Origin of the sequence: Ilyobacter polytropus DSM 2926, from assembly GCF_000165505.1 — a bacterium.
GTDB lineage: Bacteria > Fusobacteriota > Fusobacteriia > Fusobacteriales > Fusobacteriaceae > Ilyobacter > Ilyobacter polytropus.
On sequence record NC_014632.1, the window covers coordinates 1,497,594 to 1,555,264 of the forward strand.

62 protein-coding genes (2 of these 62 cut by a window edge) are annotated in these 57,671 nt (G+C 35.6%); 4 read left to right on the forward strand and 58 right to left on the reverse strand.

Going from position 1 to position 57,671, the window contains the following annotated elements:
- From ILYOP_RS16035 to rpmE, 42 genes are all read right to left on the reverse strand, one after another.
- Positions 1-183, reverse strand: partial view of a 3-deoxy-D-manno-octulosonic acid transferase gene (locus tag ILYOP_RS16035; protein ID WP_013387824.1) — the beginning only. 1,047 nt of this gene lie to the left of the window's left edge; only the first 183 of its 1,230 coding nucleotides appear in the window; its start codon is at positions 181-183; its stop codon lies off the left edge, out of view.
- A 74-nt stretch (positions 184-257) separates the two neighbouring features.
- Entirely contained in the window at positions 258-1,304 is a 1,047-nt protein-coding gene (locus ILYOP_RS06940) for a divergent polysaccharide deacetylase family protein (RefSeq protein ID WP_013387825.1), read from the reverse strand.
- Between the two features lie 11 nt (positions 1,305-1,315).
- Complete coding sequence (gene cmk, locus ILYOP_RS06945) at positions 1,316-1,972, reverse strand: (d)CMP kinase (protein ID WP_013387826.1); 657 nt, start codon at positions 1,970-1,972, stop codon at positions 1,316-1,318.
- Positions 1,973-2,001: 29 nt separating this feature from the next.
- A complete protein-coding gene (gene prmA / locus ILYOP_RS06950; RefSeq protein WP_013387827.1) occupies positions 2,002-2,931 on the reverse strand; it encodes a 50S ribosomal protein L11 methyltransferase in 930 nt (309 codons plus the stop codon).
- 9 nt (positions 2,932-2,940) lie between these two features.
- Positions 2,941-3,696: a 5'/3'-nucleotidase SurE gene (surE, locus tag ILYOP_RS06955; protein ID WP_013387828.1), complete on the reverse strand. Its 756-nt coding sequence runs from the start codon at positions 3,694-3,696 to the stop codon at positions 2,941-2,943.
- Positions 3,697-3,712: 16 nt separating this feature from the next.
- Positions 3,713-4,504: a TIGR00282 family metallophosphoesterase gene (locus ILYOP_RS06960; RefSeq protein ID WP_013387829.1), complete on the reverse strand. Its 792-nt coding sequence runs from the start codon at positions 4,502-4,504 to the stop codon at positions 3,713-3,715.
- Between the two features lie 595 nt (positions 4,505-5,099).
- Positions 5,100-6,665, reverse strand: coding sequence for a ribonuclease Y (rny, locus tag ILYOP_RS06965; protein WP_013387830.1), 1,566 nt, complete (start codon positions 6,663-6,665; stop codon positions 5,100-5,102).
- A 29-nt stretch (positions 6,666-6,694) separates the two neighbouring features.
- Positions 6,695-7,039 carry an STAS domain-containing protein gene (locus ILYOP_RS06970; RefSeq protein WP_013387831.1) on the reverse strand — a complete coding sequence of 115 codons (345 nt, stop codon included), beginning with the start codon at positions 7,037-7,039 and terminating at the stop codon, positions 6,695-6,697.
- On the reverse strand, positions 7,039-7,434 hold the full coding sequence (locus ILYOP_RS06975) for an ATP-binding protein (protein WP_013387832.1): 396 nt from the start codon (positions 7,432-7,434) through the stop codon (positions 7,039-7,041). The genes ILYOP_RS06970 and ILYOP_RS06975 overlap by 1 nt, the downstream gene beginning before the upstream one ends.
- Positions 7,435-7,439: 5 nt before the next feature.
- On the reverse strand, positions 7,440-7,961 hold the full coding sequence (locus tag ILYOP_RS06980) for a hypothetical protein (protein WP_013387833.1): 522 nt from the start codon (positions 7,959-7,961) through the stop codon (positions 7,440-7,442).
- Between the two features lie 76 nt (positions 7,962-8,037).
- Entirely contained in the window at positions 8,038-8,940 is a 903-nt protein-coding gene (gene miaA, locus ILYOP_RS06985) for a tRNA (adenosine(37)-N6)-dimethylallyltransferase MiaA (RefSeq protein WP_013387834.1), read from the reverse strand.
- A gap of 119 nt (positions 8,941-9,059) precedes the next feature.
- Complete coding sequence (gene obgE / locus ILYOP_RS06990) at positions 9,060-10,346, reverse strand: GTPase ObgE (RefSeq protein ID WP_013387835.1); 1,287 nt, start codon at positions 10,344-10,346, stop codon at positions 9,060-9,062.
- Positions 10,347-10,532: 186 nt separating this feature from the next.
- Positions 10,533-10,820 carry a 50S ribosomal protein L27 gene (gene rpmA, locus ILYOP_RS06995; protein WP_013387836.1) on the reverse strand — a complete coding sequence of 96 codons (288 nt, stop codon included), beginning with the start codon at positions 10,818-10,820 and terminating at the stop codon, positions 10,533-10,535.
- Entirely contained in the window at positions 10,821-11,156 is a 336-nt protein-coding gene (locus tag ILYOP_RS07000) for a ribosomal-processing cysteine protease Prp (protein WP_013387837.1), read from the reverse strand.
- Positions 11,157-11,163: 7 nt separating this feature from the next.
- Complete coding sequence (gene rplU / locus ILYOP_RS07005) at positions 11,164-11,475, reverse strand: 50S ribosomal protein L21 (protein WP_013387838.1); 312 nt, start codon at positions 11,473-11,475, stop codon at positions 11,164-11,166.
- A 234-nt stretch (positions 11,476-11,709) separates the two neighbouring features.
- Positions 11,710-13,098, reverse strand: coding sequence for an L-cystine transporter (locus ILYOP_RS07010; RefSeq protein ID WP_013387839.1), 1,389 nt, complete (start codon positions 13,096-13,098; stop codon positions 11,710-11,712).
- A 185-nt stretch (positions 13,099-13,283) separates the two neighbouring features.
- A complete protein-coding gene (locus tag ILYOP_RS07015) occupies positions 13,284-13,949 on the reverse strand; it encodes an ATP-binding cassette domain-containing protein (protein ID WP_222838848.1) in 666 nt (221 codons plus the stop codon).
- Positions 13,909-14,577 (reverse strand): molybdate ABC transporter permease subunit, encoded by a 669-nt coding sequence (gene modB, locus ILYOP_RS07020; protein WP_041921026.1) that lies wholly within the window; start codon positions 14,575-14,577, stop codon positions 13,909-13,911. Before modB ends, ILYOP_RS07015 begins: the two co-directional genes overlap by 41 nt.
- 11 nt (positions 14,578-14,588) lie before the next feature.
- Positions 14,589-15,359 (reverse strand): molybdate ABC transporter substrate-binding protein, encoded by a 771-nt coding sequence (gene modA / locus ILYOP_RS07025; protein WP_013387842.1) that lies wholly within the window; start codon positions 15,357-15,359, stop codon positions 14,589-14,591.
- Positions 15,360-15,472: 113 nt separating this feature from the next.
- Positions 15,473-15,847 (reverse strand): hypothetical protein, encoded by a 375-nt coding sequence (locus tag ILYOP_RS07030; RefSeq protein WP_013387843.1) that lies wholly within the window; start codon positions 15,845-15,847, stop codon positions 15,473-15,475.
- A 13-nt stretch (positions 15,848-15,860) separates the two neighbouring features.
- Complete coding sequence (locus tag ILYOP_RS07035; protein WP_013387844.1) at positions 15,861-16,448, reverse strand: hypothetical protein; 588 nt, start codon at positions 16,446-16,448, stop codon at positions 15,861-15,863.
- 46 nt (positions 16,449-16,494) lie between these two features.
- A complete protein-coding gene (locus tag ILYOP_RS07040) occupies positions 16,495-16,830 on the reverse strand; it encodes a hypothetical protein (RefSeq protein ID WP_013387845.1) in 336 nt (111 codons plus the stop codon).
- A gap of 154 nt (positions 16,831-16,984) precedes the next feature.
- A complete protein-coding gene (nifV, locus tag ILYOP_RS07045; RefSeq protein ID WP_013387846.1) occupies positions 16,985-18,133 on the reverse strand; it encodes a homocitrate synthase in 1,149 nt (382 codons plus the stop codon).
- 36 nt (positions 18,134-18,169) lie between these two features.
- Positions 18,170-19,087: a hypothetical protein gene (locus ILYOP_RS07050; protein ID WP_013387847.1), complete on the reverse strand. Its 918-nt coding sequence runs from the start codon at positions 19,085-19,087 to the stop codon at positions 18,170-18,172.
- Positions 19,088-19,112: 25 nt separating this feature from the next.
- A complete protein-coding gene (locus tag ILYOP_RS07055; protein ID WP_013387848.1) occupies positions 19,113-19,421 on the reverse strand; it encodes a 2Fe-2S ferredoxin in 309 nt (102 codons plus the stop codon).
- Between the two features lie 13 nt (positions 19,422-19,434).
- Positions 19,435-20,715: a nitrogenase cofactor biosynthesis protein NifB gene (gene nifB / locus ILYOP_RS07060; RefSeq protein ID WP_013387849.1), complete on the reverse strand. Its 1,281-nt coding sequence runs from the start codon at positions 20,713-20,715 to the stop codon at positions 19,435-19,437.
- A 25-nt stretch (positions 20,716-20,740) separates the two neighbouring features.
- The gene (locus tag ILYOP_RS07065; RefSeq protein WP_013387850.1) at positions 20,741-21,034 is read right to left on the reverse strand and encodes a NifB/NifX family molybdenum-iron cluster-binding protein; all 294 of its coding nucleotides are present in this window, start codon (positions 21,032-21,034) and stop codon (positions 20,741-20,743) included.
- Positions 21,031-22,428 (reverse strand): nitrogenase component 1, encoded by a 1,398-nt coding sequence (locus tag ILYOP_RS07070; protein WP_013387851.1) that lies wholly within the window; start codon positions 22,426-22,428, stop codon positions 21,031-21,033. The genes ILYOP_RS07065 and ILYOP_RS07070 overlap by 4 nt, the downstream gene beginning before the upstream one ends.
- Positions 22,429-22,446: 18 nt before the next feature.
- Entirely contained in the window at positions 22,447-23,823 is a 1,377-nt protein-coding gene (nifE, locus tag ILYOP_RS07075) for a nitrogenase iron-molybdenum cofactor biosynthesis protein NifE (protein WP_013387852.1), read from the reverse strand.
- Positions 23,824-23,957: 134 nt separating this feature from the next.
- Positions 23,958-25,337, reverse strand: coding sequence for a nitrogenase molybdenum-iron protein subunit beta (nifK, locus tag ILYOP_RS07080; RefSeq protein WP_013387853.1), 1,380 nt, complete (start codon positions 25,335-25,337; stop codon positions 23,958-23,960).
- A complete protein-coding gene (gene nifD / locus ILYOP_RS07085) occupies positions 25,331-26,938 on the reverse strand; it encodes a nitrogenase molybdenum-iron protein alpha chain (protein WP_013387854.1) in 1,608 nt (535 codons plus the stop codon). Before nifD ends, nifK begins: the two co-directional genes overlap by 7 nt.
- Before the next feature lie 16 nt (positions 26,939-26,954).
- Positions 26,955-27,335: a P-II family nitrogen regulator gene (locus ILYOP_RS07090; RefSeq protein ID WP_013387855.1), complete on the reverse strand. Its 381-nt coding sequence runs from the start codon at positions 27,333-27,335 to the stop codon at positions 26,955-26,957.
- Between the two features lie 55 nt (positions 27,336-27,390).
- Positions 27,391-27,720, reverse strand: a complete 330-nt coding sequence (locus ILYOP_RS07095; RefSeq protein ID WP_013387856.1) for a P-II family nitrogen regulator — start codon at positions 27,718-27,720, stop codon at positions 27,391-27,393.
- 53 nt (positions 27,721-27,773) lie between these two features.
- Positions 27,774-28,613, reverse strand: coding sequence for a nitrogenase iron protein (nifH, locus tag ILYOP_RS07100; RefSeq protein ID WP_013387857.1), 840 nt, complete (start codon positions 28,611-28,613; stop codon positions 27,774-27,776).
- A gap of 810 nt (positions 28,614-29,423) precedes the next feature.
- A complete protein-coding gene (gene tsaB, locus ILYOP_RS07105) occupies positions 29,424-30,113 on the reverse strand; it encodes a tRNA (adenosine(37)-N6)-threonylcarbamoyltransferase complex dimerization subunit type 1 TsaB (protein WP_013387858.1) in 690 nt (229 codons plus the stop codon).
- Positions 30,094-30,558 carry a tRNA (adenosine(37)-N6)-threonylcarbamoyltransferase complex ATPase subunit type 1 TsaE gene (tsaE, locus tag ILYOP_RS07110; protein ID WP_013387859.1) on the reverse strand — a complete coding sequence of 155 codons (465 nt, stop codon included), beginning with the start codon at positions 30,556-30,558 and terminating at the stop codon, positions 30,094-30,096. Before tsaE ends, tsaB begins: the two co-directional genes overlap by 20 nt.
- 11 nt (positions 30,559-30,569) lie before the next feature.
- Positions 30,570-31,046 (reverse strand): D-glycero-beta-D-manno-heptose 1-phosphate adenylyltransferase, encoded by a 477-nt coding sequence (gene rfaE2 / locus ILYOP_RS07115; protein ID WP_041921210.1) that lies wholly within the window; start codon positions 31,044-31,046, stop codon positions 30,570-30,572.
- Positions 31,047-31,080: 34 nt separating this feature from the next.
- The gene (locus tag ILYOP_RS07120) at positions 31,081-31,758 is read right to left on the reverse strand and encodes an NUDIX hydrolase (RefSeq protein ID WP_013387861.1); all 678 of its coding nucleotides are present in this window, start codon (positions 31,756-31,758) and stop codon (positions 31,081-31,083) included.
- Positions 31,759-32,006: 248 nt separating this feature from the next.
- Positions 32,007-34,388 (reverse strand): glycogen/starch/alpha-glucan phosphorylase, encoded by a 2,382-nt coding sequence (locus ILYOP_RS07125; protein WP_013387862.1) that lies wholly within the window; start codon positions 34,386-34,388, stop codon positions 32,007-32,009.
- Between the two features lie 25 nt (positions 34,389-34,413).
- Positions 34,414-35,907 (reverse strand): 4-alpha-glucanotransferase, encoded by a 1,494-nt coding sequence (malQ, locus tag ILYOP_RS07130; RefSeq protein ID WP_013387863.1) that lies wholly within the window; start codon positions 35,905-35,907, stop codon positions 34,414-34,416.
- Positions 35,908-36,592: 685 nt separating this feature from the next.
- The gene (upp, locus tag ILYOP_RS07135) at positions 36,593-37,219 is read right to left on the reverse strand and encodes a uracil phosphoribosyltransferase (RefSeq protein WP_013387864.1); all 627 of its coding nucleotides are present in this window, start codon (positions 37,217-37,219) and stop codon (positions 36,593-36,595) included.
- Positions 37,220-37,305: 86 nt separating this feature from the next.
- A complete protein-coding gene (rpmE, locus tag ILYOP_RS07140) occupies positions 37,306-37,518 on the reverse strand; it encodes a 50S ribosomal protein L31 (RefSeq protein WP_013387865.1) in 213 nt (70 codons plus the stop codon).
- A 362-nt stretch (positions 37,519-37,880) separates the two neighbouring features.
- On the opposite strand from rpmE, the gene ILYOP_RS07145 reads away from it, so the two are divergent.
- From ILYOP_RS07145 to ILYOP_RS07155, 3 genes are read left to right on the forward strand one after another with little or no spacing between them, the layout of a single operon-like run.
- Complete coding sequence (locus ILYOP_RS07145) at positions 37,881-38,666, forward strand: ribonuclease H1 domain-containing protein (RefSeq protein ID WP_013387866.1); 786 nt, start codon at positions 37,881-37,883, stop codon at positions 38,664-38,666.
- Between the two features lie 8 nt (positions 38,667-38,674).
- Positions 38,675-39,343: a YwaF family protein gene (locus tag ILYOP_RS07150; RefSeq protein ID WP_013387867.1), complete on the forward strand. Its 669-nt coding sequence runs from the start codon at positions 38,675-38,677 to the stop codon at positions 39,341-39,343.
- Positions 39,344-39,396: 53 nt separating this feature from the next.
- A complete protein-coding gene (locus ILYOP_RS07155) occupies positions 39,397-40,839 on the forward strand; it encodes a monomeric [FeFe] hydrogenase (protein ID WP_013387868.1) in 1,443 nt (480 codons plus the stop codon).
- A gap of 61 nt (positions 40,840-40,900) precedes the next feature.
- Here ILYOP_RS07155 and ILYOP_RS07160 read toward each other — a convergent pair whose 3' ends face one another.
- From ILYOP_RS07160 to ILYOP_RS07195, 8 genes are all read right to left on the reverse strand, one after another.
- Positions 40,901-41,479: an IMPACT family protein gene (locus ILYOP_RS07160; RefSeq protein WP_013387869.1), complete on the reverse strand. Its 579-nt coding sequence runs from the start codon at positions 41,477-41,479 to the stop codon at positions 40,901-40,903.
- Positions 41,466-42,089 carry a trimeric intracellular cation channel family protein gene (locus ILYOP_RS07165; protein ID WP_013387870.1) on the reverse strand — a complete coding sequence of 208 codons (624 nt, stop codon included), beginning with the start codon at positions 42,087-42,089 and terminating at the stop codon, positions 41,466-41,468. The genes ILYOP_RS07160 and ILYOP_RS07165 overlap by 14 nt, the downstream gene beginning before the upstream one ends.
- Positions 42,090-42,098: 9 nt before the next feature.
- Positions 42,099-42,836, reverse strand: coding sequence for a site-2 protease family protein (locus ILYOP_RS07170; protein WP_013387871.1), 738 nt, complete (start codon positions 42,834-42,836; stop codon positions 42,099-42,101).
- Positions 42,837-42,863: 27 nt separating this feature from the next.
- A complete protein-coding gene (locus tag ILYOP_RS15170) occupies positions 42,864-44,525 on the reverse strand; it encodes a ComEC/Rec2 family competence protein (RefSeq protein WP_013387872.1) in 1,662 nt (553 codons plus the stop codon).
- Between the two features lie 43 nt (positions 44,526-44,568).
- Entirely contained in the window at positions 44,569-45,954 is a 1,386-nt protein-coding gene (dgt, locus tag ILYOP_RS07180; RefSeq protein WP_013387873.1) for a dGTP triphosphohydrolase, read from the reverse strand.
- 101 nt (positions 45,955-46,055) lie between these two features.
- Positions 46,056-47,378 (reverse strand): MFS transporter, encoded by a 1,323-nt coding sequence (locus ILYOP_RS07185; RefSeq protein ID WP_013387874.1) that lies wholly within the window; start codon positions 47,376-47,378, stop codon positions 46,056-46,058.
- Between the two features lie 103 nt (positions 47,379-47,481).
- Positions 47,482-48,657 (reverse strand): nucleotidyltransferase, encoded by a 1,176-nt coding sequence (locus ILYOP_RS07190; protein ID WP_013387875.1) that lies wholly within the window; start codon positions 48,655-48,657, stop codon positions 47,482-47,484.
- A 101-nt stretch (positions 48,658-48,758) separates the two neighbouring features.
- Positions 48,759-49,451, reverse strand: a complete 693-nt coding sequence (locus ILYOP_RS07195; RefSeq protein WP_013387876.1) for a hypothetical protein — start codon at positions 49,449-49,451, stop codon at positions 48,759-48,761.
- A gap of 193 nt (positions 49,452-49,644) precedes the next feature.
- Between ILYOP_RS07195 and ILYOP_RS07200 the strand changes: the two genes are divergently transcribed.
- Positions 49,645-50,421 carry a type III pantothenate kinase gene (locus tag ILYOP_RS07200; RefSeq protein WP_013387877.1) on the forward strand — a complete coding sequence of 259 codons (777 nt, stop codon included), beginning with the start codon at positions 49,645-49,647 and terminating at the stop codon, positions 50,419-50,421.
- Between the two features lie 94 nt (positions 50,422-50,515).
- Here ILYOP_RS07200 and ILYOP_RS07205 read toward each other — a convergent pair whose 3' ends face one another.
- The 8 genes from ILYOP_RS07205 to ILYOP_RS07240 all read right to left on the reverse strand — a co-directional run.
- Complete coding sequence (locus ILYOP_RS07205) at positions 50,516-51,298, reverse strand: serine hydrolase (RefSeq protein WP_013387878.1); 783 nt, start codon at positions 51,296-51,298, stop codon at positions 50,516-50,518.
- Positions 51,299-51,314: 16 nt separating this feature from the next.
- A complete protein-coding gene (locus ILYOP_RS07210; protein ID WP_013387879.1) occupies positions 51,315-52,121 on the reverse strand; it encodes a hypothetical protein in 807 nt (268 codons plus the stop codon).
- A gap of 525 nt (positions 52,122-52,646) precedes the next feature.
- Complete coding sequence (locus tag ILYOP_RS07215) at positions 52,647-53,531, reverse strand: hypothetical protein (RefSeq protein ID WP_013387880.1); 885 nt, start codon at positions 53,529-53,531, stop codon at positions 52,647-52,649.
- A 487-nt stretch (positions 53,532-54,018) separates the two neighbouring features.
- Positions 54,019-54,408 carry a 30S ribosomal protein S9 gene (rpsI, locus tag ILYOP_RS07220; protein ID WP_187288117.1) on the reverse strand — a complete coding sequence of 130 codons (390 nt, stop codon included), beginning with the start codon at positions 54,406-54,408 and terminating at the stop codon, positions 54,019-54,021.
- A gap of 27 nt (positions 54,409-54,435) precedes the next feature.
- Positions 54,436-54,870: a 50S ribosomal protein L13 gene (gene rplM / locus ILYOP_RS07225; RefSeq protein ID WP_013387882.1), complete on the reverse strand. Its 435-nt coding sequence runs from the start codon at positions 54,868-54,870 to the stop codon at positions 54,436-54,438.
- Between the two features lie 241 nt (positions 54,871-55,111).
- Positions 55,112-55,789: a hypothetical protein gene (locus ILYOP_RS07230; RefSeq protein ID WP_013387883.1), complete on the reverse strand. Its 678-nt coding sequence runs from the start codon at positions 55,787-55,789 to the stop codon at positions 55,112-55,114.
- Positions 55,790-55,919: 130 nt separating this feature from the next.
- Entirely contained in the window at positions 55,920-57,203 is a 1,284-nt protein-coding gene (locus tag ILYOP_RS07235) for a tRNA nucleotidyltransferase/poly(A) polymerase-related protein (protein ID WP_013387884.1), read from the reverse strand.
- A 31-nt stretch (positions 57,204-57,234) separates the two neighbouring features.
- Positions 57,235-57,671, reverse strand: the end of a protein-coding gene (locus tag ILYOP_RS07240) for a polyprenyl synthetase family protein (protein WP_013387885.1). The gene runs 448 nt beyond the window's last position; the window shows 437 of its 885 coding nt (coding positions 449-885); its start codon lies beyond the right edge, outside the window; it ends in the stop codon at positions 57,235-57,237.

Below are 57,671 nucleotides of genomic sequence, written 5' to 3' on the forward strand. Positions count from 1 at the left end.
ACTCTCTGAAAGATTCACTTCTCCCACAGAAGCACAGTGAATCCACACATAATCTTTCCCCGGATTTTTAAGGTCGATCTTTTGAAAAAGTCTTTTTTTAAGGAAACCTCTTAGTTTCTTTTTAAAAAATGCCATAATAAAAATAGGTATATAAATAATTATCCTTGAAAGGTTATAAAACATCTGCCTCTCCTTTTTTCATTTTATTTTTATTTCTATCCAAAAAAATATACCCATATCAATGGGTATATAAAATTCTATTCTAAAACTTCTTTAATATATACAAGCTCGACATTTTCATTTTCTATATAATCTACCATAGATTTCAGTGCCACGGCCATATTTTTGTGATAATGACCTATTACCAGAATTTTCCCGTTATCTTTTGCCATTTTCACTGCGGCTTTTATCTCTTTTTTTATATCTTCTATCTTTTTGCTGTTGTCCAAAAATCTGGAACAGTAATATGTAGGAATCCCTAGTTCCTTGGCCGTTGAGTATCCTTTGGTTTTGGAAGTAGTTTTACTATCGATGTAAAACATTTCCTTATTTTTTGCATATCTAAGAAGGGTTTTCATCAGAAAAGCATTTTCTGTAAATCTAGACCCCATATGATTGTTAAAACCATTCATATCTCCTACATCACCGATGGCTTTATCAAACCTTTTATAGATCTCTTCTCTTGTCATATCCGGCATAAGTATACCTTCTGTCCTAGAGTTCAGAGAATCATTAGACCCCGCCATGGGCATATGAAGTATTACTTGGAAACCATATTCTTTAAGTTTTTCAGTAGCTTCAGAACTTCTAGGTAGAAAAGGTATCGTTGCAAAGGACACTGGCTTTTTTATTTTTCCAAAAATATCTGCAGTCTGAGTATTCATCCCCACATCATCTATCAATATCGAAAGTTTTCCACTATAAACTTTTTCAGGAGGAATTATGGGTATAGGGGCATGATAATAAAGCTCTATAACCAATTTTTTTTCACCATGAAAATCTCTGTACAGTATCTTTTCTTTGTTGCCTTCTATACTGCTTTCAGCTCTCAAGGCTTCTGTTTCTATTAATCCGACTTCTGTCCCTTTCTCTAAATCAACCTTATATACATCACCGGTTTTTACTATCTCAACTCCGGGTTTTGCACCAAGTATTTTCAGAGTATTTTCTAGATTTTTTAGTTCTTTTGCTGTATTTTTCTCCATAACTTTCGTATAGTTATTTTTTCTTACAGTTTTAAAAACAAGGCTTAAAATCAAAACCAATAATATTGCACCTATGAAAAAAAACTTTTTTCTGTACATTATTTTCTCCTTTAGATCCTTTCTCTTACAAGAGCCGATATTTTATCCGAAACCTCTTTTATGCTGAGGAAGCTTGTATCTACCTCAATGGCATCTTCTGCTTTTTTAAGGGGACTTTCTTTTCTGGTGGAATCGATGTGATCCCTTTCTTTTATAGATTCTAATACAGAATTATAATCTGATTTTATACCCTTTTCTTTATATTCTTTAAGCCTTCTTTTGGCTCTCTCTTCAGGACTAGCCACCAGAAACACCTTGAGATGGGCATTTGGGAAAACAACTGTTCCGATATCCCGTCCGTCAAGAATAACCCTTTTCCCACTGCCTATTTCTCTTTGCAATTCTACGAGTTTTTCTCTTATAGACCTTATAGAAGCTGTCTTCGATACTATGGAGGTTACCCTTGGAGTCCTTATTTCGTGAGAAACATCTACCCCATTTAGAATAAATTTATCTCCATCTATATCTATATTAATATTTTTTAGCATAAGCTCCACTTCTGCAGTATTATCAAGATCAACGCCTTTTTCTAAACTGTAAAAAGCTACCATTCTGTACATAGCTCCTGTATCTAGATAAGTCAGTTTATATTTTTCTGCTACCAGCTTTGAAATTGTACTTTTACCACTTCCTGCCGGTCCGTCTACTGCCACGATGAAATTACTCATTTTAAAAACACTCCTATTTTAGCTGTACTTTAGGCTCTAGCCGCTATAGCCCGCCATTCTTTATCTTTTTTTACTTCCAATATTTCAAAGCCTGCTGACTTTATCTTTTCTTCCACTTCAGTGACCTTGTCCTCTATTATTCCAGAAAGAATAATCAAACCGTCTTTTTTTATTACCCTTGCCATGTCATCAAGAAGCATCAATATTACATCTGCAAGTATATTAGCAACTACCACGTCGAATTTCTTTTCTTTTACTATCTCTAGAAGATTTCCCTTGAAAACTTTGCTTTTTTCAGTTGAAACTCTGTTTAATTCCAGGTTCTCTTTTGTTGATTCTACAGCCAGCTCATCTATGTCAACACCCCATATCTCATCTGCTTCAAGTCTGTCTGCAGCCACCATAAGTATCCCTGATCCTGTACCTACATCGATTACACTTTCTCCACCTTTTACATAGTCCTCCATTAGCTTAAGGCAAAGTGATGTAGTCGGATGGGATCCTGTACCAAAGGCTCTCCCAGGGTCTAGTTCTATTACAACCTCATCCTTTTCTGCTTCATATTCTCTCCAAGTGGGTTTAACCACAAATCTTCTGCTCACTTTTTCTGGATAAAGGTATTTCTTCCAAGCATTCTGATAATCTTCCTCTTCAAGCTCATAAAAATCAAGTGAATAGACCACATCATCCCTATCCTGAAATTTTTCTTCAAAGGCTTTTCTGTACATCTCTTTTTTTCTATCTGCATAAAAATTCATGGGAAAATATGAAGATATTGAATAATCCCTCATAAGAAACTGTCTTTCATCTCTATAGTAATCCAGAGGATTTTTATTCTCAAGTGGTTCTTCGATCTTAAGTCCTTGAGCACCGAATTCATAGAAAACACTCTCTATTTCTTCCTGGGTTTTTTTTATATCGTCGGCATCAAAAATAATTTTAGCCTCTATAAGTTTCATATTATCTCCTTAATAATTCTTTATTGTCTCGGAAAACTCCTTGAAGTAAAGATCCATTCTCGCAGGTGTTATGGATATATATCCATTTTTTACAACCACCGAGTCTGTATCCGGTTCATTGTTTCCTTCACCTGGTTTTCCTCCAAGCCAGTAATAATTCTTACCCTGGGTATCTATTCTTTCAACTAAGTTATCTTCAAATTTTCTGTTACTAAAAGAGGTATATTGATACCCTTTTATCTCTTCAATAGGAAGATTTGGAACGTTTATGTTTAGAAGTGTCCCTGCTGGAAATTCTACCTCTTGAATCTTATCAAGATATTCTGTCAGAAATTCTGCAGCACTTTCAAAATAAGGACTATTATCAGGATCACACAGAGATATCGCTATAGCTTTCCTATTATAAAAAACGCCCTCTGATGCTGCAGCAAAGGTTCCAGAATAAAATACATCTGTTCCTAGATTTGCACCTCTATTTATACCTGCAATCACATAATCAAATTCTATATCTTTATATAGATGGCCACATGCCACCTTTACACAGTCTGCAGGTTTCCCGCTGACCCAGTATCCAAAGAATTCCCCGTCTCTTTCTGCCTCTGAATATCTTAGGGGCATATGAAGAGTAACTCCGTGACCAGTTCCACTCTGCTCCTCTATAGGTGCCACCACATAAACTTCATGTCCCTCTTCCTTTAGAGCCTTTGTCAAAACCCTTATTCCTTCAGCATAAATTCCATCGTCATTTGAAATTAATATTTTCATATTATTTTACTCCTCTTTAAAAAGCTGCTATATCATCTTTTGACAAATCCAGCCTTTCTATTTTTTTACACACACCTGATTTTGAGTCGATTTCTATATCAAGTCCGTTTAATCTCTCGTTCCCCTCTGCCACCTCAAATTTTTGAGGTAAAGATGTGAGGAATTTAGGAATTATAGACTCCACTTTCATTCCTATTACTCCATTTTGCGATCCTGTCATTCCAACATCTGTTATATATCCAGTACCCTTAGGAAGTATCTTGCTGTCTGAGGTCTGGACATGGGTATGAGTCCCAAATACAAGAGATGCCCTCCCATCTAGAAACCATCCCATGGCAACTTTTTCAGAGGAGGCCTCAGCATGAAAATCTACGATAATGCATTTCACGTCTTCTCCAAATTCCCAGAAAAGTTCTTCCATCTTAGCAAATGGACAGTCTATAGGGGGCATAAATACTCTTCCCTGAAGAGACACAACTGCTATTTTATCGCCATTCTTGGTCTTCTTTATCACATAACCGCTTCCCGGCACCCCCATGGGATAATTTAGAGGTCTCAGTATATTATCGTTATTGGCCAGATATTCATACATCTCTCTTTTATCCCATATATGATTTCCACCTGTTATGACATCTATTCCCCAGTTAAAAAATTCATCTGCAAGTTTTCCAGTTATTCCAAATCCTCCAGCTGAATTTTCACCATTAATAATAATAAAATCATACTCATTTTTTTTCTTATCTAAATATTCTTTTAAAATACTTCTTCCAGGTTTACCTACAACGTCTCCAGCTATTAATATTCTCATCTTTTTCCTTCTTTCTATCCTTTGGTATCTAACCAAATTATTATATCATTTTCAATTAAATTTTCCAAGTTATTACAACTCTTGCAGGACTTGCCATAAGTTTATATATAATCAAATAGAATATAGCTGCATAAAAAAACTTTTAATCATCTATTAAATTATTGAATTTATCGGGATTTGTTACTTTTCTCTTGAAAGAAAAGTAACCAAAAGTTCAAGCCTGTGAAAAATCAGCTAAATAACCTTGAAAATCCAAGAAAAACTCGAAACTTGCTACGCTCAGACAGTCGATTTTTTCTAAGGATTTCACTGCGGTTATTCTTAACGCTGATTTTGTCAATGGCAAAAGAAAAAAGATCGAAAACCTCTCGCAAAAGAAATCGTATCTAGTTTTTCGTCTTAACTCTGTGAAACTCTCTCTTTTTCTCTGTGTTCTCTGTGGCCAAAAGGTTTTATCCTTATTCGTGTTAATTTTTTTGCCTTTTATCGGTTTTCATTCGTGACAAAATCCTTTGACTCTAATATTCTTGTAAATTCAGTAATTTACTCAGCTACATAATAAACTCTAAAAAAAAAGACGGCTTTTGCCGTCTGATTATTTTGCGTAGTCTACTGCTCTTGTTTCTCTTATTACAGTTACTTTTATCTGTCCTGGATACTGCATAGTTTCTTCAACTTTTTTAGCTACATCTCTCGACATTTTTATAGCCTGATCGTCCTTTATAGATTCAGGATTGATTATGATTCTGACCTCTCTACCTGCCTGTATCGCAAATGAAGATTCTACTCCGTCAAAAGAGTTTGCGATCTCTTCAAGACCTTCTAATCTTTTCAGATAAGTTGAAAGAGTTTCTCTTCTTGCTCCCGGTCTAGAAGCTGAGATAGCGTCAGCTGCCTGTATTAAGATAGCCTCTACACTCTCAAATTCAACTTCATTGTGGTGAGCCATTACCGCATTCAATACAAGTGGTTTTTCTCCAAACTTTTTCAGGAATTCTCCACCTATAAGGGCATGTGAAGCCTCTATATCATGTTCTAAAACTTTTCCTACATCATGAAGAAGTCCTGCTCTCTTGGCCAATTCGGTATTTGCACCGAGCTCAGCAGCCAAGTTCCCTGCAAGTCTTGCAACTTCTATAGAGTGAGTCAGAACGTTTTGTCCATAACTAGTTCTAAACTTTAATTTACCTAAAGTTTTTATTATTTCCTGATGCATTCCAGGTATTCCAAGCTCGAGTAAAGCATGCTCTCCCGCTTCAACTATCTCTTTATTTACTTCTTTTTTAGCTTTATTTACAGCTTCCTCAATTTTAGCAGGATGTATTCTTCCGTCTGTTACTAGTTTTTCTATAGTGTTTCTTGCGATTTCTCTTTTTACTCCGTCAAAACTAGAAAGTACAACTGCCTCTGGAGTATCATCGATTATTACATCTACACCAGTCAGAGCCTCTATAGCTCTTATATTTCTACCTTCTCTACCTATAATTCTTCCCTTCATTTCATCATTAGGAAGATTTACCACTGATACAGTAGCATCTACTACATAATCTGCAGAAGCCTTTCCTATTGCTGTGGATAGTATTCTTTTAGATACTCTTTCTTTTTCCTCAGAAAGTTTGTTTTCAAACTCTTTTATTTTCATAGCTGTCTCATGAGTCAGCTCATTTGTCAGTTTTGTTATAAGTAGATCCTTTGCTTCATCTTTAGAAAATCCTGATATTCTCTCTAATTCCATTTCCTGCTTAGATCTTAGTTCTTCAATCTCACTATTTTTATTTTGAATTTTTTGCTCGAATTCTGTAAGTTCCTGAGATTTCACTTCTAATCTATCTATTTTTCTATCTAGAGTCTCCTCTTTTTTGGCAAGTCTTGTTTCTTTCTGATATATGTCGGACTTGGCTGTTTTGATCTCTTTTTCAGCTTCTTCTTTTAGATGGTATACCTTTTCTTTGGCCTTAAGTTCAATCTCTTTAGATTTTGCCAAAGCTTCTTTTTCAGACCCTTCTACTATCTCTTTAGCCTTTAATTTAGCCTTTACTATCTCATCTTCTAAATTGTTCAACTCATCTATTTTTTTATCTATAACGGATTTTTTATAAGCCACTGTTAAAAGTATGCTCAGTCCGATTACTGCTGATGCTACAACGATTGACGTATTCATTATAATACTTCCTTTCTTCTTTTTTTTTGTTAAAAGTTGGCTAATGCCTCCTCTTCTGTTTCGTAAATTTCAAATACTTCATCTAATCCTACCATTTCAAAAATTGTCTTGATGTGATCATTTAATTTTATAAGTTTGATATCTCCACCTATTTCTTTTACTGTTCTTAATTTACCTCTTAAAATTCCCATGGCTAAACTGTTAATGTGAACAAGCTCTTCAAAATCAATGATAAAGTTTATAGCATCTGATTCTATTAATTTAGCTATTCTTTCTTTCAACTTAGGAGCTACAAGGGCGTCTAATTCTCCAACTACCTTTATTACCCTTACATCATTTAAATTCTTCTCTACTATTTCAAAATTCGTTACCATTACTTGGCCTCCTTAACTTCTTTTGATACATTAAATTTTGTTCCTGTTTCTTTTTTCTCTACATTAAACTCGTCAACCATTCCTTTGACGATAAATAAACCCATTCCACCTTCTTCTTTGCTGCTTTTTTTCTCATCATAACCATGACCGTTGTCTTCAATACTTAAATATACCGTATTACCTATTTTTTTTAAGAAAATTGTCATTTCACCAGTTTCATATCTATATCCATGTTCAACTACATTGGTTGCAAGTTCATCTATAACTGAAAGTAGTTTCATTACATCGCCTTTTTCTATATTTTGGCTTTCAAAATAGGTCTTTGCAAGGGCCCTGATCAGAGTCAGATTATGCAAGGAAGAAGGCAATACGAATTTTACATCATTTATCTCCAAAACCTTCACCTTCTTTCTTGAAATTCAACTACTTCCCACACATGATTTTCATATTTAAATTCCACATTAAAATAAAAAGTTTCTTCTCCTGTATTGAGGGCTACTATGTTTTTCGCTTCTCTATCTCCGAAACTTGTATTAGAGACAAACACCCTGTATTTTGTAAAATCTACATCTGCAAGTTTATCCAAAGTGGCTGTATTCCTCAAATTTTTACTCATGTGCTTTTTAAGGGTTGTAAGTTCGTTATCAACAAGTTCTCTTTTTACTTTTTTTATTAATTCTTCTAACTTTTCTTTTGCTTCTGTTCTCTCATTCAGCAAAAATCTAAATTTAATAACTTCAGGTGTGTATCCATATACCCTTTTGTGCTCTTCTAGCTCGTTAGCAAGGTCATCTAATTCCCATCTGTTGTAAGAATTGTAAAACTTTGATTTTTCAAGCTCTATTTCCTCTTTTTTTGATACTCTAGAGCAAGCCGTACCAAGATTTAACACAAATATAATTATTAAAATTCTTTTTAACATATCATTCTCCTATGAGATTAACATTATAATGATAGCATATGGGGATGAAATTATCAAGTTAATATTTCTAACATTTTCAAAGGTTTTTGAGCCTTTGAAGTACGTCTGCGGCTATTTCTTCCTCACTTATTTTGTCTAAATTATACCATATATAAGAGGTATCATTTTTAAACCAGGTGAATTGTCTCTTGGCATATCTTCTAGAATTTCTTTTTATAAGTTCAACAGCTTCTAACAGGGTACATTCACCCTTAAGATGTCGTATAATTTCTGAATAACCTATTATATTTATCTTTTCAAGATTTTCACCATACTTTTTATAAACTTTTTCAACTTCTTCATAAAGCCCTGCATCCATCATTATATCTACTCTCATATTGATTCTTTCATAAAGGTTTTCTCTATTTCTTTCAAGGGCAACTTTTAGAAATTTATAATTATTACCTTTTATATTCCTTTTAGAAACCACAGAAAATTTCTCTCCAGTAAGAAGACATACCTCTAGAGCTCTCTCTACTCTTCTTTTGTTATTTGGATGTATAGTTTCAGCTGCCTCAGGGTCTAGTTTCACCAGTTCATTGTAGAGTTCTTCACTTTCTTTCTTCATGAGTACATCTCTAAGCTCTGGATCAGAGGCAGGGAGTTCAGACAGTCCCTCTGTGACAGAACCAATATATAATCCTGTCCCACCTGTTATTATTACATCTTTTTTTTCTTTTTCCTTTTTTGACAAGATATTATTTACTTCTCTCTGGTACTCTCCTACACTATATTTTTTTATAGGAAGCTCATTGTCAATCATATAATGTTTTACACCCTGCATCTCTTCTTGAGTTACTTTTGCAGTTCCTATATCTAATTCTTTGTATATCTGCGCCGAATCGGCCGATATTATATCTGCTTTCATGGCCTTAGCCAATTTTATAGAAAGAGCCGTTTTACCTACTGCTGTAGGACCGGCTATAACAAGTCCCTTCACTTTCTCCTCCTTATGCTTTTTTTTAGTTTATCATATGAAAGTTTTTTTTCAAAATAACTTTCATGTTGTTTATGAGAGCAATTAAAAGAGGCAGCTTAAGCTGCCTCTTTTAATTGCTCTTAATCTACAAAGTCAAATTCTACATCTGCTATTCTAACTGTGTCTCCGTGCTCTACTCCTGCATCTCGGAGTGCTTCTTCCATTCCAAGGTTTTTCATCATGTGAAGGAAGTTAATTATAGAATCTTCTTCCATTGTTATTACATATTTATTCAGTACGTCTTCGACTATTCTTCCGTCTACTACGTATACTCCTTCTTCATCCTGAGTAATAACATAGTCTTCTTTATTTCCTCTTATTGCTTTCAATACCTCATCTATATCTATCTCATCTTCGAGAGGTTCCCTTTCTATTGACTGGAGAATTTCCCAAGTTCTGTATGTTACCTCTTTTAGACCATCATTCATTATAACTGATACAGGATAAAATTCTATCCCTTCATCTTCTATGAATTTTTTAAATTCTTCGTACTGTTCTGTATCCCAGAGAAGGTCCATCTTATTGGCAATAACTATTTGTTTTTTCGCCGCTAACTTGGGACTGAATTTCTGAAGTTCCTCATTTATTTTTTTAAAATCCTCTATAGGAGTTCTGCCCTCTAGTCCCGCAGCATCAACTATATGATATATCATCTTACATCTTTCAATATGTCTTAAGAATTTGTCTCCTAATCCAACTCCTTCATGAGCACCCTCTATAAGTCCCGGAATGTCCGCCATAAGGAATGATTTCCCTTCCTCTAGCCTTACCACTCCAAGCTTAGGAGAAAGTGTCGTAAAGTGATAACTAGCCACTTTTGATTTTGCAGACGATACTCTATTTATAAAGCTTGATTTTCCAACAGAAGGATAACCAACAAGGGCTACATCAGCAAGTAGCTTGAGCTCTAGCTTAACTTCTAGCTCTGCTCCCTCTCTACCTTTTCCCGCCATTGTCGGAGCTTTTCTTATGGCATTTTTAAAGTGTACATTTCCCTGTCCACCTTTTCCGCCCTTTATAAGAACTCTTTCTTCCCCGTTATTATTTAAGTCTAAAAGAAGCTTCCCAGTTTCCTGATCCCTCACCTGGGTTCCTATTGGAACTCTTATAAGTAAATCGGTACCTGTTTTACCATACATCCTTTTTTTGGCACCATTTTCTCCGTTTTCAGCCTTAAATATTCTCTTATATTTAAAATCAACCAGTGTATTTATGTTATTGTCTGCTACAAATACTATGTTTCCACCGTTTCCACCATCTCCGCCGTCTGGACCACCAAACTGCACAGATTTTTCTCTCCTGAAAGTAGCGGCTCCGTCTCCACCGTCTCCGGCTTTTATTGTGATTACAACTTCATCTATAAACAAATTAATTCCCTCCTTTAATGGGATTTTTTCCTAGGCAACCTAAATATTATACTATAATATCTATTTTTTTGCAATTTCAAACACTACTTTTCAAAGCATTCCAACAGGCTCGATTTACTCCCAAAAAACAGCAATTTATAAATATAAAAAATCCCGGCACCTGGCCGGGATTAAACATCCAATCGATTAAACTCTTTCAGGATAGATAGAAACTTTCTTCTTATCTTTTCCGTATCTTTCGAATTTAACATATCCGTCAGTAAGAGCGAATAAAGTATGATCTTTACCTTGCCCCATGTTAGTTCCAGCATGGAACTTGTTTCCTCTTTGTCTTACAACGATGTTTCCAGCCTTTACTACCTCACCGTCATATTTCTTTACTCCAAGGTAGTTAGGATTAGAATCTCTTCCGTTTTTAACAGAACCTTGACCTTTTTTCTTTGCAAATAATTGTATGTTCAATCTAAATAACATCTACTTTTCCTCCTTCTCTACAAGCTTTATAAATTCTGAATACTCCCTAGCTAATTGTTTAACTGTTAAATACATCATTTCCAACAATACATTCAGCTCTCTATCGTTGCCTTTGAGATCCACACCCCTAAAATCAACTTTTAGCAGTCCATCTTCAGAAATTTCATATCTAGGAACGATATCTAATACTTCATCCAAATGTGCTATAGGAAATTGTAAAGCAGTTGACAACGCCGCACAAACAATGTCTTCTCCGTGTTCTGCAAAACCTGCATGTCCTTCTGCTGAAAAAAAGACAATTCTGCCTTCTTTTCTAATTATAACTACTTCAGTCATAAGTTAATTAAGCTTCGATTGCTTTGATTTTGATTTCAGTAAGTAATTGTCTGTGACCTTTTTTTCTATGGTATCCAGTCTTTGGCTTATATTTGAAGTTAATAACTTTTTTCCCTTTTTCTTGGGAAAGTACTTCTACTAGAACTTTTGCACCTTCTACTACAGGAGCTCCTACTTTAACTTCTCCTTCTTTAGAAACAAGAAGAACATCAGTTAGTTCTACAGTTGTATTAACTTCAGCATTCAACTTCTCTACCTTTAATACGTCACCTTCTGCAACTTTGTACTGTTTACCACCAGTTTTGATTACTGCGTACATTTAAACACCTCCAAAAGATTAAAATCGCTGACTAAAGGTTGCTGACGACCTTTGCCATGCGTAACTCACGAAATGATATCACTTTTTATGCTTTTTGTCAATGATATCCTTGCTATTTTAAAAGCAATTTTATAAAAACTTTAAGAAACCCAAAAATTATTATGATCTTTTAACTATAAATTAAAAATATCAAATTTATACAAAAAAAAGGAGGCTTTCACCTCCTCAAAACAATTATATTTCTTTTATACTTTCCTCTAATTCTATCTCTGGGTTTTCGTATATCTCAGAATCAAAATCCCCTATAAACTTACTTGTAAGAGTTCCGGCTGTCATGGCACCACTGACATTTACAGCTGTTCTTCCCATGTCTATAAGCGGCTCTATAGATATAAGGAGTCCCACTAAGGCTACAGGTAAATTAAGAGCAGACAACACTATCAACGCCGCAAAGGTTGCTCCTCCTCCTACACCTGCAACTCCGAAGGAGCTTAGAGCTACTATTAATACCACTTTCAGTATAAACATAGGGTTAGTAGGATCGATTCCTACAGTTGGAGCTATCATTACTGCAAGCATAGCAGGGTATATACCGGCACAACCATTTTGACCTATGGAAGCACCAAAGGAAGCTGATATATTGGCCACACCTTCACTTATTCCCAGCTTTTTAACCTGTGTCTGAATATTCAAAGGTATGGTTCCTGCACTTGTTCTAGATGTAAATGCAAATGCTAGTACCGGGAAAATCTTTTTAAGATATATACCGGGGTTTAGTCCTGCAAAGGTTACAAGCATAAGGTGCATTAAAAGTACAGCTGCTAAAGCCACATAAGAAGCTAATACAAAGTTTATAAGATTTAAAATTTCTGCAGTATTACTTGTAGAAACTACTTTTACCATGAGGGCCATTATCCCATATGGAGTCAGTCTCAGTATCAGTGTCACCATTCTCATAACTATATCATGAGCTGAATTGACAAACTTTCTTGCAGTTTCAACAGATTCAGGATGTTTTTTAGCAATTCCTAAAACTGATATTCCTATAAAGGCTGAGAAAATAACCACTGAAATTGTTGCGTTGTCTCCAGAACCTGTCATTGCTGCAAAGGGATTGGTAGGTATTGTCTCCACCAGCTTTTGAGCCATAGAGGTGTCCAAGTTAGAAAGCTTGTTCACCATGATCTCTCCTCTTGAAGCCTCTCTTTCTCCTACACTCATCCCTACAGCACTGAGTTTAAACAATAGTGAAGATCCAACTCCTATCAGTGCTGATACGGCTGTAGTCCCGATCAAAAGACCAACTACACTTCCTCCGATCTTACCAAAAGTTTTACCATCTTTTATATTTATGATGGCAGATATGATAGAAACCATAACAAGTGGAGTGACTATCATTTTCAATAACCTTACATAACCTCCGGATATTATATAAAACCATGAATTTGAATCAGAGATAACCTGTGATCCTCTTCCATAAACTATCTGGAGAACTACCCCAAATAAAACACCGAGAGCTAAGGCTGTAAATACCCTTTTTGTAAAAGACACATATTTTTTCTGTAGACTGTATAAAAACCCTACCAATACAATCATAATAATTAAATTAATTATTACACCCATTATATTTTCCTCCTGAAATATTAAGTTTTTTAAAAATACACTTATAATCTGTATTTTGAGTATTTTTCTTCTTGAGTAAGAGAATATCATAATTTATCAACAAAGTCAACTTTTATCCTTAAATAATTATGAATAAAAAAAAAGACCCTTAAAGGTCTAATTTTAAAGGTTATTTTAATATAAACTTATATCTTCAATATTCTGTCCCCTAAAGCTTCAGCTTCATACTGATTGTGTGTCACAAGGATTATACTCATGTCAAAGGTATTTTTCAATTTTAAAAATTCCTCGTATACAATATTTTTTGTATCCTGATCAAGAGCTGAAAAAGGTTCATCCAAAAGAAGGACCTCTGGTTTAGTAGCAAGTGCTCTCACTAGCGCAACCCTTTGTTTTTCCCCTCCTGAAATCTGACCAGGGTATCTTTTTTCCAAATGGTTGATCTTTAGTGTTTTCATGAGGTAATCCACATATTCACTGTCTCCTATTCCCCTGCATTTCATACCAAAGCAAATATTTTCCTTTACACTCATATGAGGGAAAAGTGCATAATTCTGAAAAACATAGCCTATTTTTCTGTGCCTAGCTTTGGTATTTATAGCGGCATCACTAGAATAAACAATATCTCCCCTTATTGATATCTGTCCTCTGTCAGGAATTTGAAGCCCTGATATGCACTCTAACAAAGTACTCTTTCCTGCTCCAGAAGCTCCCTGTATAGCAAGGACCTCTTTATCTACAGCAAAGTCAATATCTAAATTTGAATTATACATCTCTTTAAATAATTTCACCCTAAGCATATCCATCACCTCAATATCTGTTTTTCTTTCTATTCCATATATTAAGCCCATAAATAACCAAAAAACTAAAAATAACTACTATGCCAACTAATATATTTGCAGTTCTTCTGTCTCCACTATCAACTGCAAAGTATATCGCAATAGGTATAGTCTGGGTTTTCCCAGGAATATTTCCCGCCACCATGAGGGTAGCTCCAAATTCCCCTAAGGCCCTTGTAAAAGAAAGTATTGTACCACTTATTATTCCCGGTGCTGCCATGGGGATACCTATCTTCCAAAAGATACGTTTCTCGTCTGCTCCTAGAGTCCTAGCGGCCTTTTCTAAACTAGAATCGATATTTATAAATGCCGCCTTGCAACTTTGGTACATGAGAGGAAGGGACACTACAAAAGACGCCACACAGGCTGCCTTCCAGGTAAAGATAAGACTAGTCCCAAACACCTTATAAATAAGCTCCCCCAATAAGCCATGTTTCCCAAATAACATGAGAAGAGCATATCCTGTTACCGAAGGAGGCAATACCATAGGAAGTATTATTAGTCCCTCGAAAAAATCCTTACCTTTAAAAGGATGTTTCGTAAAAATCCAGGCCAAAAGCACCCCTATACTCATAGTAAATAATGTAGAAACAAATGCAACTTTTAATGATATCAATATAGGGGTCACTATCATACTCATACACCACCTGACTAAATTTCAAAACCATATTTTTCTGCAAGTTCTTTAATTTCGCTAGTTTTAAAAAATTCTATAAATTCTTTTGCCGATTCCTTATTTTCACTATCCCTGATTACAGCCCCTGGATAAACAATAGGAGAATGAGATTCTGCCTCTATCTTTTGGATAATAACGCTGTTTTTTAAGTTAACGGCGTCTGAACCATACACCATCCCTGCATCCACTTCTCCAGATTCCACATAGGAAAGTACCTGTTTTACATTTTTGGCAAATATCAGCTTAGCCTCTATACTCTCATAGTCTCCGTAGTACTCAAGGCTCTCCTTGGCATATCTACCTGCAGGAACAGATCCCGGCTCCCCTATACTCACCTTGACATCACCCTTACTAAGATCCTTCAGTGACTTTACCTTATCACTGCTTTCCTTGTTAGCAATAAGAACTAAATTGTTCTTCAGCAGGTCTTCCCTTGTACCTTTTTCCAAGAGCTCTTTTTCCATCAGTATATCCATCTTTTTTCCACTGGCAGATATAAAAACATCCACAGGGGCTCCCTCTTCAATCTGTCTCTGAAGTGTCCCTGAAGAAGCTAGATTCACAGTTAATTCTGTATTATATTTTTCTTCATATATCGGCTTTAATTCATCCATAATCTCTGTCAGACTTGCTGCTGCAGAAATTGTGATCTCTTTTTTAGCCTCTGTTTTATCCCCATTAGTTCCACATGCATAAAATAATATCGAAAATAAAGCTATAATAGTAAATTTTAAAGTTTTTTTCATAAAAATGCATCTCCCTTTATTAAATAAAAAAAGATAAAATCAAATTATTGTATCATGTTGCCTGTTCCTTGTAAAATTAAGAACTGTTTTTTCTGAAACTTGTATTTTTAAAACTAATCATAAATTACCATACCAATCTCTTCTTCATTCATAACTATCTTATAAAGATCGGACTTCATTTTTTTACTTTTCTCAATAGTTGTTGTATCATCTAGATTCTTGAGAGAGATTGTTACCCTCTCCTTCTCTTTACCACTGCCATCTTTTTTACCCTTACCACATCCACCACACTTATATTCCTTTAGCATCTCTTCATCGCTTTTTATCTCCTTAATGGAAATATCTATAAATTTAGCTGCACCATCTTCCAAATTTCCCGTTATATTTTTTAACACTCCTTTTTTCTGAGTTCTAGAGCTTAAAAAATAAATGTTTATATACCTATTTTTATACGCTTTAATCTCTTCCATAAATTCCTTCAATTCCATTTAAGCTCCCCCTCTAATTAGATTTTATAATCTCTTTTTCAAATTCAACAAAGGCCTTTTCATACTCCACCGTAAATATATTCATAAGAAAATCATTCAAAGACTTTACCTCAATTTTACCAAGACTCCCCCCTTGAAATCTATCCTTAAATATTGAAAACAACTGTATCAAGTATTCGTTGAGATAACATAAGGTGAAAGAGTAGTAGTAAAATAAGTCTAGGTCATTTTCTGACTCTAATTTCTGAGCCACAACTTCGGGCTCATAGCAAACATTTACCTTGGTCTTATGTTTTCTGAGGGAACTTAAGCTCTCTTTATATTTTACCCTGGCTTTTTCATCAAAATATTTTTCAAAATCTCCCTCACCTGAAAAAAGATAATCAAAGCAGTCATTGATCAAAAGCTGTGTTTTGTAGATATCCTTCTCTAGATCCTCATCTCCCTTAGTTAGATAGGTATCTTCAAAAAACTCTTTTAGTTTATTTGAAAAATAAACTGGGAAACCGTCCCTGGGACCCTCAAATTTTTTTAATATTTTACTGACCTCATAAAAATCAGCCAGATCATAATTTTTTTCTGATATTTTAACATTATACATAATATAAACCTCCATATAAAAAATTTATCTGACTCTATTTTATGTTTTATCTGATTCTTAAAACAGGGCTTATTCCCAGTTCAGTTTCCACTACTTTATGAGTATTTTCAAAATAATTTGTTTTTTCCAAAAGATACCTTATAAGTTCATCATACATCTCCCAGTGGTAGAGTACAAACTCATCCTCTTCTAACTGTGTACCAGGTGCATATTGTGATATGGTGGCAAAAGGAAAACACCTGAGTTCATCTTTTCTCTTTTTTATAAGTATTTTTCTACTGCCGTCTTCATAGCATCCACTTATATCAATCTCTAGATTACACTCTAATCCCTGAAAATTAAATTCAAAAGGTTCCAAGCATTTATAAACTAATTTCCCCACAATATCTCCCCCTCTATTTAAAATAAAATATATTATATTTCAACATTTGTTCAAGATAAATTTTACAGATTTTACACCTTATATTATTCCGTAATTGAAAAAATCCGCATGACTCCCATCTTTAAAAATGAAAGTAATACGGATTTAAACCTTTTCAGGGAAAAATAAAGGGTAACTTTATTTCACCTGAAAAGATTCCAACTACTTTATACTTAAGTTTTTTTAGGGGCTCTTTTTTTTTCTCCAATGACTCTCCCTTTCTTACTTTTTCAAGCATTTTTGAGATTTTATCATCATCTAACTTCATCCCTAGTTTTTCCATGGCATTTTTCACAGAAGCTTTTCCAGAAGTTTTTCCTAGAACAAACTCTGATTCACGCCCTATCTCTGTTGGATCTATAAATTCATAAGTCCTCCTGTCTTTCAAAAGTCCGTCTACATGTATCCCGGACTCATGTGAAAATACAGCTTCTCCCACAAGTGGTTTATTTTTAGAAAGTTTTATTCCAGAAGCTTTTTCCACATATTTTGATAGAACAGGAATCTGCTTCATGTCAAAATTAGTTTTATATTTTCCTATATACTTAAGAGAGGCGACGATCTCTTCAAGAGAAGTGTTTCCTGCTCTCTCCCCTATACCGTTTACTGTGGCACTTATATATTTTGCTCCCGCCCTGCAGGCTGCCAGAGCATTGGCAGTGGCCATCCCAAAATCATTATGGCCGTGAAAATCTATATCTATATTTATTTCACTTCTTATTATCTTGATATTTTCATATACTGTAAAGGGATCTAAGGCCCCCACAGTGTCAGCGTACCTGACCCTGCACACTCCAAGTGATTCTGCTGTTTTGTAAAATTCAATAAGAAAATCCAAGTCCGCCCTAGAGGCATCTTCAGCTCCCACAGAAACCTTGCATCCCTTATCAAGGGCATAAGTCACAAGCTCTTTGAGAGTCTCGATAATCCACTCTCTGCTTTTTTTCAGTTTATTATATATATGTATATCAGATACAGGAACTCCTATATGAACATTTTTAATTCCTGTTTTTATAGAGCTGTCTATGTCAGACTTCGAAAGTCTGTTCCATGTAATTAGCTCGCACTTTAAACCCAAATCATTGATTTTTTTTATTATCTGGATCTCTTCTTGACCCATGGCAGGAGTTCCCACTTCTATAACACCTACTCCAGCTTTATCGAGCATAGTTGCTATCTCTAGCTTTTCCTCCATAGTAAAATCAACTCCTGGAGTCTGTTCACCGTCTCTTAAAGTTGTATCTAATATGTAAAAATCTTCCATAAAAAACACCTCACATTCCCAGGAATATAGATAATTTTAGCAGCAAGTACTGCACATCTTATCTTTATCCACCTTATAATCGTTGACCTTAAAGGCAAATTCTTCTATATTGAAGCTGACTTTTCTGTTTTCTAAAAAAACTTTTCCTTTTTTAAACTCAATTTTCATTGGAACAATATCCTTTTTTTCATCACTGCACATACTTATAGTCTCTGCAGGAGAACAAAGGTATTCCTCATCCTCACCTTTTATTAGAATCTCGTTTGTAGTTGTATAGAGTGACTTTATTTTACCGTCTTCATAAAAGGAAAGGGAATTGATGTCGCCGTGTATTCCAAGAGGTGCGATGTCGTATGCCTTGAGAGATCCTATAGGGGTCTCCACATCTACCATTTCAGCAGGTTCAAAGGACTTTATACCTCCAGTTTCATAAAAAGATATCCCGGTTCTGACAGTAGCCTCCCCTATAGGGGTTTTTACTAAAGGCCGTTCAACAGGCCATAGAGTCAGAGACTTTATTTTACCGCTTCTATAAAAGCTTATACTTATTATCTTATTTTCTATGATTCCAACAGGAGTTTTTATTTTTAATTTTTCAGCAAGTTTGAATTCATGCTGCTCAGTCCAAAATCCTGTTAATTTTCCATCTAAAGGAAATATCTTTTTTATGGAACCATCATCATAAAACATCACCGATTCTGCAGTAATAGTTCCCGCTTTTGTTTCCAAAAGAACCTTCTCCTGAAGATAAACTTTTTTCATGATTCCATTTTTATAAAACTCCAGCGAGAATTTCAGTTTTCTTCTTTCACTATCATCTTTATACTGGGGCGTGAGGAGTCCGTATTCCGTTTTCAACATGTTCTTTTTCTGAAGTATGCAGCTTTTTAATTCTCCAGTATTATAATTTTCAGAATAATAAACTCCCTCTAAGTCACCATATTTACACTTCATTCAAACTCCCCCTTCTACAACTACCTTACAGCATAAGTCTTTCTACAGGTTTCCCACCTTCAATATGTGAGTCCATTATCTCTTCTACATCGTCAGGAGTTACACTTCCATACCATACTCCTTCAGGATAAACTATAACTATAGGACCCTTATCGCATATTGCCAGACATCCTGTATTCGTCACCATTATTTCTCCAGACAAATCTCTGTCGTCTATCTCTTCCATAAAATTCTGTATTATTGTCACTGACTCTTTTTGCAGACAATAACCTTTCTGTTGACCGTTTATCCTAGAACTAGAACATACAAATATGTGATGCTTTGGTTTAATCATTTTCTTCCCCCCATTATCCGTTTATTTTTTTAAATGCAGTATTTATCCCATCTTCTATAGTGTCGTAAAGCTCATAAGTGTAGATGTTATTTGATCTGAGCATCTGCTTAGGTCCATAACCTATCCTCACGCTGAGTACCATTTTACAATCACCTAAAGTTTTTATAACTTTTTCTATCTTAGAATCTTTGTCGTCACAGCTTTCTATCCCTGTGCAATACTTTTCTATCTCTCTTTCCTCCATAAATTCAATTCCGTCTTTTGAATATTTATAGATATGAAATCGGTCTACCTGACCAAAATGCTGATCTATTAATTTCCTATCTTTAGATGCCACTGCCACAAGTAAGTCTCTCTCTTCTTTCTCTTCGAACTTTTCTTCACCAGTACCTCTGAATTCTAAAGACCTGTCCTGAGTCAGCTGACCTATTGCATCTGCCCTGCACTGCTGGCAGTGATACATTTGTTTCATTGTTATAGAGCATTTGTTCCTGAGTTCGTTTAGCTCCTTCTTACTTACAAGAGGCATATTCTCAAATACAGTCCCCGCTGCAGGTATTAAAGGCATTATGTTGGTCATAAAAGCACCCAGTTCTCTTACTTTTTTTACAACCTCAGGAATATGGTGATCGTTGACACCTTTTACCAGTACTATGTTTATTTTGCACAAAACACCATTTTTAGTTAGGTATTCGATTCCTTTTAGCTGATTTTCCTGAAGAACCCTGGCTCCCTCTTCTCCTCTTAATATTTTACCCTTATAATTAACAAACTCGTAAATTTTTGCCCCGATTTTTGGGTCGATACTGTTTAAAGTCACAGTTACATGATTTATTCCTAAAGCTATGATCTCCTCTGCATAATCAGGGAGCATAAGTCCGTTTGTAGAAAGGCAGATTATTACATCTGGGTCTTTCTCTTTGATAAGCTCAATGGATTTTTTTGTTTCCTCAAAATTCGCTAGAGCATCTCCTGGACCTGCTATTCCTACAACTTTTAGGTTTTCTATTTTTTCTTTCACTATAGAATATTTTTTTGCCGCAGCTTCTGGTGTAAGTATTCCACTTGTTACCCCAGGTCTGCTCTCATTTACACAATCATATAGTCTATTACAATAATTACACTGTATGTTACATTTAGGTGCCACTGGAATATGCATCCTTGCATTTTTATGTCCGTCTGCCGTATAGCAGGGATGCTCCTCTGTTTTCTTTTTTAATTCTTCTGATGCCCACTCTGGGTAATCTGTTTTCCCTGAACAGCCACCCGAACAACCTACATTCCCCATTGCCATATTAAGCCCCCCTATAATCTGAATTTTATACCTTCATGCTTTCAACCGCCTCAAAAGGATCTGCTATATCTTCCTGAATTACCGCCTCTATATTGATTTTCTTAAGGCTTTCTACCATCCCTGCCCCAATTTTCCCTGAGATTACCGCATCACAGTCATTTATATCATCTATTATATGATTTGTATGTTGCCCGTCTGTCACCCGTCTGTCAACAAAGGAAACCTCATCTCCAACTTTTGAAAAGATTAAAAATATTTTTGTTTTCCCGAGATGACTCGCTATCATTCCAGCATCATTTACACCAACTGCTACTTTCATGCAGTGACCTCCTTTACATCCTCATCTTCTTTATAATATTTTTTATACATTCTGTCTCTGTAACTTTGATATTTTTGTGCCATTAGGGTGTTTGTAAGGATATCCAGGAAATTCATACTTCCGTCATAGCCTATAGTCACCTGTCTCTGAGCTCCAATCCTGTCGTGTACTGGAAATCCTACTCTTATAAGAGGAATCCCCTCTTTTTCCTCTATATACTTTCCATCAGAGTGTCCTATGAGTATATTTACCTCTTTTTCCTTCACATAGGATCTGATTGTTTCAAAGTCTGTGTCTTCTAAAACTACAATTTCATCTCCATATTTATCCAGTCCTTCAGCAAGAAATGCTCTTATTTTCTTGATATTAGAACCTGTTGATATAACCCTTGGAGTTATTCCGTTTTCTAGACATAGAGAACTTATAGATGTCACTAGTTCAGGCTCCCCAAATACTGCCGCCACTCCCTCACCGTTATATTTATGTGAGTCGATCATAGCATCTAACATTCTTCCCCTCGCCTTTACATAATACTCTGGAATCTTTTTACCTGATATTTTAGACAAAAGTTTCATCAGAGTGTCGCTGTTTTCTAGGCCTATAGGAATAGGAATTCTGTATAGAGGTACCCCAAACTCTTTTTTTAGATATTCTCCAGGAGAATGATCCTCTCTTGAATGAACACCAAATTCAATTGTCGCCAAGCTTCCAGACATGGTTTTTATCTCACTGCAAGTTGTCCCTCCCTCAGGAAGCTTTTCAAATTCCAGTCCCCTGTAAGGTGAATCTAAAGTTTCAGAAACATCTGGAAGTATTACGGCTTCGATACCAAACCTCTCTAAAATCAATTTCAGCTCTCTTATATCTCCAGGGCTCATAAGCCCGCTTATTATATTTATCTTCTTGTTAGGTTCTGAAGGTTCTACTATCTTTTCCACCATTTTTCTCACAGCCAGATAATATCCTTCAAACTGAGTCCCACCGTATCCAGGAGTTGGTACTGAAACCAAAGTCAGATCTTCTGATGAAATTTTTTCCTCTACCATAAAGTCTTTTAATATACGATTTATATCTTCCCCTATAGTCTCTGCAAGACAAGTTGTGACAACTCCTATAGTCTTAGGATTATACATCTTCAGCACATTTTTGAGTCCCTTTTTAAGATTGGCCTCTCCTCCATATACAGTGGCCTTTTCATTGAGGGAAGAGGAAGCAATATCTATAGGTTCATTATAATGCTGTGCCATATGTCTTCTCACATAGGTGCTGCACCCCTGAGACCCATGCATTACAACTATGGATTTTTCCATACCCTTAAATGCCAGACACGCTCCCATAGGCATACACATCTTGCATGGATTTACATTTACGTCTACACAGTTTTTATCTTTCATATTATTCCACCTCCCTTTCTACTCTATTCCCATACCATTTTTTTTGATAATATCCCATACCGGACTGTTTACAGTCAGGTCTATCTCTTTTGCAAAATTAATAGCCCCCTCGTATCCGGCCAAAGGATGTTTTCTAGCATGGTTATGATCTATAAACCCGATCCCTAGCTTATATGCCAGTGGTCTTTCCTTTACTCCTCCTACAAGCATATCCGCTCCCTTTTCTCTCATGAATCTCTCTAATTCACTAGGGTTGGCATCATCTAAAACAACTGTATTTTCATCTGAAAGTTTTCTTATAATTTCATACTCTTCAGGTCTTCCTGTCTGAGATCCTACCATAACCGGTGTTATACCTAGATCCCTAAACTGCTTTATGAGAGATATTGCTTTGAAGCCTCCTCCTACATATATAGCTACTTTTTTCCCTGCAAGTTTTTTTCTGTATGGTTCTAGTCTTTCAGTGGTCTCTTTTTCCATTCTTTTTACAAATTCTTCAGTCTTTTTTATCACATTGAAGTCTCCTAAGGTATAAGCTAGAGACCTCAGAGAGATTCTTATATCTTCTAGTCCGAAAAAGCTGACCTTGGTATATGGAGTCCCATATTTATCCTCAAACTTTTTTGCCAGAGAAGTCATAGAACCTGCACACTGAACTACATTAAATAACGCAGTGGGAGCCTCTTTTATCTGTTCATAATTAGAGTCTCCTGAAAAGTGTGCCACTACATCTATCCCTATCTCTTTTAAATATCCCTTTATTATCCAAAGCTCTCCAGCCAGATTGAAATCCCCTAAAAAGTTGATACCTTTTTTCTCTCCTTCTGAATTCCCGTCTAACTCTAGTATCTTCAATATCGCATCTCCTGCAGCCTTATAACCTGCAGATTTACTTCCTACAAACCCAGAAGATTCCACCGGAATTACCCTTATTCCGTATTTCTTTTCAGCCGCCTTACATATAGCCTGCAAATCGTCTCCAATTACCCCTACAACACAAGTTGAATATACAAATATAAGTTTAGGGTTTTTAAGTTCCATTATTTCATCTATGGCAGCTGTAAGCTTCTTTTCACCGCCAAATATAATATCTTTCTCTCTAAGATCAGTAGAATAACTGTTTCTGTATTCTTCAGATCCGCTGCTTAGACTTCCTCTTATATCAAATGTATAAGCCGCACATCCGATGGGACCATGAACCAGATGCACCGCATCAGTTATTGGATTCAAGACTACTCTCGCCCCGCAGTATACACAGGCTCTCTGACTTACTGCTCCTGCCACACTTTGAGAATCACATTTTATCTTCTTGCCTTTTTCCTCTTTATTGCAGACAATAAAATCTTTTCTCTCTTCTATCAATGCCAGGTTTCCATCTATAATCTTTTTATCCATTTCTATCACCTCTTCAATAAAACAATCTGATTGATATAAAACATTGCCCCTTCTAATTTTCAATTAAATGATTTACATAAATCAAGTTATTTTATTGGGCCACGCTCTTTATAGAACGTGACCCTAAAATAATCTTACATTACTAGTTCTAAATCTTTATCTTCTGCATCTCTGTCTGCTCTTTCAAGTAGGGCATCACTTATTTTTTCAATAAGCCTCATTGCACCTTTATAACCAACAGTTGGAAGATAAGTATGTACCGATCTGTCAAGTACAGGGAATCCAAACCTTACTAAAGGAGTATCCTCCGCTCTTGCTATGTACTTACCGTATGTGTTACCAATAATAAGATCTACAGGCTCATTTTTTATCCATTGATGGAAAAGGAATAAGTCTCCTTTACTCATGTATTTAGAATCTTCTTTGTTCACACCTGCATCATCCAATACCTTTTCTATCTGCTTATCAAAAGCTTTTCCAGGTGTCCCAGTTAGCATAAATTTTGGAACCATTCCTAAACTAAGTACAAATTCAGTCATTGCGATTACCTGGTCAGGATCTCCAAAAATCCCTACTTTTTTACCGTGGAAGTGATGGTGTGTATCAACCATTATATCCACTACCTGACCTCTCACTTTCTCTATCTCCCAAGGAACAGGTTTCCCTGTAATTTTTGAAACTTCCATAAGAAATTCATCTGTTGCTTTTACTCCAACTGGCATTTTTATAGCAGTTGAAGGAACTCCGCATTTAGTTTCTAGTGCAATTGAACCAGCTTCTGATGCAAAAGTTCCAAGGGCAATAGTTGCCTTTGAATTTCCAGCGTCCTGTATATCTTCGATTTTTGTTCCACCCTCTGGATACATCTCATATTTTGATGTCATAGGAGAATCTACAACACCACTTGTATCAGGAAGCATTGTGAAAGGAACATCCATTTTTTCTAAGAGTTCTTTTATCTCTGTCATATCTCCAGGATTTACAAAACCAGGTATGATATTTATTTTCCCGTTAGCTCCCTTACCTTCACCTTCTGCCAAAAGTTGCAAAGTTGATTTGACCATATTGGAAAATCCAGTAATATGAGAACCTACATAACTTGGTGTACTCGTACTTATTACTAATTTGCCTTCAGGAATAATTGGCGCAGCCTCACTGATTATCGTTGTAAGGTCATCACCGATAGTCTCACTAAGACAAGTTGTGTGTACCGCTACGATCTTTGGATCATATATTGCAAATATATTTTTTAGTGATGTCTTTAAGTTTGATCCCCCTCCAAATACAGAAGCTCCTTCTGTAAATGAACTTGTTGTTGCTACGATAGGATCTCTAAAGTGTCTGGTAAGGTGCATTCTGTGAAATGAGCAGCAACCTTGTGAACCGTGACTGTGTGGCATACATCCGTTTATTCCTAAGGCGGCGTACATCGCTCCTATAGGTTGGCATGTTTTTGCAGGGTTTATAACCAGTGCTTTTCTTTCTTTTATCTCTTTAGGTGTAAAATCTAGCATGTACCTTCACCTCCTAGTTCTCCTTCTAATACTGGAGAAATTTTCCAAGGTGGAGTTATATAACCCCAAGTTGGTGTGTTTAATCCTGCTGAAACATCCTTTGCAAATATAACTGCGCCTTTAAATCCTGCATAAGGTCCGCTGTAGTCATAAGAGTGTAGCTGTTTTGCGAATATACCCATCTTATGAGCTATATATTTGTCCTTGATACCAGAACAGAATAAGTCTGGTTTAAGCATCTCTACAATAGCCTCTGTTTCATAGTGGTTCAGATCATCGATTACGATAGAACCATCTTTCATGTCGCTTATCATACCTTTGTATTCTCCTAGAGGTATCTCTTTTTTAAGTTCCTCATATTTCTCTGGAGAAAGATATACTTTATAGTTCTTCTCATCTTTTTCTACAGTTATACTCTCGATATTTTTATTATCAGCATTAGTCTTGATTGTTGGTATTACTTTTCTACCTTCATAGTCATCTCTGTGTCCAAATTCATATCCTGCTGCAACTGTCTCTATACCAATTTCAGCTAGTAAGTTTTGATAGTGATGTGCTCTAGAACCACCGACAAATAAGAATGCTGTTTTACCTTTACACTGCTCTCTGTATTCAGCTATAACATCTTTTATCTCTTTAAGTTCCTCTTTGATGACCTCTTCTGTTTTTTCAGCGAGTTCTTCATCTCCGAAGTATTTAGCCATATCTCTAAGGCTTTGAACTGTACTTTCTACTCCTATAAAGTTAACCTTCATCCAAGGTGCACCATATTTAGTTTCTATCATTTCAGCTATATAGTTTATTGATCTGTGACACTGGATAAGGTTTAAATCTGCCTGGTTGGCATTTTTTAGAGTCTCATAACTACCATCACCAGTCATAACACTGATAACTGTATATCCTATTTTGTCTAGGATTCTTCCGATTTCCCATCCGTCTCCACCTATGTTGTATTCCCCTAAAATATTAACTTTGAATTTACCTTCTACTTCTTTTTCACCTTTACCTATAACTTCCGTCATAAGTTTATTGTTGGCAATATGGTGACCTGCAGACTGACTTACACCCTTATATCCTTCACAACTTACTGCAAATGTAGTCATACCTGTTTTTTCCTGCACTCTTCTTGCTACTGCGTGAACGTCATCACCTATAAGTCCCACTGGACATGTGGACGATATTGTCATAGCGTTTGGCTTAAAGATCTCATAAGCTTCCATACAGGCTTTTTCAAGTTTTGGTTCTCCACCAAATACGATATCACTCTCTTGCATATCTGTTGAGAAAATATAGTTTATGAAGTTTTTACCATCATCATCAGCATCTGCCTTGTTTCTTCTTGTACCCCATGTATAGTAAGAACATCCTATAGGTCCGTGAACCACATGAACCATATCTTTTAGCGGCCCTAGAACAACCCCCTTACACCCTGCATAACAGCAACCTCTGTTTGTCATTGTACCTGGTACAGTTCTTGTATCAGCCTCTATATGCTGTTCTCCTTGCAGGGAGTCCTTTATAAATATATGTTTTCTTCTGTTTTTCATGGTTTTTGCCGGGTAAGCATCCAGCATCTGTTGAATCTTATCTTTCGTCTCCATTATTCCACCCCCTGTTTTAAAGTATTTCTTCCCCTGATTCTCCGGTTCTAACTTTGTAAGATTCTGCTACAGGTAATACAAATATTTTTCCGTCCCCTGGATTCCCTGTTTTATTTACAGTTATAATAGTATCCACAACTGTTTTCACTTTGTCTTCAGGTACTATAATAGTTAAAAGTCTTTTATTTATAAGTCTGTGAGATTCTGCCACTGCATCTGCTATTGCAGGTGTCACATCACCTTCTGTCTCGACATCTTTTAAAAGTTCAAAAGCTACCTTTTTTTTACCTCTTCCTTTTACTGTACGGGCTGTCATAGAATCAATCCCGGCTAGCAATAGGGCTTGCTTTGTTTGGTTGATCATGTTTCTTCTAATTACTGCCATAACCTCTTTCATTATTTTTGCCCTCCTCTTTTTCAGACTACCCAACGATTGAGCGCTAATTCTATTACTAAAGAGTGTTAGAAGCACTACTGATTGTATAAGCCTCTTCAACATCACTTACAAATATTTTACCGTCACCAAAGGCTCCTGAAGCTGATGTTTTTGCTGTCTTCATGATCACGCTGATAGCATCCGCTTTATCAATTTCATCTTTTACAACCATAATTATTAGCTCTTTTGGAAGCTGATCATAATGTACATCTCCGACTTTTACCCCTCTTTGTTTACCTCTACCAACTACTTCGATTTTTGTCACTGCCGGAAAACCTGCTTCATTTAATTCAGATAGTACTTCATTAACTTTTTCAGGTCTAACAATCGCTCTTATCATTTTCATATTATGTTCCCCCTCCTGTTTTTTTTAATTTTAATTTCTATAATAGTTGGTCCTTATACTTCCATGAATCCGTAATCCATCATTAGTGATTCCAATTCATCTGTAGTGAGAGGAGTAGGTATTACAAGCATTTCGTTCTCGTCAATGTTCTTTGCTAATTGTCTGTACTCATCAGCTTGCTGACATTCAGGCTCATAGTTTACAACTACATTTTTATGAATTTCTGCTCTCTGTACTACGTTGTCTCTTGGTACAAAGTGAATCATTTGGCTTCCTAATTTTCCTGCAAATTCAGTAAGAAGTTCTAACTCTTTATCAACTTTTCTTGAGTTACATATGATTCCACCAAGTCTTGTTTTACCCTGTTTACCATATTGTGCAATTGATTTTGCGATATTGTTTGCAGCATAAAGTGCCATGTATTCCCCTGATGCAACTATATAAACTTCTTCTGCTTTACCTTCTCTTATCGGCATCGCAAATCCTCCACACACAACGTCTCCAAGTACGTCATAGAAAACATAGTCAAGTTCTGGTGTATATGCTCCTAGTTGCTCAAGCATTGAGATCGAAGTGATGATTCCTCTTCCTGCACATCCTACACCTGGCTGTGGACCTCCTGACTCTACACATTTTACCCCTTTGAATCCATCTTTTAGGATGTCATCTAATTCGATATCTTCTCCCTCTTCTCTAAGAGTATCTAAAACTGTCTTTTGTGCAAGTCCTCCAAGAAGAAGTCTAGTAGAATCTGCCTTAGGGTCACATCCTACTACCATGATATGTTTACCCATTTCCATCAATGCCCCAACTGTGTTTTGAGTAGTAGTAGATTTACCAATTCCACCCTTACCATAGATAGCCAACTGTCTTAATTTTTTTTCTTCTGCCATTTTAATTACCCCCTTAGATTAAATTAGCGATAGCTTTTACCCGTTTACTGCCTCAAATAAATATTATTTAGATTATCTAAAGTAATATTTATTTGAAATAATAAAATTATATAAAATTAACTTATAATTTGGTTTTAATTTTTTTTTAATTTAGATTTTACATCTCTTTTCTGCATATAATGATGTTTAGTTTTGAATTAAAATAAGCCCTTGATATAAACTTTAAAGGTTATTTGGAATAGAATTATTTTTGAATAGGTTAATTTGAATAGACTGAAATGTTTTGAATAGGATTTAGAAAGTTTTACCTTTAATTTAGATAATTTTTGAATTGTTTTTATTTGGATACGATTAGCTTCAGTATTTTTTAGAGTTCTTAAAGGTTAATTTTTTGGTAGGTTTTTAATAAGTTTAGAAGTTCTTTGATTAGTGTTAGAAGAATTAGCCTTTAATTTAATAGAATTTTTATACAAAAAAAGTCGTACTACTTTCATCTGATTTTCAGAGAAAGTAAAACGACTTTATATCTTTTCAGGGTATTAAAGAGAAATCTCTTTTTTTTCTGCCAAGATGCCATTCACTTCTTGTATTTATTTTGTTTATTGATGTCCTGTTTTATATTCATAGTATATATCTGATTTTTGTTTTTGTCAAACTTTTTTTATTTTTCATTTATCATATTTAGAGCAATCCCTTATTTTATCTGGGTTTAATAAATAAGTTTTTTTCTTCTCTTAAGATATCATTTTGTGAAACAAGAGTGTATTTAGTCTGATTCAGTTTAACACCTTGAAGATATCTTTAGGTTTTTCAATTTTTATTTTTCTCTCTGTTTCGTTCGGCCTGGGTTTTGCTCAGGTAAAATGGCTCTAGCCGAAAAACATTGTCCTCAGGCATGTCAAAGCAGATTTCAGCCATAACAGAAGCTCTAGGAAGAGATAGTGAATTACTTGTAAAAAAACATTTATCACCCATAATATCTTTTATCAGTTCTCTATAATGAATGCTCCCATCACCTAAGAACAGTACCTCTTCACCTCTATACTCGTCTAAGATGCCCCTGAGTTCCCCGTCTTTATAGTCGGTTTTTCTCTCTAGCCTGTCCTTAGAGTTATAGGCATATTCTGCATAATAGACCCTTTCTTTCCTGGCATCTATCAAAGATATTATCTTTTTATATGTACGTGGCGCCAGATTTGCTATTGCATCTAGTTCATTTATTCCCACTAAAGGAACTTTTAGTGAATAAGCTAGGCCCTTTGCAGTCCCTACTCCCACTCTTATCCCGGTAAAAGATCCTGGACCTATACTCACTGCTATTCTTTCTATGTCTTTTATACTGTTTCCCGAAAGCTCAAAAAGTGCGTCTATGGCACTCATCACTGTATCAGAGTGATTCAGATTTACATTTAGGTTCAGTTCAGCTACAAGGCCCTTTTCCTTATGGTATAAAGCCACTGTTCCAGACTTTGTAGATGTATCAATTGCTAAAGCCAACATATTCAAACAACTCTCTTTCTCTTTCTGAGTTCCCTATAAATTCAACAGAGATTTTTCTGCTATCATCATCGTGATAGTAGAGTTTTATCTCAATGTATTCTTTCGGTAGTTCACTCTCTATAATATCCGCCCACTCTATAACAACTAGTCCGCCGTTATTGAGGTAATCCTCATAACCCACCTCATATACCTCTTCAGGGTCGGTGAGTCTGTACACATCAAAATGGTATAAAGGAAGTCTCCCCCCATGATGCTCTAGTACATAGTTAAAAGTGGGGCTTTTTATATTTTCTTCTATACCCAGCTCTTTTGCGAGGGTCTTGATAAAGGTAGTTTTTCCTGTCCCTAAGTCCCCTATAAGAGCTATCACATCATTTTCCTTTGAAAAATCTGCCAGATCAACTGCCAGTTTATCCAGTTCTTCAAATGAAACTGTTTTTTCCATTTTTCTCTCCTCTACTGCTTTTTATCCATGATCTTATTTACCACATTGCTGGTAGATTTACCATCTACAAGAGTAAGTATTCTTACCTCTCCTCCGTTTCTTTCCACTACCACTGTCTCAGGAAGTTCTTCTTTTTTATAATCTCCTCCCTTTACATGGATAGATGGTTTTAGCTCATCTATTATCTCTACAGGGGTATCCTCAGTAAAAATAACTGCATAGTCCACAGCCTTTAGTCCGGTAAGCATCTCTGCCCTGTCTTCCTGTGAGTTTATAGGTCTTGTAGGTCCCTTTAGTCTTCTTACTGATTCATCTGAGTTTACTCCTACTATTAAAATATCCCCCTGATCCTTCGCCTCATTTAAATATCTAAGGTGTCCCACATGAAGTATATCAAAACAACCATTTGTAAATACGGCTTTCTTTCCTTCTTTTTTTATTTTACATACCAATTCTGCTGCTTCTTTTCTCTCTAATACTCTCTTCAACGATAGTTCACACCCTTTATATCTTTTAATTATTTTACAATATACCCATAGATTTCTCAACTTCAATTTCTCTTAGCATATTTGTTACTTCTATTATTATTTCAGCTGTGATTCCCCAGATAGCTTCTCCGTCATAGCTGTAAAAATATACCTGTCTAGGTTTCCCTTCCCAGGGCTTAAAATATCTCTCTGGAAGTCCTAGCTCCTTTGCAGGAAACTCTTTCACCACACCGTTTTCTTCATAATAAGGATGAAATTTTATTGTTATTCTCTCTATTCTAGGCTTATTTTCCATAAAGAATTTCAGTGGGACAAAGAGAAGCCTTTCCACCTCATCTTTGTTTATTTTAAACTCCTCTATACTGTCAATTTCTATTATTCCGGCATATGATTCTACTATCACACCTGTGGCAATAATCAAGGTTCCGATCTTGCCCAATACTTTTATTTTTTCCCTTGAAATCCCGAGTTCCTCTTCAGTTTCCCTTATTGCAGTCTCTAAAAAACTGATGTCACTCTCTTCATATTGTCCCCCGGGAAAACTTATCTCTCCTCCCTGCCTTATATTCTTGGCCCTTTTTTGAAGGACAAAATATTCCTCTCCGTCTATCTTACAGATAACCGCCATAACTGCAGAATTAAAATACTTGTCCCGGGATATGATTGTACTGTCTTTATATTCAAGTTTTTTCAATATCTCACTGTAATTCATAGTAAATCCTCCTGAAGTTTATTATAACATTAATTTATTTTAAAAACTATTTCACTTTTATTTTTTATTTCAGCTATAATATTTAATTGATCTGTTGGTATCTCAATTTATATCTCTTTTTTATAAATTTACCTTGAAAAATTATTATCTTATCTTTTATTCATATAAATTAGTAATAAACTCTTTTTATTTCCCATCTGTTAAATTAAACAGGCAGGGATATTTCCCCTGCCCCTTTAATCAAATTTTTATATTTCTTTGGCTTTTATACCCCATATCTCACTAGCATATTGAGCTATAGTCCTATCAGAAGAAAATTTTCCTCCGTTGGCTATATTTATCCAGGCTTTTTTAGCCCATTCGCTTTGGTTCCTATACTCTATGTTGACTTTTCTCTGTGTCTCTCGGTACTCTGCAAAATCTTTAAAAATAAAATATTGATCTGGTTTATGCCAGCTAGCTCCTTTTAACAGGGAATCATAAAGTTCCTGAAACATTCCTGTTCCACCGTCATCATAAGTTCCGTCTATGAGACTGTCCACTACTTTTTTAAGGCCCTCTACAGATTCATACTCTTTTGACGGATTATATCCCTTTTCCTTTAGTTTATTTATATCCTCTACTTTTAGTCCGAAGATATAGTTATTTTCAAGACCTGCCTCTTGGGCTATCTCTACATTGGCACCATCTAAGGTTCCCAGAGTCAAAGCACCATTTATCATAAATTTCATATTTCCAGTTCCTGATGCCTCTTTTCCTGCAGTAGATATCTGTTCTGAAATGTCTGCCGCAGGGAATATTTTTTCTGCTAAAGAAACCCTGTAGTTTTCCACGAAAACAATTTTTATTCTTCCTTTTACCCTAGGGTCATTATTTACAGCTTTTGCAACCTCATTTATCAGTTTTATTATCCCCTTTGCCCTAAAATATCCCGGAGCCGCCTTGGCACCGAAAATATAAGTCACAGGATAAATATCCATCTCAGGATTTTCTTTTATCTTGTTATAGAGGTCCATTATGTGAAATATATTAAGGAGTTGTCTCTTATACTCGTGAAGCCTCTTTACCTGTACATCAAAAATAGAGTCTGTGTCTATCTCTATCCCCTGAACTTTTTTCAGATGATTGGAAAGCTGTGTTTTTTTCAGATTTTTTATCTCAAGAAATTTATCTAGTATTTTTTTATTATCTTTATATTTCTCCAGTTTTTTAAGCTGTGATAAATCAGTTATCCATTCATCTCCTATAAGCTTGGTGATAAAGTTCGAAAGCTCCTCATTTGAAAAAAGAAGCCACCTCCTCTGGGTTATTCCGTTGGTTTTATTCTGAAACTTTTTAGGATAAAGTTTGTACCACTCTTTCAGCTCCTGATTTTTTAATAATTCTGTGTGAAGTTCTGCCACTCCGTTTATAGTTTTTGACCCATATATAGCCATCCAAGCCATATGTATAAGATCTCCTTGAATAACAGACATTTTTTCATGCTTTTTTCTGTCCTCAGGATATTGTTTTTCCAGGGACTGAAGAAGTTCGATATGGATTCTGTAAGTTATATCATAAATTCTAGGAAGTACCTCTCTGTAAAGCTCTATCCACCATTTTTCAAGAGCCTCTTTTAAAATAGTATGATTGGTATAGGAAAATATATTTTCCACTATATTCCACGCCCTTGTCCAGCTTATACCCTCTACATCATAAAGTAGCCTCATCATCTCAGGTATGGCAATCACAGGATGGGTGTCATTTAACTGTATAGCCACATAATCTACAAGTTTTTCATAATCTTTACCGTGTATTCTTTTGAAACTCTTAAGTATATCCTGCAGTGAAGCCGATGCAAAAAAATACTGCTGTTTCAGCCTAAGTTTTTTCCCCTCGTTGGTAGAATCATTTGGATAAAGTATCCTCGATATATTTTCAGCCTTGTTTTTTTCCTGTACAGCCTCTTCATATTCCTGTGAATTAAAGGCATCTAAGTCCAAGTCATTGATAGGTGCAGCTTCCCATAGTCTAAGGGTGTTTACATTATCTGTACCATATCCCAGTATAGGGGTGTCGTATGGAACAGCCCTGACTTTTTGATCTCCAAATTCTACAATGACCTCATCACTAGATTTCCTAACAGACCATGGGTCTCCGTATTTCAGCCAGGTTTCAGGATATTCTTTTTGAAATCCATCTTCAAACTTCTGTGTAAAAATTCCGTTTTTATATCTTATACCATAACCTTGTCCAGGCAGATTAAGGGTCGCCAAGGAATCCATAAAGCAGGCTGCCAGTCTTCCAAGTCCGCCGTTTCCTAGACCTGCATCATCTTCTGCCTCTTCTATCTGGTTATATTTTATCCCCAACTCTTTTAAAACTTCTTTTACCTCACGAAGCACCCCCATATTCATAAGATTATTTCCAAGTGCCCTTCCCATGAGAAATTCAGCAGATAAATAAAAGGCCTGTTTACCTTTTTTGTATTCTTCTGATGTTTTTTCCCAGTTTTCAGATATACCCTCCATTATTGTTTTGGCGAGAGCCTGATAAATCTCAAAATCTTCTGCTTCTTTTAAAGATTTTCCCCAGTCAACCTTTAGATATCTTTTTATTCCATCTATTATTTTTTCTTTATCTAAATACATTTTTTACCCCCTATACCCAAAGAATTTATCGATTGTATTTCTCAGTTATTCTTTTCAATCTTAGAGCTTTCTCTTTTTTCAAGTCCTCTTTTTTCATCCTCCACTTCCAGTTTCCCCAGGATGTTGCAGGAAAATTCATTCTTGCTTCACTTCCCAATCCTATTACATCCTGCATCTGAGTTATGGTCATAATCGCCCTAGAGCTCCATATAGCCTCTATACATCTCCAGTTTATCTCCTCTGATTCCACTTCAGGCATATTTCCCAGATACCTTTCACATATTCCCCTGTGAAAATTATCGAGTCCCCTATACCAGCCTATAACTGTATCATTGTCATGAGTTCCAGTATAAGCCACACAATTTTCCGGATATCTGTGAGGAAGATATTCATTTTCACTGTTTGTATCAAAGGCAAATTCCAGTATTTTCATCCCAGGATATCCACTGTCCTTTAGAAGTTTTCTCACCTTAGGAGTTAAAAACCCCAGATCTTCTGCTATTATAGGAAGTTCTCCTAAGGTTCTGTTTATCTTTCCAAATAACTTCATGCCAGGCCCTTTTTCCCACCGGCCTTTTCTTGCGGTTTTTCTTCCGTATCTCACCGTCCAGAAAGACTCAAAACCCCTGAAGTGATCTATTCTTATTGTATCGTATAGATTAAAGGAGTTTTTTACCCTTTCTAGCCACCATCTGTAACCTCTTTTTTCCATATAATCCCAGTCGTACAGAGGATTTCCCCAGAACTGTCCGTCTTTGCTAAACATATCAGGGGGAGCTCCAGATAATTTTTTTGGTCTTTTGTATTTATCAAACAAAAACATCTTGCTCTTGGACCACGCATCAACGCTGTCTGGAGCCACAAAGATAGGAATATCCCCTATAATCTTTATATCTTTAGAATTGGCGTAATTTTTGAGTTTCTGCCATTGTTCATAGAAAACATACTGAAGAAAAAGGTGAAATTCCATCTCATAGCAAAGATCCATCTCTGTCTCTTTTATAACAGATTTTTTCTTATATCTATAGTCTTTAGGCCATTTTTGCCACTGCTTATAGCCAAAATTTTTCTTTAAAGCCATAAAAAGACAGTAGTCCTCTATCCAGTATTCAGATTTTTTCTTAAATACTTCCATATCTTCCCACTGTTCAGCCTGAAGATAGCCGTTGTATGCCTTTCTCAATAGTTTCATTTTTTCGCGATGTACCAGTCCAAAATCCACACTTCCCTCTATATTCCCATTCACTAAGTTAGCCAAATCATCTTGTTCGATAAACCCTTTTTCCACAAGAGCTTCCATATCTATAAAATAATGATTCCCTGCAAAGGCCGAAAAAGACTGGTATGGAGAGTCACCGTATCCAGTTGGTCCCATTGGTAAAATCTGCCACAACTTCTGCCCTGCATCTGCCATAAAATCCACAAACTCATAGGCTGGTCTTCCCAGATCCCCTATACCATATTTTCCGTGAAGAGAGCTTATATGCATTATTATCCCGCTGCTTCTCTGAAATTCCATAGACCCTCCTGTTTTTACTGTAAAAATAAATTGCTGTTTTTCATTAGCTTTTTCATACTAATTATCTACGGAGTATAGTGGCTTCCTCCTACTTTTTCCATACAATAAAATTAATTGATCTAGGTTGTCGCCCCTATCCAAATTAAAGTATCGAATTTATAGGGATTCATTACTTTTCTCTTGAAAGAAAAGCACCCCAAGAGTATTTCCTCCCTTCGGTCAGGGCATAACCAAAAGTTCAAGCCTGTGAAAAATCAGCTAAATAACCTTGAAAATCCAAGAAAAACTCGAAACTCGCTACGCTCAGACAGTCGATTTTTTCTAAGGATTTTACTGCAGTTATTCTTAACGCTGATTTTGTCAATGGCAAAAGAAAAGAGATAAAAAAACTTTCGCAAAAGAGAGTGTTTATAGTTTTGGTTTAACTCTGTGAAACTCTCTCTTTTTCTCTGCGTACTCTGTGGCCAAAAGGTTTTATCCTTATTCGTGTTAATTTTTCTGCCTTTTATCGGTTTTCATTCGTGACAAAATCCTTTGACTCTAATATTCTTCTAAATTCAGTAATTTATAAGAATTTATTTCAAGTAGCAACTTGAGTTAATTATATTTCTCAGAAAAAATAAAAATACCCATCAAAATACCAGCATAAACCTGCTTTATATTTTGATGGGTATAAATATTTTTTTTATTTAGTTCCGAATATTCTGTCTCCGCAGTCTCCGAGACCTGGATATATATATCCATTTTCATCTAGTCCCTGATCGATCTTTGCAGCGTAGATATCCACATCTGGATGTTTTTTTATAACCTTTGCAAGTCCTTCTGGTGCAGCTACAAGACACATGAAAGTTATGTCTGTTACTCCGTTTTCCTTAAGGTAATCTATTGCATAAATTGCAGATCCACCTGTTGCAAGCATAGGGTCTACAAGAATTACCTTTCTCTCGGCTATATCTGTAGGAAGCTTGCAATAGTAGTATACAGGCTCTAGTGTTTCTTCATTTCTATACACACCTATATGCCCTACTTTTGCAGTAGGAACAAGAGCTAATATTCCGTCTACCATTCCTAGACCTGCTCTAAGAATAGGTACAACTGCAACTGCCTTGTCTGGAAGGATATAAGACTTTGTCTTCATCAAAGGAGTTTCCACCTCTGTTTCTTCCAACTTTAGTTCTTTTGTAGCCTCATAAGTCATAAGACCTGCTATTTCATTCAGAGTTTCTCTAAAAGTTTTTGTGTCAGTATCTTTGTTTCTCAAAAAAGTTAGCTTGTGCTGAATCAGCGGATGATTTACTTCTACTATCGCCATTAGTTTAACCTCCTAAAACCTTATATTTTCATATTTTATTTTTTGGGTGCTCCACACAAAAAAACAGGACCATAGTCCTGTTTTTTTTATTTTTTCATTCCGTACTTTTTGTTGAACTTGTCTACTCTACCAGCAGCGTCGATAAACTTCGCTTTACCAGTGTAGAATGGATGACACTTTGAACATACAGCTACTTTGATTTCATCACCTTTTGAATAAGTTGATCTAGTTTCAAATCTTTCCCCACATGTGCAATCAACAGTAACTACATGATAATTAGGATGAATTCCTTTTCTCATCGTCCTCTCACCTTCCTTAAAAAACTTCTTAATTTCGAAATAAATTCTATCATAAATATCAAACTTTTGCAATATTTTTTTGTAAGCCGAAATTACTTGACACTTCCTTATCTTTATATTTCCTGAGAATTCTCCTCTATTAGAAGATCTACTTTATTATATAATTCTTTCAAGGCAGTTTATAAAATAACTAGAACCTCATCTGAAAGATACACATTATCAGTTAAAATAAGATTAAATCATACCAAATATTATTTTAAGGAACAAAATTAAACTATTTCAAAAAAAAATTTAAAATCTTTTAAATTTACTTTTATCTCTTATTGTTTTATAATTGTTTACATAATGATTGGGAGGTAAATATGGGGAAAAAAGTTTATGCATATCTCTTGGAGTCTAATAACAAAAAAGGGATTTGTGATACCTGGGACCAGTGTAAAAAAATAGTCTTAGGAAAAAAGGCCTTATATAGATCCTTTGAAGATATAAACCAAGCAAAAAAATGGCTGGAAAATCCGCAAAGCAAACCAAAAACAAAAAAAAGCAAGAAATTTTATGCCTATTATATGGTAGATACTCAGGAAAGTGGAATCACTCACTCCTGGGAGGATTGTAAAAGCTATATACAGGCTGGAAAATCCCGTTACAAATCCTTTAAGACCTTGGAAGAAGCTGAAAAATGGCTGGAAAAAGGTGGGGTTTACCAATCAAAAGAAGAGATCAGAAGAGCACTTCCTCATGGAATATATTTTGATGCTGGTACAGGAAGAGGTATAGGGGTCGAGGTAAGGGTTACAGACAAGATGGGTAATAGTATCCTAGACAGATGTATCTCGTCAGACAAGATCAACCCTCACGGAAACTATCTTACAGAAGATGGTATGACAAATAACTTCGGAGAACTTCTAGGTCTTTACTGTGCTATGAAAATAGCCCTAAAAGAAAATATAAGAAATATTTACGGAGACAGCAATCTCGTAATTTATTTTTGGTCAAAGGGAATAATAAAACGTCAAGATCAGAAAGAAGAAACATTAAAACTGGCCGATCTTGTGATAGAACTGAGAAAAAAATATGAATCCTTAGGCGGTAAAATAGAATATATTTCCGGAGACATCAACCCGGCAGACCTTGGATTCCACAGGTAGGTGGTCTTTTGAACAGGTTCGAACTTTTCAGCAAAGAACATTTTTTTTACCTGGCAGCCTACTCTCTTATTACTCTTATTTTTATCATCATCTCTTTGAAGGTCAGGGATAAAAAGAGCTTTGCTAGAAATTCTGCCACGATTATAGGGATTTTAAAACTCTCAGAGTTGGCTTACAGATTCGTAATTTTAGGGGATCCTATCAGGTTCTTACTTCCACTGCATCTTTGCAATCTGACTCTTATAATGGCAATAATTGCAATGATTACTAAAAACAAGTTTTTTTTAAACCTTACATATTTCTGGAGTGCCGGAACGATATTTGCCCTCCTTACACCAGAAGTGAAGATCAACTTTCCCCATCTTCTAAATATTAGTTTTTTTTCCACACATTTTTATCTTATTTTTTCTGCTGTGTACTGTGTGAAAGTTTTTAATTTTAAGCCAGACTTTAAAAATCTTTTAAAGGCCTTTAAGTATGTAAATTTAGCCTTTATAATAATTTTCTTTATAAATTTAGCCTTAAAAACAAATTATATGTTTGTAAACTATAAACCGACCTTTAAAAGTCCCCTAGACTATATGGGACCTTGGCCATATTATATTATAGTCCTAGAGATTATAACCTTTGTCTGTTTTCTCGTAATGTACCTGCCTTTTTATACTAAAAAAAGGTAGGTTTATTTCCTACATAGTTAGTTATTTTTTTAACATAAAGGAGTGATTTAGTAATGCGTAACTTTGTATTCAACAAAGCAATGGAACTTCGAAGAGACACTTTAAAAACCATTGTATCTCTCTACGAAAAGGACCAACTTAGAGAAAAGTTTCCTAAAATCGTAAGAGAGATTCTCCCAGGAGACAACCCTGTTTACAGAAACAACATCTACAGAGAGAGAGAGATTCTTAAACAGAGAATCAAAATTTATCTTGATTTTGATTATGAAAAGACTAGAGATCTTGAGCTTTTTGAACTTGTAAACCACTTAGATTCAAAATTTTTCTATAAAAAAGATGAACTAAGGGGAAAACATAAGTATGTTAGAGTGATTAAAGAAGCCTGTGATGTCTGTCCATCTGGAAAATATTATGCCACAGATCTTTGCAGAAACTGTATTGCCCATAACTGTACCAATGTATGCCCAAGGGATGCTATAGTCTTTGATGATGGAAGAGCAAAAATAATCCCTGAAAAATGTATTGGTTGTGGTCTTTGTGCAAAATCATGTGACTACTATGCAATTGTAAAACTAGAAAGACCTTGTGAAAGAGCCTGTACACTTAACGCCATCACAAAAGATGAAAACGGTGCGGCAGATATCAACAAGGATAAATGTGTGGCCTGCGGTGCCTGTCATGTGGCCTGTCCATTCGGAGCCATAGAATCACCTACCCAGATTTTAGACGTAGTGCATACCATAAAAAACCAGGATGAGGTTATCGCAATATACGCCCCGGCAATAGTATCTCAGTTCGGACATACTGTTTCTCCAGGAAAAATAAAGTCCTTATTCAAGAAACTTGGTTTCTCAGATGCAATGGAAGTAGCTGTCGGAGCAGATATGGTTGCAGAGGAAGAGGTAGAGATTCTAAGAGAGAATCCTGGAAAAATGACAACATCATGCTGCCCTTCTTTTTATAGCTATATAAAGAAACATCAGCCTGAAATGGAAAAATATATCTCCCATGCACCATCTCCTATGGCAAAACTGGCAGAGCATCTAAAAGAAAAATACCCAAATAAAAAAATCGCATTTATCGGACCATGCATTGCAAAAAAAATGGAAGCCGACAAATATAATGTTTTAAAAGAGAAAAAAGTTGTGGATTACGTACTAACTTTTACCGATGTAGCCGCATGGATAGAGGCTAGAGAACTTGATGTAGCAACACTCCCTGAAGATGATATCCTAGGGACTTCCTTTGGATGGGGATTTGCCCATACTGGAGGAGTTGCAAATGCAGTTGCAGAAAAGTTGGATCAAGACGTAAAGGTAATCCATATGAACGGACTAGCAGAAGGAAAAGAAAGCTTCGTAGCCTTTGAAAAATCTGGAGACTATACTCTTCTTGAGGGAATGGGATGTCGTGGTGGATGTATTGCCGGACCTTCTATTTTACAGAACCCTAAAGTTGCAAGGGTTATGCTCATGAAGGTTGGATCTAAAAAATAATATTTTTTCTGAAAAATAAGTAATTATTAAAGAAAATCCCGCTTTTAAAAGCGGGATTTTCTTATATTTCAAATATCACAAGTCCCCTTACCTCTTTTAAAAGAGACTCTGTTTCATCTTTTATCATAATTCTGAATGTTACCTTGTCCATAAACTCTTTTTCTAGAATCTTGCCCCCTGAAGAATTTATGATTCCCTCTACTTCATTTACCTTGTCATAAGAAAAATCAGCTACATATTTTTTTAAATGCACATACTCTATTACCCCTGATTCCTGGACTGCTAGCTTAGCCGCTTTGGCATAATTTCTCACAAGTCCCCCTGCACCGAGTTTTATCCCTCCGAAATACCTAGTTACAACTACCACCAGATTATCCACATCCAAAAGATTCATAATCTCCCCTATAGGCTTCCCTGCAGTCCCTCCCGGTTCACCGTCATCATCTACCTTATAGTATTCCTGACCATTTTCTGTAACCTTGTAGGCACTACAGTTATGAGTGGCATCAGGATGTTTTCCTTTTATGTTATCTATAAAATTTTCCGCCTCTTCTTTTGAAGAAACAGGCTTTATATATCCTATAAACTTGGATCTTTTTTCCTCAAACTCTATATAACACTCTTTTTCAACTGTCTGCATGTTTCAACCTCCCCTTTGACGGAAGTTGAAGATTAAACATTATGGCCATAATTCTTATTATAAAAATTGAGATCATCACTGTATTCATCATAAGAGCCTCTGAAAACCCTAGCTTTATTCCGCCCCAGTAAACTCCCCCTCCTATAAGACATAAAAATGCATATACATCTTCTTTTAGTATAAATGGGATCTCATTTACAAGCATATCCCTTAAAACCCCTCCACCAACACCAGTGAGAGTGGCCATTATAGAAACTCCCAAAAGTCCTAGGTCATTCCCTAAGCCCTTTTGGGCTCCTATTACAGTAAAGGCTGCAAGTCCTGCAGCATCTGAAACTTTAATTATATTAGAAAGTTTACCCTCTAATTTGTCATGGTAGACTATATAAGAAACTATCGCAATAAAAACTGCCAGATACGCATCTCTTTCTTGGATTATGGAATCAGGAACCTGATTAAGTACAACATCTCTTATTATCCCGCCACCAACTGCCGTTATCACTCCTAGCACTACTATACCAAATATGTCCAGTTTATGTTTTTCACCCTTTAAAGCTCCCGAGACAGAAAATGCAACTATCCCTAGGGTGTTCAATACTTCTATAATCATGACCTCTCCTTAGTTAATATAAGCATTTAATAATTTTACAGCAAGCTGGTAAAAAGGATTTATTATATCCCACAACAATCCAAACCATGCCAGAGCTATTATTATATAAAATCCATAGGACTCCATACTGTAAAAAATCTCCTTGACCCTGTAGCTCCCGAGACTAGAAAACACTTTAGATCCGTCTAAAGGCGGTATGGGAATCAGATTAAATATACCCAAGACCAAGTTTATTCTTATGAGGTAACTTACAGCAGCTATTAGATTCATCTCATAAAGGAAAGGCCCCATGAATTTGAACATAGTGGCCCCTATAAAAGCCAGGATAAAATTAGTGAGAACTCCTGCTACAGATACCTGAAACACTCCCCATTTTTTATCTCTGAGGTTTCTGTAATTTACAGGTACAGGTTTTGCCCATCCGATTACAAAGGTTGCCCCTGTAGCAATTAGAAATATAGGAAGCAAAGTCCCTAGTGGATCTAAATGTTTTATGGGATTTAGAGTAAGCCGACCTGCATTTTTTGCAGTTGGATCACCATTTTTATATGCTGCCAGTCCATGGGCTATCTCATGAAGCATAACAGAAAAAATAAGTATACCTATCATAACCCCGGTAAAGGGCTGGACGACTAATTTTTTGACCATGGTTAAAAGCAAAAGACCGGCTATAATACCGTATATCACCTTTGTGGAAGTCGGAGCATTGGAATTTAGATATTTAAACTCTTTTATAAAATTCTTCATTGTATCACCTCTATTATGTATAAATTATCATATCTGAATAGTTTTTTCAATTCTTTCTAGTTCAACTATCTTGCCTTTGATGTTTATGAATGTTCTGGTTTTAAGTTTTACCTCATCCCCTTCAAAGAGTATTAACTCTTCAGATACCTTTAATATTTTTTTCAATTTTTCATCTGTCTTTTCTGTTGATATAAGAACCTCTATAGCTTTTACTCCGTTATCCCTTAGAAATATAATATCTCTGTCACTTATCCTTTTCCCAGAAACCAAAATTCCCGGTTTTTCCCTGTAATATACTATCCCTTTATAATCCAGAATTTCAGGAGGATCCGGTCCATCAATAAACAGTAGTATAAATAAAGGAATCACAGACAATCCCTTCCATCTACCTCTTAAAAAAGCCATTCCAAAAATAACTGAATAAAGTAAAATTATCATTCCACTTTTCTTTATCCCGTAATAATTCACTGAAAGAGCAGGTATATTTGACGTTATTTCTATGAATTTTAACAAAATATGATAGCTCAGATTGACAGTGGGCATGAGAATCCCGCCTAGTCCTACAACAGAAAGTACAAGTGCTCCAAAGGCATTCTGGACAAATAAAACGCCTAGGGGAATGGCAACCAAATTCACAAGAAATGACAAAATTGGAATAGTTCTGAAATACACCAAAAATATAGGCGTCAGAAAAATCTGTATTGTGAGACTCATGGCGGCAAATAATAAAACTTTTTTTATAAATCCGCCTCTGACAGATGAATTTAATTTTTTCTCTACCTTGGGATAGATGAAAATAATCGCAACTACAGCCATAAATGACATCTGAAAAGATAATTCCATAACTGATACTGGATTTATCATCAGAGATATTACAAAGGCAGCTGAAAGAGATTTTTTCGGATCTGGTTTTTCATAAAAAAGTTCCCCACCGATATAACACATTCCCATTATATATGCACGAAGGACAGAAGGAGCCAAACCTACACCTACAGTATAGAGGGTCAGTATCACTGCAGAAATAAAATACCTCAGTTCTCTCTGTAAAGGAAGTTTTCCAGTCAAAAATAATATTATTGCTATTATAACCCCTATATGCAGACCAGATATAACTATAAGGTGTGAAGTTCCTGTATAAGAAAACATATTTTTCACCTTATCTGAAAGGTTCCCTTTTTCTCCCAAAATTACAGCCCTGTAAAATTTTGCCATATCTCCTGAATACTCTCTGGTTAAAGTACTTATTTTTTCATCTAGATATCTGTTAACAAAACCTTTGGGTATAGGTGTCGTGTAAACTTCTTCGAGTTGATAATACTCTCGGTTGTTTTTTTCAATTTTATTTTGCAGTATCCCTTTTATCTCTGATTTCCCGTCCTCGAGGTTATTTCCGTAAATATATAAAGCTTTTCTCGGAATCTTCCTGTTTATTCTTTCAATTTTGTTATTTCCGCCGTTAACTTTTAAGACAATATTTTCACCTTTATTATAACTCCCAAGATCTACTCCCGTAAAAATTCTTACCACGAATAACAAGGCAATAACCAATAATAATTTTGACCTGTTTTTCATAAAAAAAGTTGATACAACCAAAAAAACGGTTACAGCAGTTGCTATCCATAGGGAAAAAAAGCAAAAAGCCAGACTCATTATCAATAATTCTAAAGCTGCAAGATAGGTCGTCTCCATAGATCAACTCCAGGTATAAAATCAACAAAAGCCCCTATAGGGGCTAAAATTTTATGGCCATTATGGACTGATAAAGTTCTAAAGCATAAGAATCTGTCATCCCGCAGATAAAATCTGTAACCAGCTTCAGCTCATTATAAAGTTTATTTTTATAGGGATATCTGTCCTTCAAAAATCTGTAATTGCTTGATATAAGCCTGTAGAGCTTCTCTTCCTTACTTCCTATCCGGTCTTTTTTCGGAGACACCACAGCATCTGTAAACTCCCTCAAAAGAACTCTCAGTATTCTGTCTCCACTTATCTCAAGCTTAATAACATCTTTATCACTTATTATAATAGATAGAATCTCCCTAAAGGCTTTTTTCAGATGAACTGCATCAGAAGAATCCAAAAGTTCTTCTTCATAAGTTCCTCTCATAATATTTTCATAGTTGTTAAAAAAAGATTTTGCCGTTTCATTTATCATAAACTTTTGTATCTTCACACGGAATATCTGCATCTTTATCTCCCTAGGGTCAGGATAAAGACAGTCTACCTCTGCTTCCCCCAGACTTTCCAATATCTCTCTTTCCTTATCGTTTTCTGAGTCTAAGTATTTTTCAATTACTTCCCTTACCTTTTCTGTAGTTAGTATACCTTTTTTCACTGCATCTTCTATATCTGCCACCAGATAAGCTATATCGTCAGATGCTTCCAATAAAAATACAAGGGGATGCCTTCTTGCCTTTCCATCAATTTTTATGCCTAGTTCCGATACTATTTTTTCAAAGGGTTCTTTTTCACTCTGAAAATATCCAAATTTTTTATAGCTGATTCCCATATTCGGGTTGTTTCCCTCAAAGGAGGACCTAGGATATTTTATTATAGATGCCATAGTTGGGAATGTAAGGTTTAAACCGTACTCATCTCTTATATACTGCAGTCGGCTTATAACTCTCAAAGTTTGAGCATTCCCTTCAAATTTCTTAAAGTCATTTAATTCTGCTTTACTCCATTTTTCTCCGTAAAAATCTATATTCTCGTTAAATTTTTTTTCAAAAAACTCTGTAAAAAAATCCTGTATTATAACTTCACCATAATGCCCAAAGGGGGGATTTCCCACATCATGAAGCAGTGAGGCCGCCTCTAAAACACTTCCCATGCATTCTTTCATCTCAGATGGAAACTTACCTCTTTTGATAAGTCCTGATTCCACCAATCCACCGACTTCACTTGCTATTGTTGAAACTTCAAGGGAGTGTATCAGCCTGGTTCTTATGAAATCATTGCTGTCTAAAGGGTGAATCTGAGTTTTATTTTTGAGTCTTCTAAAAGATGAGCTAAAAATAATCTTCGAATAGTCCTCTTTAAACTCACTGAGAGCAGTTTTTTTCTCACCTTTTCCAGGTCGGAATTTAGTTGGTTTCATAAGATCTTCCCAGTTCATCATAATCTCTTCCTCCCTAAAGTCACTAAATAAAAATTAATTTCCTTATAAATTCTTCAGTCAAATCATTGATTATCTTCTAAAAAAATCATTTTCTTCCTTTTTTACTCTTTATAAAGAAAATAAAATATAAAGGAAATCACAAAGGAACCTGCAGAAAAAAGTGCGGTAGTGTAGACTCCTGATCTTGAGACGCCCTCAGGACTTGTAACTATAGCCTGTATTATATCTCCCCCTCCTGCTACAAGGATTATAGGGAGTAAAGCTATAGATATAAGAAAAGCCATCTTCAGAAAAAATCCCTGTATTCCAAAACACATCCCCTCTATTTTATGACCACTCTTTTCACTTATATTAGTACTTATCTCACTTAGCATAGCCGGCGGGAATATAAAAGCTGCACCTGAAACTGGTATTCCCATAAGTGCAAATATATAAAAACCTGCACTCACCGGTATGGCCTTACCTAAATTATAAAGCACAAGAGAGAGTATCGTCAAAGCAGCAAGAGCTAAGAGCATAAGTATTCTGTACCCAACTTTTTTGGCCATTCTGTTGGTGGGATAAAAGAAAAGTGCAGAAGTACCAAAAAGTATAGCCGCTGCCCCAGTTATGGCTCCCTTCCCCATTCCCATAACGTCTTCCACATAATAATTCATAGATGCCCTTAGGATATTAAACCCGACAAAAAAGAATAACAAACCTAAAAGATAGTATATAAAGGACTTATCGTGAAAAAGTATCTTAAAGGATTCCCCTAAAGTTGTTTTGGACACTTTTCCATGAGAATATTTTTTCTCAGGGACCAGGAAAACTGTCACATAGGCACCCAATGCCGAAACTGTACTTAGAAGTATAACCATCATTCTTATTCCTGTCTCTGTGTCTCCTTTACCCAAAGTCTTTATAAGTATTCCAGGAAGTATCATGGCAATGGCCGTATAAACCAGTCTAAAAACTGACTGCCAGGTGGAAAGATTGAGCCTTTCTTCGGGAGTATTACCTATTTCTGGAATAAGGGCGTTATAAGGAGCTCCTACTATTGTATAAAAAATAAAAAATACAGAACCTACCAGTGATAGATAGAGAAAAGTATCCATTCCCCCTCCCTTTACAGGGTAAAAAAACGCCACTGTGGAGATCCCCAAGGGGATGCTTCCCACAGCTATAAAAGGAATTCTACGCCCCCACCTGCTGCTAGACTTATCAGACAGATAACCTACCAAAGGGTCAGAAACCATGTCCACAAATCTCGACAGGACTAAAGCTAGGGATATTAGTATAGGGGCCATAAGAGGCTTTATTCCCGAATTTTCCGGTGGAAGATAATAGTATAAAACCCACTGAGCAAATATCTGATCTACTATGGCATAGCTCACCCCTATACCATAAAATAACTGTACACTCCTCGGTAATCTTTTTTCCATTGTTCCCCCTCGATGCGAAAATCTTAAAAAAATACTTCTTTACCCACACCTGTTTAAATATTAATTAAAGGTAAAATTCACCTTAGTTTTCTTTAATATAAGATTATTTTATAATAATCGGAGTTTTTCTCTCCTCGTACTCTTTTATCACAGTGTATATCATACTGCACCTTTCATTAAAATCTAAAAGTGCTTTTTCTCTTCCAGAGAGTTTTTTTGACACATTTTTTAACGTGGTAAAGACCTCTATACCTGTCTTCCCCCTTATACTTTTGAGGTATCTTCCTCCTTCTTGATTAAATCCCAATATCCGTACATAAGGAACTCCCATTTTGGCCTTTTCTGTTATCTTTACAGTTAATCCCAAAAGAATATGGGTCAATATTCTCTGAATCCTTGCATTTGTATATCTTTTTGTCATTATATCCCCATAGAATTTTTCAAAATCCCTGTTTTTAAGTGCCGCCTCATATAAACGGTTTTCAAAACCAGCTTCTACATCCTGTATCTTTTCTAGAGAATCTTTATGAAGTATTATCTCATGCCTTAATATAGGATAAAATTCATGAAGCCAAGCACACCTTTTTTTTCTGAATTCATTGCTCAGTATTTCATACACCGGTTCCGGAACCAGATTTTTTATTTTTTCCATCTCTTTTTCTAACATCTTTCTTATGGCGGTAGCACTGGCAATATCATCCTTTATATCGTGGGAATGGTACCCTGTCCCCTCTCTTTTTATGGCAATGGGATTTATATTTAGTCTCAGTTTGGCTATACTTCTCACATATTCAGTTCCTAGTATATCATTGGGAGTCATATATCCTTTTTCCCCTGTTATCTTTTCTATTGCCGCCGCAAAAGATGTGGGATATGAGCTCCCCCTGCCGAGCTCCTCTTTAAGATAAATCTGAAACTCATCATTTTCTTCTAGAGAGGCTATGTTTTTTAACCTTTCTATCTCCCCGCTTTCAGATCCAAAAACTATATCACTTACACCAAGAGCCCCTAAGACTCCTACAGCTCCCCTGGCAAAGATCTCAGCACTTTGATTGGAATAGTACGCAGGTAGCTCTGCCACTATATCCACGCCGCTTCTAAGGGCCATCTCCGCTCTTTTCCATCTGTTTATTATCCCTGGTTCCCCTCTCTGAAGAAAGTCCCCGCTCATAGCTGCTATTACTACATCCCCTATACCCTTTTCCCTAGCTTTTTCCAGATGATATCTGTGTCCGTTATGAAAGGGATTATATTCTACAACCACTCCAGTAGCCTTCATATTTACACTCCTCAAAGCTTTTCTATGTATTTTTCCTTATAAAAGGGTGTGAAGATTCTTCACACCCTTTTATAATTATAACATAATTTTTATTTCAATTCCTACCATTTGATAGGAACAAAGATTCTTTCTTCTCTGTCATTTACCATATAGCTTAACTCAAGGCTCTCTGGAAGGTTATCCTTATCCATCACATTAAACACTATCCATTTTCTCTCATAAAGGCCTGCAGGAACCTGAAAATCTCCAGACATAAGATGTGCATCTGGAAATACCTTCCCTCTTTCCAGCTCTTTTTTACTTTTATACAGTTCGTCTATTGTAAGTGAAGCCACTCCACCTGCCAAAAGAGCTACCCCAACATTACTCAGACTATTGTCTGTAAAGGCGGCTAAAAGACCACCACCTATTGCAGCAAAGCTAAATCCGGTACTTCTGTTCTGCTCTTTTCTTCTTTTTTCTGCCATTGTTGCTTCATACCATCTGTTAAGCTCCTGACCTGAAGTTATTTTTATCTCGTTATTAAACTTTTCATTATGAAAATCAACAATTACATCAGATACTCTTGCTATGTTTCCAGTTTTGTTTTCCACAGTAAAAACCATAAATTTATAAAAATCACCACTCATGGCCTTTTCCATATCTCCGCTTATGAGAAGTCCCGCTTCAGTAGGGGCTTTTCTTTTTTGGGCTATACTTCCGTCTCCTCTTATCTGTTTTCCATATTTACCAGGGTGTACAGACGCACACGATAAGAGCATAGACATTATTGCTATAATAATTATCTTCTTCATTTCATCACCTTCCTATGAATACATTCCATAATATATCTTTCAAATCAATCTTTGTTTTTCCTACGCTGTAAAAAAATAATTATATATTCAGTATACCAATTCCCTATCTTTAAGACATATTATTTAATTTATTTGAATTTTATTTTCCTCTATACTATAATAGGGGTAAATCATTTATTCAGGGGGAATAATTATGCTATTAGCTTTTGATATAGGAAACACCCACATCGTCTCAGGTGTTTTAAACGACAGCGGTGAAGTCCTTCTCACCTTCAGAGTTTCATCCAATGAAAAACTTACTGAAGATGAATTTTTTTCATACCTCAGAAATATCACAAAATTCAACAATATTGATCTCCTGGATGTAAAGGGTATAATCGTTTCATCGGTTGTTCCCAGTCTTTTGACAATATTCGACTTTTTAGGCAGGAAATATTTCAAGATAGTTCCTATCGTGGTAGATCTTTCACTGAAACTCCCATTTACCTTTGCCGATAACCTTAATCCCATAGGTTTTGGTGCTGACAGAATTATTGATATAACCCAGGCTCTCACTCTCTACCCAGACAGAAACCTGGTTATCTTTGATTTTGGTACTGCTACCACTTACGAGGTTCTCGTTGACGGAATCTATGTAGGAGGAGGTATCCTTCCTGGTATAGAGATGTCCATAAACTCCCTATACGGAAGTACTGCCAAACTTCCAAAGGTTAAATTCGGAAAACCCGATTCAGTTCTTGGTAAAGACACAGTAGATCAGATAAAAGCTGGAATATTCTTCGGATATGCAGGTCAGATAAAACATCTCATAAAAAAAATAAAAGAAGAAGTTGACAATCCTTATGTAATAGCAACAGGGGGATTAGGAAGAGTTCTTTCAGGTGAGATAGAAGAGATTGATGAATACTGCTCAGATTTAAGTGTCCAGGGTCTTTTTACAATTTATCACCAAAACAAAACACTATCATAAATATTCTATCAAAAAATCCAGGTCTGAAAATTTTCAGGCCTGGATTTTTGTTTCTAAATGATTTCTATATTTAAAATTTTCATTAAATTTCATTCTAGGATACATCAGACTTTCGAGAAACATTTTTCAGAAAGGCTTTTTTTACCCTTGAAATTATTTCCAAAGCTTCTAGGGGATCTAAGGCATCGTCTACGAATACTCCCAGTATATAATGGGCGTTTTCTAAAAATACAATTCCAATATCGTGGTAAAAATCTCCCACCTCTCCGCTTCTGTATGTACTCTCCCATTCTGGTATATAATTTCTAACACCTCTTCCAACTCTTTGATATTTTAGCATTTCAACTGAAAAATCACTTATTTCTCTATATTTAAATACAGACCTATTGTATATTCTTTCCAGAATATTAGACATATCTCTTATGCTGGTTACATTATCCTTTCCCTTCTCAATCGCATAAAAATCAAGCATTTTTCTTTGAACCTTTGTGTCTAAGAGACCCATTTTATCTATCCTGTTATTTATCTTCTCTAGACCAAATAAATTAAGCAGTGTATTTATGGCAGTATAATCATTGGCTGTCATCATGAGAATTATAAGGTCTTTCAGTGTATAAGAACTTATGGAAAGATCCCTTATAAGGCTGAGATATGATATACCTGTCTCTTTTATCTCTATCCTGTCATCTAAAGTGTTATGACCTTCCTCCACCTCTTTCAAGGCCTCTACCATTACCATTATTTTCATGACTGTGGGAGATCTAAAAACCTTATTACACCTGTGAGATACCAACACCTTGTTATCTGAGAGATTTTTTGCATAGACAGAAACAGTATCACCATACTCCTTCATAATCTTTACTATCTCATTTTGCATAAAACCATCTCCCTTATCAAATAATTTTTATCTCTACCTCTTCTACCTTTCCTATTTTAAATTCATGGTCCAGTACCATATATTTTCTTGGATTCACCGCAAAAAGATTGTACTCTAGCTTCATGGTACTGTCATTTAAAAAACTAAAATACTCTATAAGACTTCCAGTCTGATTTCCCACCTTGACAGTTATTTTAGACATCTGATCCAAAAATACCTCTAGTCCCTCTCTGTCTAAGTCCAGTAGTTCTTCTAGAGAATTTTCAGTAAATACTACTTCACCGGACCTGTCTGCAGAGTCGTATAAAAACCAGAAAAATTTAAAAACCAATGGCATATAAAAATCCTCTCCTGATTCCTTTATTTTACTTAAAATCATCTTCCCGTAAATATCCAGTTTGTCAAATATCTCCTGGGCTTCTTTTTCCTCTCGATTCAGGTCATTCATTGCCATATATATATTTTCTACTCGCTCTTTGTCGTACTCATCTTCAGCCATAAGCTCTATAATCTCATCTTCATCTATCTCATGATTCTTTAGCTCACCTATTATCATCTTCTCAGTATCTACCAGTCCCTTATATATTCCGTCAGTCAGATCCTCTAGTATTGTTTTCAGTTTTTCGTAATAAAGGAGCTCCTCTTGATTCCCATCATTCTCTAGGTCCATTACCAGGCTCTCCATGCCGTTTAAGAATTCTCCCTCGAGATAACGTGACAGTATCCTGAGATCCTCTAGGCTCATCTTCAGTTTTACATCTACATCTAGTTCACCTATTATATCTCTGTTCTTTATTTTAAATCCTTTTCCGATTATCTCCATATTATCAGCTCCTTTTATATTTTATTCTGAATTTTTACTTTCTTCCTTTGTTAAAATATAAAAAGTAAATTAAAAGAAGCCCTATAAAAGGGCTTCTTACAAAGGGAGAGTAACCACAGTTTTTTCTCAAAAATTAAAAGCCTGCAGTCTGTATGAAAATAAAAAAGGAGAGAGTTAATAATGTTATTGCAGTCTGTCTTCTTTTTGCCTTCTGTAACTTTGCGAGAGTTGGAAGTCATAAAGAGGTTTTTCTGCATTAGTGGCTGACAAGTCATATTTCTTGATAAATCAGCTTTCCTTTTTTTGTTCTCAATATTTTGACTACTACTTTCCCCATAAAGTTTAAAGAATTATTATTTTATTTTTTGATCACTCCTAACTCCATGTAAACCAAAGAAACCTGTTCTTATTTCAAGAATAATTTTATAGAATTAATCCATAAAACATCTCGAATTTTTATAACAGATTTGTTAATAGAATATAAAAAAAACCTCTGCAAAAGCAGAGGTTCGATTTAATATTCTATTAGAATGCAGCTTTAGCTCCTACAACAACTTGGAATTGGTTGTCGCTGTACCAGTCTCCACCTTCAGCATAGTTAACTGAAATTACCTCGTAAGAAGTGTAAGCCCATAGAGAAACATCGTTGTCTAATTTCTTAGAGATTCCTACTCTTGGTGCGATGTGAGCATTTAGAGATTCAGAAGCTTTGTCTCCTGCTGTACCATCAGCATAGTACTCAAGTCCCACATATGCTCCAGAATCGTGCTTGTATAGAGTAGAGAAAGCTTCCATCTCTAACTCAGCAGATGTATTTTCGTTGCTTCCGTGTCCTCCTGAAGTGTTGTGGTATAGATATAACCATGTTCCTGTCCAGTCGAAGATTCCTAACTTACCAGTATCAAGTAAGATGTCTAACTCATAGTCGTCTCCGTGTACTCCTGTTTCTACACCATCTTGATAATACATAGCTCCCCATAAAGTCAGAGTTGTATTGTCTGTTAGAGCTGTACTAGCTTCTAACCAAGGTGAATAAGATGATTGTGTAACATCATCGCTTCCGTTTGTATCATAGTAGTAATCTAATCCAGCTGCAAGATCCCAATCTCCAGACTTTCCTAAGTCATAAGATAGTCCAAATCTGTTATCCCAGTAAGTTTCTAAATCGTCACCATTTGTTACATTTTTGTAGTTTTTCTCTACGTCGAATGTAACTGCAAGCTTATCTGTCATGTCGATAGAACCTTCAACTAGTGTCCATTCTACGTTTTGAGAATTAGAACCAGTATCGTTGTTAGTTGGACGATTTTCAGTTAACTCAGCCCAGTTTCTAACCCATCCAGTCGCTGCTGGTGCCATTACACCTAATGCAAGTAGTCCAGCTAAAGTAACTATAAGTCTTTTTTTCATTATTATCTCTCCCCTTTTTCATTTTAATAACTTCCAAAATCTCTCGCTAATGTAAGTATATTTAACTTTTACTCTTATTTAAAATATATTTTTTATATGCAAACTATTTTTTTTATTATAGAGAATTATTGTTTTTTATTTATTCCTTTAAAATATAGCTTTATAAGATAAACGATTGTTCATTTTATACAATTGCAACGCTCTTTTTTGGAAAAAATTGTACACTTTTTTCACACTTTTTTTTAATTTTTTTTTATTTCACAGCTTACCCTTACCTGTTATTCTTATATGCAGTTTTCACTATATATACAGCACTTTTTAGACTTATTGAGAATAAAAAGCATTGTTATTTTAAAAAATAATCTTCATAATAATTTTAACTTAAGAAACTATTTTCTCAGATATTTAATTTTTTCTCTTGTTTTTATAAAAATTCAAATACAAAAAAAGACGAGTATAAACCCGTCTTTTCCATAAAATTGAAAACTTATCTTTTTGAGAACTGTGGTGATCTTCTTGCTTTTTTCTTACCGAATTTCTTTCTTTCTACCATTCTAGAGTCTCTAGTTAGGAAACCAGCTTCTCTTAATGCTTTCTTTAAAGATTCGTCAGAAGAAAGAAGAGCTCTTGATATACCGTGTCTGATTGCTCCAGCTTGTCCGGCATTTCCTCCACCATCTACATTTATTTTTACTGTAAATTTATCCAAAGTCTCAGTAAGTACTAGCGGCTGTTCTACAATTTTAGAAAGAATTTCTCTTCCACCAAAATATTCTGCCATAGTTTTACCATTAATCTCTATTCCAGATCCACCAGGGATAAGTCTTACTCTTGCTACAGAAGTTTTTCTTCTTCCAGTTCCTATATATTGCATCATTTCTGCCACTGTCAATTACCTCCTAAATTATAGTTCTACCGTTTCTGGCTTTTGTGCTGCGTGAGTGTGTTCAGCTCCAACAAATACTCTCAATCTTGTTAACTGCTCTCTTCCTAATTTGTTATTTGGAAGCATTCTCTTTACAGCTAGCATTAAAGCTTCTTCTGGTTTTTTAGCTAAGACTTCTTCAAGTCTTCTCTCTCTTAGCCCTCCAGGGAATCCAGAATGGTTATAATACATTTTGTCAGTAAGTTTCTTTCCAGTTACAGCAATTTTCTCCATGTTAGTTACGATTACGAAGTCTCCTCCATCGATATGTGGAGTGTAAGTAACTTTATTTTTACCCATAAGTTTCTTAGCTATTTCAGCAGCTAATCTACCTAGAATTTTTCCCTCAGCATCGTAGTGATACCAGTCTCTTATTACATCTTCTTTTCTTTGCATTACAGTGTACTTGTTCACTATTTTTTCCTCCTCAGTAAGTTATATTTACATAAATATAACGCAACGGTCCTTTGTGGGAAAGGATTATTTTACCAAAGTATTATATATTTTTTAACATTTTATGTCAAGACATTTTACTTGAAATATAAATCTTAAAATTATTTTTTAACTTTCTTTCCCCTCTATACTGGACATCCTGTTATATTTATAAAAAAATAAAAAAACAAGACGACATTAAATCGTCCTGTTTAAAGGTTCTTTAATTATTTTCTTTTGGGTCCTCAGACTTAGGAATAGGTCTTCCAAACATCCACTCTATCTGTCTTCTAAGCCCTGTAAGATCATGTTCCTTTCCGTCGAGAGAGATCCTGTCATCTATAGGAAAGGCAGTAAATCCCTCCTCTATACTCATTTCATTCTTGAGATTAAGCTGAAGCTTTACTGATTCCTTGGTTCCAAAAGGTCTAAACTCTGTTTTTACAGTCTTGATGAGATTTTCATCAGCCATTATTTTTTTTATCTCCTCTTCGCCAAACCTTCTCTGAGGTGGATATGCTGCTATGAAAAGATCGCAAGATTGCACAAATTTTAGTCCTTCAGGCTTTTTTTCCAAAAGGTCTAAGGTATACTTTCCTCTTTCTGTAATTAGAAAGTTTTCAATGTCTATGACTTTTTTACCTGTACCAAAAGGGGAAGCCGCTATACCAAATTCACCCTTTGAGATAAGCTCGTCCTCTGGCCCGTTAAGTCTCATTTCAAACATTGTATTTCTCTCAAGTCCGTCTAACTCCAAAACCATAGAAAGGTTCTTCATAGGAAATGGGAAAACCGGCTGAATCATCTCAGAAAATGCCCCTAAAATGTCTATAGCTCCCCCTAGTTGCTTGTTTATATTGGCTTTATGTGCCACTATTAAATTTCTAACCTTTAATGCCATTTATTTCTCCCCTCTTTCTCTTTTTATTTTATCCTTGGAAATTTCTTAATTATTCTATGTATAGATTTATCCTGTTTTTTTAGAATATAGTTATGGACTGCCCCTCTATTCTCCTATAAATATAACATATTTAAATTCCTTTGTAAACAAGCCCTCCAGCCAGCCTAGTGAAGTAAAATTCCTCAGCCTCTTTAAGGTTATTAAATTCTTCCTCTAGCTGTGCCTCATAAAGTTCTTTTAGTATCTCACCAAAGTTTTCACCAGGTTCTAATCCCCATTTTATAAGGTCTTTACCTTTGACTATTGGTTTAAGTTCATCTTTAACTCTGTGATAAACAGCCCCTATACTCTCTATTATCTCTAATTCTTTTTTGTTGTCACTTCGTCCTCTTCCTAGTACATCACATCTGTAGAGTTTTAATAACTTATCTATATCCACCTTTGCAGCCAGCTTCTTTACTGAGATCTTGTCAGCTCCTCCTTTTAATAGGATTTTCAGAGGTTCCTCATGATATCTCACTAATTTTCTGGCATTGTTTATAAGGTCTCTGTTATCTGTAAATTTTATTATCTCCCTGTCAAATATCTCATGAGATTTTTCACAGTGTCCCTCAAATCCCGGAAAGGTCTCTTTTTTACCTGCATCATGATAAAGTATGCTCCAGAATAATTCCCTAGTTCTTTCTTCTTTTGAAAGTACATCTAACATCATCATGGTATGTGTAAATACATCTCCCTCAGGGTGATAAATCTCATCCTGCATTACCTCTTTTAAGGAGCTTATCTCAGGCATTATCCTTTGTAAAATACCTGTTTTTTCCAGGAACAGAAATCCCTCAGAGGGTTTTATTCCCAACATATATATTTTCTCAAGCTCCCGACATATTCTCTCTTTGGGAACCTTTGAAATCTCTTCTTTCTCTGTCTTTATAATAACTTCCAATAAATGGTCAGCAGAAAATCCAAACCTGCTTATAAACTGTGCTGTTCTAAGGATTCTAAGGGGATCCTGTAAAAAACTATTTTTATCCACATAGCTCAGAAGTTTATTTTTTATATCTTCCATTCCACCAAAAAAATCCAGATACTTGTCTTCTATAAGATTATAGTAAATGGAATTTACTGTAAAATCTCGCCTTCTTGCACATTCTTTTATTGGGATTTTCACCTCTATAAAGGAGATCTCTATGCTGTTATTCAGTATGTATATCTCGTAGCTTTTTCCCACCTTTTTAAATTTTCCGTACTTTTGAAGGATTTTTTCAAACTTATCCCTTTTTATCCCCATCACTTCAAGGTCTATATCCTTTATCTCATCCTCTGTTGCTCCCATTAGCCGGTCTCTTACCCAGCCTCCCACAAGATAAGCTTCCCCGTTGTTTTCCCATATCTCCTTTATCAGCTTTCTGTACATTCTGCCTCCTAAAAAAGGGACCCTTAGGTCCCTACTTTTCTCTTTCCTGTATATAATCTGCTAGTTCTATAAAGAGCCTTCCCTTATCCGACTCAAATTCACTGCGTATTATATTTTTGGCCGCTTCTATTTTTTCAGCTAGCATCTCTTTTGTTTTTTCCATTCCAAAAATAGAAGGATAAGTGGATTTTTCAAGTTCTGTATCACTTCCCACAGGTTTTCCTATTTTCTCAAAATCACCCTCTATATCTAATATATCGTCCTTTATCTGAAAGGCCAGCCCTATAAGCTCAGAATATTCAATAAGTTTTTCTTTTTTTTCACCCTCTATTCCGGCTATTATACAGGCCACTTCCACAGGAAGACTTATCATCTTGCCTGTTTTATGAGTGTGGATATACTGCAAAACAGGAAGGTCTATACTTTTTCCTTCGCTTTCTATATCTACCATCTGTCCGCCTATCATAC

What these genes read in the sequence shown, in the direction of transcription:
- ILYOP_RS07090 (WP_013387855.1), bottom strand. Translation starts at nt 27,335, where the DNA reads ATGAAAGAGGTTATGGCAGTAATTAGAAGAAACATGATCAACCAAACA.
- ILYOP_RS07070 (WP_013387851.1), bottom strand. Translation starts at nt 22,428, where the DNA reads ATGAAAGATAAAAACTGTGTAGACGTAAATGTAAATCCATGCAAGATG.
- ILYOP_RS06960 (WP_013387829.1), bottom strand. Translation starts at nt 4,504, where the DNA reads ATGAGAATATTAATAGCTGGAGACGTTGTAGGTAAACCTGGAAGAAGT.
- surE (WP_013387828.1), bottom strand. Translation starts at nt 3,696, where the DNA reads ATGAAAATATTAATTTCAAATGACGATGGAATTTATGCTGAAGGAATA.
- ILYOP_RS07125 (WP_013387862.1), bottom strand. Translation starts at nt 34,388, where the DNA reads ATGTATTTAGATAAAGAAAAAATAATAGATGGAATAAAAAGATATCTA.
- ILYOP_RS07205 (WP_013387878.1), bottom strand. Translation starts at nt 51,298, where the DNA reads ATGCAAAATGAGATAGTAAAGATTATGAAGGAGTATGGTGATACTGTT.
- rny (WP_013387830.1), bottom strand. Translation starts at nt 6,665, where the DNA reads ATGAATACGTCAATCGTTGTAGCATCAGCAGTAATCGGACTGAGCATA.
- nifK (WP_013387853.1), bottom strand. Translation starts at nt 25,337, where the DNA reads ATGCTAGATTTTACACCTAAAGAGATAAAAGAAAGAAAAGCACTGGTT.
- ILYOP_RS07200 (WP_013387877.1), top strand. Translation starts at nt 49,645, where the DNA reads ATGCTATTAGCTTTTGATATAGGAAACACCCACATCGTCTCAGGTGTT.
- ILYOP_RS07155 (WP_013387868.1), top strand. Translation starts at nt 39,397, where the DNA reads ATGCGTAACTTTGTATTCAACAAAGCAATGGAACTTCGAAGAGACACT.
- rpsI (WP_187288117.1), bottom strand. Translation starts at nt 54,408, where the DNA reads ATGATGCAATATATAGGAACTGGAAGAAGAAAAACTTCTGTAGCAAGA.
- modB (WP_041921026.1), bottom strand. Translation starts at nt 14,577, where the DNA reads ATGAGTATGATAGTGACCCCTATATTGATATCATTAAAAGTTGCATTT.
- prmA (WP_013387827.1), bottom strand. Translation starts at nt 2,931, where the DNA reads ATGAAACTTATAGAGGCTAAAATTATTTTTGATGCCGACGATATAAAA.
- nifB (WP_013387849.1), bottom strand. Translation starts at nt 20,715, where the DNA reads ATGGCAATGGGGAATGTAGGTTGTTCGGGTGGCTGTTCAGGGAAAACA.
- dgt (WP_013387873.1), bottom strand. Translation starts at nt 45,954, where the DNA reads ATGATGAACTGGGAAGATCTTATGAAACCAACTAAATTCCGACCTGGA.
- cmk (WP_013387826.1), bottom strand. Translation starts at nt 1,972, where the DNA reads ATGAGTAATTTCATCGTGGCAGTAGACGGACCGGCAGGAAGTGGTAAA.
- ILYOP_RS07170 (WP_013387871.1), bottom strand. Translation starts at nt 42,836, where the DNA reads ATGAAGAATTTTATAAAAGAGTTTAAATATCTAAATTCCAATGCTCCG.
- ILYOP_RS07055 (WP_013387848.1), bottom strand. Translation starts at nt 19,421, where the DNA reads ATGATTAAACCAAAGCATCACATATTTGTATGTTCTAGTTCTAGGATA.
- ILYOP_RS06980 (WP_013387833.1), bottom strand. Translation starts at nt 7,961, where the DNA reads ATGTTAAAAAGAATTTTAATAATTATATTTGTGTTAAATCTTGGTACG.
- malQ (WP_013387863.1), bottom strand. Translation starts at nt 35,907, where the DNA reads ATGGAATTTCAGAGAAGCAGCGGGATAATAATGCATATAAGCTCTCTT.
- nifV (WP_013387846.1), bottom strand. Translation starts at nt 18,133, where the DNA reads ATGGAAGATTTTTACATATTAGATACAACTTTAAGAGACGGTGAACAG.
- ILYOP_RS07185 (WP_013387874.1), bottom strand. Translation starts at nt 47,378, where the DNA reads ATGGAAAAAAGATTACCGAGGAGTGTACAGTTATTTTATGGTATAGGG.
- rplU (WP_013387838.1), bottom strand. Translation starts at nt 11,475, where the DNA reads ATGTACGCAGTAATCAAAACTGGTGGTAAACAGTACAAAGTTGCAGAA.
- modA (WP_013387842.1), bottom strand. Translation starts at nt 15,359, where the DNA reads ATGAAAAAAACTTTAAAATTTACTATTATAGCTTTATTTTCGATATTA.
- ILYOP_RS07095 (WP_013387856.1), bottom strand. Translation starts at nt 27,720, where the DNA reads ATGAAAATGATAAGAGCGATTGTTAGACCTGAAAAAGTTAATGAAGTA.
- ILYOP_RS07190 (WP_013387875.1), bottom strand. Translation starts at nt 48,657, where the DNA reads ATGAAGGCTACTGGAGTGGTTGTAGAATATAATCCCTTTCATAACGGA.
- tsaE (WP_013387859.1), bottom strand. Translation starts at nt 30,558, where the DNA reads ATGGAAAAAACAGTTTCATTTGAAGAACTGGATAAACTGGCAGTTGAT.
- ILYOP_RS06970 (WP_013387831.1), bottom strand. Translation starts at nt 7,039, where the DNA reads ATGGTAACGAATTTTGAAATAGTAGAGAAGAATTTAAATGATGTAAGG.
- ILYOP_RS07235 (WP_013387884.1), bottom strand. Translation starts at nt 57,203, where the DNA reads ATGTACAGAAAGCTGATAAAGGAGATATGGGAAAACAACGGGGAAGCT.
- nifE (WP_013387852.1), bottom strand. Translation starts at nt 23,823, where the DNA reads ATGGATAAAAAGATTATAGATGGAAACCTGGCATTGATAGAAGAGAGA.
- ILYOP_RS07215 (WP_013387880.1), bottom strand. Translation starts at nt 53,531, where the DNA reads ATGAAAAAAAGACTTATAGTTACTTTAGCTGGACTACTTGCATTAGGT.
- ILYOP_RS07230 (WP_013387883.1), bottom strand. Translation starts at nt 55,789, where the DNA reads ATGGCATTAAAGGTTAGAAATTTAATAGTGGCACATAAAGCCAATATA.
- ILYOP_RS07065 (WP_013387850.1), bottom strand. Translation starts at nt 21,034, where the DNA reads ATGAAAGTAGCAGTTGGTGTAAATGATGCTGGAATGATAGCGAGTCAT.
- ILYOP_RS06940 (WP_013387825.1), bottom strand. Translation starts at nt 1,304, where the DNA reads ATGTACAGAAAAAAGTTTTTTTTCATAGGTGCAATATTATTGGTTTTG.
- ILYOP_RS07160 (WP_013387869.1), bottom strand. Translation starts at nt 41,479, where the DNA reads ATGCAGACAGTTGAAAAAGAGTGTTATATAGAGTTTGAGGAAAAAAGA.
- ILYOP_RS07030 (WP_013387843.1), bottom strand. Translation starts at nt 15,847, where the DNA reads ATGGAATTGAAGGAATTTATGGAAGAGATTAAAGCGTATAAAAATAGG.
- ILYOP_RS07210 (WP_013387879.1), bottom strand. Translation starts at nt 52,121, where the DNA reads ATGGAGATAATCGGAAAAGGATTTAAAATAAAGAACAGAGATATAATA.
- rpmA (WP_013387836.1), bottom strand. Translation starts at nt 10,820, where the DNA reads ATGTTATTTAGATTGAACATACAATTATTTGCAAAGAAAAAAGGTCAA.
- ILYOP_RS15170 (WP_013387872.1), bottom strand. Translation starts at nt 44,525, where the DNA reads ATGGAGACGACCTATCTTGCAGCTTTAGAATTATTGATAATGAGTCTG.
- nifH (WP_013387857.1), bottom strand. Translation starts at nt 28,613, where the DNA reads ATGGCAGAAGAAAAAAAATTAAGACAGTTGGCTATCTATGGTAAGGGT.
- ILYOP_RS07035 (WP_013387844.1), bottom strand. Translation starts at nt 16,448, where the DNA reads ATGTATAATGTTAAAATATCAGAAAAAAATTATGATCTGGCTGATTTT.
- upp (WP_013387864.1), bottom strand. Translation starts at nt 37,219, where the DNA reads ATGGCGATAGTAGAAGTAAATCATCCGCTGATTCAGCACAAGCTAACT.
- ILYOP_RS07000 (WP_013387837.1), bottom strand. Translation starts at nt 11,156, where the DNA reads ATGACTGAAGTAGTTATAATTAGAAAAGAAGGCAGAATTGTCTTTTTT.
- ILYOP_RS07165 (WP_013387870.1), bottom strand. Translation starts at nt 42,089, where the DNA reads ATGATTATAGAAGTATTGAACACCCTAGGGATAGTTGCATTTTCTGTC.
- ILYOP_RS07050 (WP_013387847.1), bottom strand. Translation starts at nt 19,087, where the DNA reads ATGAAGTGTAAATATGGTGACTTAGAGGGAGTTTATTATTCTGAAAAT.
- nifD (WP_013387854.1), bottom strand. Translation starts at nt 26,938, where the DNA reads ATGGAGACGAAAGATAAGATTCAACAGATGCTGGATGCTTACCCGGCA.
- ILYOP_RS07015 (WP_222838848.1), bottom strand. Translation starts at nt 13,949, where the DNA reads ATGGGCTTAATATATGGAATAGAAAGAAAAACAGATATTGAGGTGATG.
- ILYOP_RS07145 (WP_013387866.1), top strand. Translation starts at nt 37,881, where the DNA reads ATGGGGAAAAAAGTTTATGCATATCTCTTGGAGTCTAATAACAAAAAA.
- tsaB (WP_013387858.1), bottom strand. Translation starts at nt 30,113, where the DNA reads ATGTTGGCTTTAGCAATTGATACATCTACAAAGTCTGGAACAGTGGCT.
- ILYOP_RS07195 (WP_013387876.1), bottom strand. Translation starts at nt 49,451, where the DNA reads ATGAAGAAGATAATTATTATAGCAATAATGTCTATGCTCTTATCGTGT.
- ILYOP_RS07010 (WP_013387839.1), bottom strand. Translation starts at nt 13,098, where the DNA reads ATGGGTGTAATAATTAATTTAATTATTATGATTGTATTGGTAGGGTTT.
- rpmE (WP_013387865.1), bottom strand. Translation starts at nt 37,518, where the DNA reads ATGAGAAAAGGAATTCATCCTAATTATCATGTAGTTACTGTTGATTGC.
- ILYOP_RS07120 (WP_013387861.1), bottom strand. Translation starts at nt 31,758, where the DNA reads ATGAATTACAGTGAGATATTGAAAAAACTTGAATATAAAGACAGTACA.